The sequence below is a fragment of the Klebsiella sp. RCJ4 genome, assembly GCF_009025755.1.
GTDB lineage: Bacteria > Pseudomonadota > Gammaproteobacteria > Enterobacterales > Enterobacteriaceae > Klebsiella > Klebsiella michiganensis.
The window spans coordinates 1-57,444 of record NZ_WCIN01000013.1 but is presented as its reverse complement, the minus strand read 5'-3'; the positions used below and the strand labels follow the sequence as shown (position 1 = coordinate 57,444).

Annotated in this window: 50 protein-coding genes, 3 tRNA genes, 1 rRNA gene and 1 pseudogene; 37 read left to right on the top strand and 18 right to left on the bottom strand. The window is 57.0% G+C overall.

All coding sequences use genetic code 11. The features are described 5' to 3' along the window. Window positions 1-21: 21 nt before the first annotated feature. The 3 genes from F8562_RS04855 (at window position 22) to F8562_RS04845 (ending at window position 328) form a co-directional block, all read left to right on the top strand. Window positions 22-97, top strand: a tRNA-His gene (locus tag F8562_RS04855). Between the two features lie 22 nt (window positions 98-119). Beyond that, window positions 120-206: transfer RNA gene (locus tag F8562_RS04850), tRNA-Leu, on the top strand. A 45-nt stretch (window positions 207-251) separates the two neighbouring features. Then, window positions 252-328: transfer RNA gene (locus tag F8562_RS04845), tRNA-Pro, on the top strand. 585 nt (window positions 329-913) lie between these two features. Here the strand turns inward: F8562_RS04845 and hemY are convergent. The 4 genes from hemY to hemC are packed head-to-tail and all read right to left on the bottom strand — an operon-like array spanning window position 914 to window position 5,004. Beyond that, window positions 914-2,110 (bottom strand): protoheme IX biogenesis protein HemY, encoded by a 1,197-nt coding sequence (gene hemY / locus F8562_RS04840; protein ID WP_014837075.1) that lies wholly within the window; start codon window positions 2,108-2,110, stop codon window positions 914-916. A 3-nt stretch (window positions 2,111-2,113) separates the two neighbouring features. Next, a complete protein-coding gene (gene hemX, locus F8562_RS04835; RefSeq protein ID WP_004097536.1) occupies window positions 2,114-3,304 on the bottom strand; it encodes a uroporphyrinogen-III C-methyltransferase in 1,191 nt (396 codons plus the stop codon). Window positions 3,305-3,325: 21 nt separating this feature from the next. Further along, window positions 3,326-4,066, bottom strand: coding sequence for a uroporphyrinogen-III synthase (gene hemD, locus F8562_RS04830; protein WP_014837076.1), 741 nt, complete (start codon window positions 4,064-4,066; stop codon window positions 3,326-3,328). Beyond that, a complete protein-coding gene (gene hemC, locus F8562_RS04825; RefSeq protein ID WP_032693764.1) occupies window positions 4,063-5,004 on the bottom strand; it encodes a hydroxymethylbilane synthase in 942 nt (313 codons plus the stop codon). The genes hemD and hemC overlap by 4 nt, the downstream gene beginning before the upstream one ends. Window positions 5,005-5,350: 346 nt before the next feature. On the opposite strand from hemC, the gene cyaA reads away from it, so the two are divergent. Beyond that, window positions 5,351-7,900, top strand: coding sequence for a class I adenylate cyclase (gene cyaA / locus F8562_RS04820; RefSeq protein WP_009651720.1), 2,550 nt, complete (start codon window positions 5,351-5,353; stop codon window positions 7,898-7,900). Between the two features lie 136 nt (window positions 7,901-8,036). Here the strand turns inward: cyaA and cyaY are convergent, their stop codons facing one another. The 4 genes from cyaY to F8562_RS04800 all read right to left on the bottom strand — a co-directional run bounded on the left by cyaY (window position 8,037) and on the right by F8562_RS04800 (window position 13,599). Next, the gene (cyaY, locus tag F8562_RS04815) at window positions 8,037-8,357 is read right to left on the bottom strand and encodes an iron donor protein CyaY (protein WP_004097546.1); all 321 of its coding nucleotides are present in this window, start codon (window positions 8,355-8,357) and stop codon (window positions 8,037-8,039) included. 44 nt (window positions 8,358-8,401) lie between these two features. Continuing rightward, window positions 8,402-9,985 (bottom strand): MFS transporter, encoded by a 1,584-nt coding sequence (locus tag F8562_RS04810; RefSeq protein WP_014837078.1) that lies wholly within the window; start codon window positions 9,983-9,985, stop codon window positions 8,402-8,404. An 86-nt stretch (window positions 9,986-10,071) separates the two neighbouring features. Beyond that, window positions 10,072-11,748, bottom strand: coding sequence for an MFS transporter (locus F8562_RS04805; protein ID WP_049069449.1), 1,677 nt, complete (start codon window positions 11,746-11,748; stop codon window positions 10,072-10,074). 204 nt (window positions 11,749-11,952) lie between these two features. Further along, window positions 11,953-13,599 (bottom strand): amidohydrolase, encoded by a 1,647-nt coding sequence (locus F8562_RS04800; protein ID WP_014837080.1) that lies wholly within the window; start codon window positions 13,597-13,599, stop codon window positions 11,953-11,955. 132 nt (window positions 13,600-13,731) lie between these two features. Between F8562_RS04800 and F8562_RS04795 the strand changes: the two genes are divergently transcribed. The 9 genes from F8562_RS04795 (at window position 13,732) to corA (ending at window position 22,261) form a co-directional block, all read left to right on the top strand. After that, complete coding sequence (locus F8562_RS04795) at window positions 13,732-15,192, top strand: PLP-dependent aminotransferase family protein (RefSeq protein ID WP_151891889.1); 1,461 nt, start codon at window positions 13,732-13,734, stop codon at window positions 15,190-15,192. A 163-nt stretch (window positions 15,193-15,355) separates the two neighbouring features. After that, on the top strand, window positions 15,356-15,559 hold the full coding sequence (gene lptM, locus F8562_RS04790) for an LPS translocon maturation chaperone LptM (protein ID WP_009651708.1): 204 nt from the start codon (window positions 15,356-15,358) through the stop codon (window positions 15,557-15,559). Between the two features lie 25 nt (window positions 15,560-15,584). Further along, window positions 15,585-16,409, top strand: coding sequence for a diaminopimelate epimerase (gene dapF / locus F8562_RS04785; RefSeq protein WP_004127458.1), 825 nt, complete (start codon window positions 15,585-15,587; stop codon window positions 16,407-16,409). Further along, window positions 16,406-17,113 carry a DUF484 domain-containing protein gene (locus F8562_RS04780; RefSeq protein WP_004097556.1) on the top strand — a complete coding sequence of 236 codons (708 nt, stop codon included), beginning with the start codon at window positions 16,406-16,408 and terminating at the stop codon, window positions 17,111-17,113. The genes dapF and F8562_RS04780 overlap by 4 nt, the downstream gene beginning before the upstream one ends. Then, window positions 17,110-18,012: a tyrosine recombinase XerC gene (xerC, locus tag F8562_RS04775; RefSeq protein ID WP_009651718.1), complete on the top strand. Its 903-nt coding sequence runs from the start codon at window positions 17,110-17,112 to the stop codon at window positions 18,010-18,012. The genes F8562_RS04780 and xerC overlap by 4 nt, the downstream gene beginning before the upstream one ends. Next, entirely contained in the window at window positions 18,012-18,728 is a 717-nt protein-coding gene (gene yigB, locus F8562_RS04770) for a 5-amino-6-(5-phospho-D-ribitylamino)uracil phosphatase YigB (protein WP_014227468.1), read from the top strand. Before xerC ends, yigB begins: the two co-directional genes overlap by 1 nt. A 77-nt stretch (window positions 18,729-18,805) precedes the next feature. Beyond that, window positions 18,806-20,956 (top strand): DNA helicase II, encoded by a 2,151-nt coding sequence (gene uvrD / locus F8562_RS04765; RefSeq protein WP_094909531.1) that lies wholly within the window; start codon window positions 18,806-18,808, stop codon window positions 20,954-20,956. 148 nt (window positions 20,957-21,104) lie between these two features. After that, window positions 21,105-21,161 (top strand): YsgD/CorL family protein, encoded by a 57-nt coding sequence (ysgD, locus tag F8562_RS29745; protein WP_349817343.1) that lies wholly within the window; start codon window positions 21,105-21,107, stop codon window positions 21,159-21,161. Between the two features lie 149 nt (window positions 21,162-21,310). Then, complete coding sequence (gene corA / locus F8562_RS04760; RefSeq protein ID WP_004097564.1) at window positions 21,311-22,261, top strand: magnesium/cobalt transporter CorA; 951 nt, start codon at window positions 21,311-21,313, stop codon at window positions 22,259-22,261. Window positions 22,262-22,302: 41 nt separating this feature from the next. On the opposite strand, the gene rarD is transcribed toward corA, so the two are convergent. Continuing rightward, complete coding sequence (gene rarD, locus F8562_RS04755; protein WP_014227470.1) at window positions 22,303-23,196, bottom strand: EamA family transporter RarD; 894 nt, start codon at window positions 23,194-23,196, stop codon at window positions 22,303-22,305. 49 nt (window positions 23,197-23,245) lie between these two features. After that, the gene (gene yigI, locus F8562_RS04750; RefSeq protein ID WP_004097567.1) at window positions 23,246-23,710 is read right to left on the bottom strand and encodes an acyl-CoA thioesterase YigI; all 465 of its coding nucleotides are present in this window, start codon (window positions 23,708-23,710) and stop codon (window positions 23,246-23,248) included. A 155-nt stretch (window positions 23,711-23,865) separates the two neighbouring features. On the opposite strand from yigI, the gene pldA reads away from it, so the two are divergent. From pldA to rhtC, 3 genes are all read left to right on the top strand, one after another. Then, window positions 23,866-24,738 (top strand): phospholipase A, encoded by an 873-nt coding sequence (pldA, locus tag F8562_RS04745; protein WP_004097569.1) that lies wholly within the window; start codon window positions 23,866-23,868, stop codon window positions 24,736-24,738. Between the two features lie 67 nt (window positions 24,739-24,805). Continuing rightward, complete coding sequence (gene recQ / locus F8562_RS04740) at window positions 24,806-26,632, top strand: ATP-dependent DNA helicase RecQ (RefSeq protein ID WP_014837082.1); 1,827 nt, start codon at window positions 24,806-24,808, stop codon at window positions 26,630-26,632. 61 nt (window positions 26,633-26,693) lie between these two features. Next, window positions 26,694-27,317: a threonine export protein RhtC gene (gene rhtC, locus F8562_RS04735; protein ID WP_004097571.1), complete on the top strand. Its 624-nt coding sequence runs from the start codon at window positions 26,694-26,696 to the stop codon at window positions 27,315-27,317. 41 nt (window positions 27,318-27,358) lie between these two features. On the opposite strand, the pseudogene F8562_RS04730 reads toward rhtC, so the two are convergent. After that, window positions 27,359-27,655, bottom strand: a pseudogene (locus F8562_RS04730) (Rpn family recombination-promoting nuclease/putative transposase); the annotation flags it as partial. Between the two features lie 12 nt (window positions 27,656-27,667). Further along, window positions 27,668-28,288: a homoserine/homoserine lactone efflux protein gene (rhtB, locus tag F8562_RS04725; protein WP_014227472.1), complete on the bottom strand. Its 621-nt coding sequence runs from the start codon at window positions 28,286-28,288 to the stop codon at window positions 27,668-27,670. 109 nt (window positions 28,289-28,397) lie between these two features. On the opposite strand from rhtB, the gene pldB reads away from it, so the two are divergent. The 3 genes from pldB (at window position 28,398) to F8562_RS04710 (ending at window position 31,222) form a co-directional block, all read left to right on the top strand. Beyond that, a complete protein-coding gene (gene pldB / locus F8562_RS04720; protein WP_004097574.1) occupies window positions 28,398-29,390 on the top strand; it encodes a lysophospholipase L2 in 993 nt (330 codons plus the stop codon). A 43-nt stretch (window positions 29,391-29,433) separates the two neighbouring features. Next, the gene (yigL, locus tag F8562_RS04715; RefSeq protein ID WP_014227473.1) at window positions 29,434-30,234 is read left to right on the top strand and encodes a sugar/pyridoxal phosphate phosphatase YigL; all 801 of its coding nucleotides are present in this window, start codon (window positions 29,434-29,436) and stop codon (window positions 30,232-30,234) included. 88 nt (window positions 30,235-30,322) lie between these two features. Beyond that, window positions 30,323-31,222 (top strand): carboxylate/amino acid/amine transporter, encoded by a 900-nt coding sequence (locus F8562_RS04710; protein ID WP_014837084.1) that lies wholly within the window; start codon window positions 30,323-30,325, stop codon window positions 31,220-31,222. Here the strand turns inward: F8562_RS04710 and metR are convergent. Continuing rightward, window positions 31,110-32,063 (bottom strand): HTH-type transcriptional regulator MetR, encoded by a 954-nt coding sequence (gene metR, locus F8562_RS04705; RefSeq protein WP_004097578.1) that lies wholly within the window; start codon window positions 32,061-32,063, stop codon window positions 31,110-31,112. The two genes, F8562_RS04710 and metR, sit on opposite strands and share 113 nt — an antisense overlap. A 231-nt stretch (window positions 32,064-32,294) precedes the next feature. Here metR and metE point away from each other — a divergent pair, with 231 nt between their 5' ends. Both metE and F8562_RS04695 read left to right on the top strand, forming a co-directional pair. Then, window positions 32,295-34,556 carry a 5-methyltetrahydropteroyltriglutamate--homocysteine S-methyltransferase gene (gene metE / locus F8562_RS04700; RefSeq protein ID WP_014837086.1) on the top strand — a complete coding sequence of 754 codons (2,262 nt, stop codon included), beginning with the start codon at window positions 32,295-32,297 and terminating at the stop codon, window positions 34,554-34,556. Window positions 34,557-34,762: 206 nt separating this feature from the next. Beyond that, a complete protein-coding gene (locus F8562_RS04695) occupies window positions 34,763-35,452 on the top strand; it encodes a transporter substrate-binding domain-containing protein (protein ID WP_014837087.1) in 690 nt (229 codons plus the stop codon). A gap of 3 nt (window positions 35,453-35,455) precedes the next feature. Here F8562_RS04695 and F8562_RS04690 read toward each other — a convergent pair whose 3' ends face one another. Further along, a complete protein-coding gene (locus F8562_RS04690) occupies window positions 35,456-36,268 on the bottom strand; it encodes a dienelactone hydrolase family protein (protein WP_042933931.1) in 813 nt (270 codons plus the stop codon). A gap of 267 nt (window positions 36,269-36,535) precedes the next feature. On the opposite strand from F8562_RS04690, the gene udp reads away from it, so the two are divergent. From udp to tatD, 9 genes are all read left to right on the top strand, one after another. Beyond that, window positions 36,536-37,297, top strand: a complete 762-nt coding sequence (gene udp, locus F8562_RS04685; RefSeq protein ID WP_004097583.1) for a uridine phosphorylase — start codon at window positions 36,536-36,538, stop codon at window positions 37,295-37,297. 138 nt (window positions 37,298-37,435) lie between these two features. Continuing rightward, on the top strand, window positions 37,436-38,884 hold the full coding sequence (rmuC, locus tag F8562_RS04680; protein WP_014837089.1) for a DNA recombination protein RmuC: 1,449 nt from the start codon (window positions 37,436-37,438) through the stop codon (window positions 38,882-38,884). 70 nt (window positions 38,885-38,954) lie between these two features. Next, a complete protein-coding gene (gene ubiE / locus F8562_RS04675) occupies window positions 38,955-39,710 on the top strand; it encodes a bifunctional demethylmenaquinone methyltransferase/2-methoxy-6-polyprenyl-1,4-benzoquinol methylase UbiE (protein WP_004097585.1) in 756 nt (251 codons plus the stop codon). Between the two features lie 13 nt (window positions 39,711-39,723). Beyond that, the gene (gene ubiJ / locus F8562_RS04670; protein WP_014837090.1) at window positions 39,724-40,329 is read left to right on the top strand and encodes a ubiquinone biosynthesis protein UbiJ; all 606 of its coding nucleotides are present in this window, start codon (window positions 39,724-39,726) and stop codon (window positions 40,327-40,329) included. After that, window positions 40,326-41,966 carry a ubiquinone biosynthesis regulatory protein kinase UbiB gene (ubiB, locus tag F8562_RS04665; protein WP_009651715.1) on the top strand — a complete coding sequence of 547 codons (1,641 nt, stop codon included), beginning with the start codon at window positions 40,326-40,328 and terminating at the stop codon, window positions 41,964-41,966. The genes ubiJ and ubiB overlap by 4 nt, the downstream gene beginning before the upstream one ends. Before the next feature lie 77 nt (window positions 41,967-42,043). After that, window positions 42,044-42,295: a Sec-independent protein translocase subunit TatA gene (gene tatA, locus F8562_RS04660; protein ID WP_004097589.1), complete on the top strand. Its 252-nt coding sequence runs from the start codon at window positions 42,044-42,046 to the stop codon at window positions 42,293-42,295. Between the two features lie 3 nt (window positions 42,296-42,298). Further along, on the top strand, window positions 42,299-42,838 hold the full coding sequence (tatB, locus tag F8562_RS04655) for a Sec-independent protein translocase protein TatB (RefSeq protein WP_014227481.1): 540 nt from the start codon (window positions 42,299-42,301) through the stop codon (window positions 42,836-42,838). Window positions 42,839-42,840: 2 nt separating this feature from the next. After that, window positions 42,841-43,614, top strand: coding sequence for a Sec-independent protein translocase subunit TatC (gene tatC, locus F8562_RS04650; protein ID WP_004097593.1), 774 nt, complete (start codon window positions 42,841-42,843; stop codon window positions 43,612-43,614). 30 nt (window positions 43,615-43,644) lie between these two features. Beyond that, window positions 43,645-44,439, top strand: coding sequence for a 3'-5' ssDNA/RNA exonuclease TatD (tatD, locus tag F8562_RS04645; protein ID WP_014837091.1), 795 nt, complete (start codon window positions 43,645-43,647; stop codon window positions 44,437-44,439). A 6-nt stretch (window positions 44,440-44,445) separates the two neighbouring features. Here tatD and rfaH read toward each other — a convergent pair whose 3' ends face one another. Next, window positions 44,446-44,934 (bottom strand): transcription/translation regulatory transformer protein RfaH, encoded by a 489-nt coding sequence (gene rfaH, locus F8562_RS04640; RefSeq protein ID WP_004097595.1) that lies wholly within the window; start codon window positions 44,932-44,934, stop codon window positions 44,446-44,448. Window positions 44,935-45,111: 177 nt separating this feature from the next. Here rfaH and ubiD point away from each other — a divergent pair, with 177 nt between their 5' ends. Together ubiD and fre are read left to right on the top strand one after the other, a co-directional pair. After that, complete coding sequence (ubiD, locus tag F8562_RS04635; RefSeq protein WP_014227483.1) at window positions 45,112-46,581, top strand: 4-hydroxy-3-polyprenylbenzoate decarboxylase; 1,470 nt, start codon at window positions 45,112-45,114, stop codon at window positions 46,579-46,581. Between the two features lie 54 nt (window positions 46,582-46,635). Further along, on the top strand, window positions 46,636-47,337 hold the full coding sequence (fre, locus tag F8562_RS04630) for an NAD(P)H-flavin reductase (RefSeq protein ID WP_014227484.1): 702 nt from the start codon (window positions 46,636-46,638) through the stop codon (window positions 47,335-47,337). Window positions 47,338-47,381: 44 nt separating this feature from the next. Here the strand turns inward: fre and F8562_RS04625 are convergent, their stop codons facing one another. The 3 genes from F8562_RS04625 to fadB form a co-directional block, all read right to left on the bottom strand. Then, entirely contained in the window at window positions 47,382-47,693 is a 312-nt protein-coding gene (locus F8562_RS04625; RefSeq protein WP_014227485.1) for a hypothetical protein, read from the bottom strand. A gap of 240 nt (window positions 47,694-47,933) precedes the next feature. Beyond that, on the bottom strand, window positions 47,934-49,097 hold the full coding sequence (fadA, locus tag F8562_RS04620; protein ID WP_014837092.1) for an acetyl-CoA C-acyltransferase FadA: 1,164 nt from the start codon (window positions 49,095-49,097) through the stop codon (window positions 47,934-47,936). A gap of 9 nt (window positions 49,098-49,106) precedes the next feature. Continuing rightward, window positions 49,107-51,296 (bottom strand): fatty acid oxidation complex subunit alpha FadB, encoded by a 2,190-nt coding sequence (gene fadB / locus F8562_RS04615; protein WP_014837093.1) that lies wholly within the window; start codon window positions 51,294-51,296, stop codon window positions 49,107-49,109. Window positions 51,297-51,487: 191 nt separating this feature from the next. Between fadB and pepQ the strand changes: the two genes are divergently transcribed. The 5 genes from pepQ to F8562_RS04590 all read left to right on the top strand — a co-directional run bounded on the left by pepQ (window position 51,488) and on the right by F8562_RS04590 (window position 57,400). Continuing rightward, complete coding sequence (gene pepQ / locus F8562_RS04610; protein ID WP_009652560.1) at window positions 51,488-52,819, top strand: Xaa-Pro dipeptidase; 1,332 nt, start codon at window positions 51,488-51,490, stop codon at window positions 52,817-52,819. Beyond that, on the top strand, window positions 52,819-53,433 hold the full coding sequence (locus F8562_RS04605) for an IMPACT family protein (RefSeq protein ID WP_014227487.1): 615 nt from the start codon (window positions 52,819-52,821) through the stop codon (window positions 53,431-53,433). The genes pepQ and F8562_RS04605 overlap by 1 nt, the downstream gene beginning before the upstream one ends. Before the next feature lie 41 nt (window positions 53,434-53,474). Next, complete coding sequence (gene trkH / locus F8562_RS04600; protein ID WP_004097624.1) at window positions 53,475-54,926, top strand: Trk system potassium transporter TrkH; 1,452 nt, start codon at window positions 53,475-53,477, stop codon at window positions 54,924-54,926. Between the two features lie 11 nt (window positions 54,927-54,937). Next, window positions 54,938-55,471, top strand: a complete 534-nt coding sequence (hemG, locus tag F8562_RS04595; RefSeq protein WP_004870475.1) for a menaquinone-dependent protoporphyrinogen IX dehydrogenase — start codon at window positions 54,938-54,940, stop codon at window positions 55,469-55,471. 389 nt (window positions 55,472-55,860) lie between these two features. Then, window positions 55,861-57,400 (top strand): 16S ribosomal RNA (locus tag F8562_RS04590). Window positions 57,401-57,444 lie beyond the last annotated feature (44 nt).

Here is a 57,444-nt window from a genome sequence, read left to right as displayed (position 1 = left end):
CCGCGTAAAAGATTTGCAGTGGTGGCTATAGCTCAGTTGGTAGAGCCCTGGATTGTGATTCCAGTTGTCGTGGGTTCGAATCCCATTAGCCACCCCATTATTTAGAAAGTTGTGATATTGCGAAGGTGGCGGAATTGGTAGACGCGCTAGCTTCAGGTGTTAGTGTTCTTACGGACGTGGGGGTTCAAGTCCCCCCCCTCGCACCACGACTTTATAAAGAATTGAACTAAAAATTCAAAAAAGCAGTACATCGGCGAGTAGCGCAGCTTGGTAGCGCAACTGGTTTGGGACCAGTGGGTCGGAGGTTCGAATCCTCTCTCGCCGACCAATTTTGAACCCCGCTTCGGCGGGGTTTTTTGTTTTCCGCTTCTGCAAAAACGTTCCTATCTCCCTGATATCGCAAAAAATATCTCGCTAATCATCATGCGATTTATTGTCCAGAATAGTCCCAATTCCTTGTGCGGATAGATGCATTTTCTACCGATCCTGTGCGATAATAAACGGGTAGATGCTCATTCCATCTCTTATGTTCGCCTTAGTGCCTCATAAACTCAGGAATGATGCAGAGCCGTTTTACGGTGCTTATCGTCCACTGACAGATGTCGCATTTTATATGCTAAATCATTCATGATGTGTCGAGACGGCCAGCACGGGAATCTCCAGGAGCTTACAAAGGTAAGTGACTGGGGTGAGCGTGTGCAGCCAACGAAGAGACAGCGTGAAGGATGAAGCCATATAGCCTCATCAAACACCATGGACACTACGTTGAGTGAAGCACCCAATTTGTTGTCAAACAGACCTGTTTTAACGCCTGCCCTGGTTTCAGAGCAGGCGTTTTTTTCTTTTCAGGGATAGAGAAACGCTCAGGCGGGAAGAGAAGAGATTCTCGCCCCCGATGGAGGCGAGAAGGGCATTACTGCTGCGGGTTGTTTTGCAGGGTTAACAGCAGGCCGTCGCGACGCATCGTCGCCGCTTCTTCCGGCTGATGCAGGCGGTCAAGAGTATCGGCCAGCCACGCGTAGTCAAACGCATCCGGGCGCTGCTTGAGCGCTGCGCGGAACGCGATGCTAGCTTCCTGCCACTCGCCGTGACGCATGAGCGATTGTCCCAGCGTACTCCACAGCAGCGGACGGTCGCCGACCGTTTTGATCTGCTGGCGCAGCACCTTTTCCAGCTGTTCCGGATTATTCGTTTTCAGCCGCGGGATCGGCATCACCAGACGATCGTCGTAGTGCTTTTTCAGACCTTCGATAATAATCTGCTGCGCGGTATCATGGTCGTCGCTTTCGATAAGGCGATTAGCCATTGCCACCTGTAGCGCCACCTGGCTGCGGGTTTTTCGGTTCTGGCTTTTCCACCAGTCGCGCAGACCTTCGCTGCCGCCGTCGGCCAGCGTTTTATCCATCAGGCCAATCCACGCCAGCTGTTCCAGTTCGGCACAGTGCTCTTCATCGCTGACGTTGGCTTTCGCCATTGATGGAATGATATCCAGCAGCGAATTCCAGGCGCCGGTACGAATGTAGGCCTGCTCGGCGAGGCGCAGGACCTCCGGATGACGCGGCGTGATCTCCAGCAGCTTGTCGATGCCGTGGCGGGCGGCGTGGTTTTCATTACGCGCCAGCTGCAGGCGTACGCGGGTGATTTCGACAGGTATCAGGTCGTCGCCGGCGAGCTCTGTCGCGCGCTCCAGATGCTGGTTGGCGCGGGCTTCATCGCCACGCTGCTGGGCGGCTTCTGCCGCCAGCAGGTAGTTCACAACGGGCTGCTCAGCGTGATCGGCATTTTTCGCCATCAGCTTCTCAACCTGCTGATAATCGCCCTCCGCCAGCTTCAGCAGCGCCTGCTCGGTTTGCTTACGCGCGCGGCGACGCTTGCGGCCCACGAACCAGCCGCGGGTATGTGCGCCAGTGCGGAAAATGCGCCGCAGCAGCCACTCAATGGCAAACAGCACTACCATGGTGAGGATCATGATGATCGCTAACCCGGTGACGCTGGTTTCAATGTTGTAATTATCGGTCTGGATCAGGACGTAGCCCTGATGACCCGCGATCATCGGACCGACCACGATCCCGGCAAGCAGCAGCGCGAAGAGTAAGAGAATTTTCAACATGCGTTACTCTCCTTGTGGCGCAGGCGTTGGCGCGTGGGCAGCAGGTGCCGGCGCGGGAGCCGGGGCGCTGGCCTGGGTTTCAGCCGGCTGCGCCATCAGATTACGTACCCGCGTTTGCATCAGTTTCTCAAGCAGCGCCTGGCTCTGCAGGCTCTCCGGTACGTTCATGGTGATGCTTTGCTGGCTGAGCTTATCCACGTCCTCAAGGAAGGCTTTGGTGGTGGCATCTTCAGTGTCGTAGTAAGCACGAACCCACGTCGAGACGTTATCCAGCGCCTGTTTGTAGGTTTCTTCCTGATGACGCGGAACCGCCTGCGCCGCGACCAGCAGACGGGAGCGGATGTTTTCGCGCAGATAGACGTCCTGGTTTGGCGCCAGCAGCGGCACGGCGGTCTCATCGCGGCGGCGAACGGTAATAAAGCTGTCCATAAAGTTCTGCCAGCTTTTTTGCAGGTTTACCCGCCACTCGCTAATGGAGCTGGATAGCTCATCGCTATCGGAATCCATCGGGGTATCATCGTCGTTGTTGTCCGCCAGGCGTAAATTATCGATCTGGTTGGCGAGCTGGTTCACTTTCAGAATGATGCCGTCGTAGTCGACCTGACTCACGGCGGAAAGCGAAGCAATATCGTCGGTAATGGCGCGACGGGCGGAAATCAGGCTCGGATCGTTCATATCGGCGAGGCTGGCATCGGCGCTTTTCAGCAGCGCGGCGGCGGTCGTCACGTCCTGATCGCTCCACAGCTTACGTCCGGCCAGTTTTACGAGGAAATCAGCCTGCGCGAGCAGCCAGGTTTTTGCATCGCTGCCGGAAATGACCGCGACCTTCTCCTGCACTTCTTCCAGCTTCTTCGCCAGAGAATCCTGCTGACGCTGCGCTTCCGTCAGCTGGTCGGCCTGCTGCTTGATGATGCCTTCAAGCTCGCTTTTTTGGCTCTCCTGCGCTTTTTGCAGCGCGGCGATCTGGCTGGATAGCCCGGCGCTGGCTTCGCTCTGGCGGGTTGCCTGGGTCTTCGTCAGACCATAAAGGCCTACGCCAGCGGCGAGGGCGATAGCGATAGCTATAGCGCTCAGGGCGAGGCTGGTTTTACTGCCGCCGTTTTTCTTTTCGACATTCTTCTCTGGCTGTGGCGTCGTTTCCACGGCCTCCCTGGTCTCTTCAACCACGGCGGATTGATTCTGTTGTTCCGTCATTATGGCTTCCAATGTTGAGAGTTATTGTAATGCGCGTAGCAGCGCATCGTTGTCGGCGCTATCGGCAACCTGGATATCCTGCCAGCCCAATTCCCTGGCCTGCTCGGCCAGACGTTCACTGACAACGAAAATGCGACAGCTCAGGAGCCAACGTTCGCGATACCACTGTGGTATTAGCGTCCAGAGCTGCTGCAGCATCTCGCCGCTGGTGATGACCAGCGTCGAAACCCCGCGAGACTGCCAGCGCATTGCTTCTTCTGCGCCATCGTAGTGCCTTGCACTACGTTGATAACATTCACAAAAAGTGACATCAGCGCCGCGTTCGCGAAGCGTGTCACCGAGTAATTCCCGCCCGCCGTTGCCGCGCAGGATGAGCGCTTTTTTCCCCGCAATGTTTTGTAATTCAGGTAATTGTAGCAAGACTTCGCTGATTTCCCGATCTAACGGGTAGCGAACTTGTCGATTACTGACCTTATGCAGGGCCAGCGCGGTGGTGCGGCCAATGGCAAAATAGTCGGGCGCCGTGGGCCAGCGCAGCCCCTGCTGCTGGAGGCGAGCGTGGGCAAACTCGACGGCATGCTGAGATAGCGCGAAGAGTAAATCGCCTGCGGCGAGGCTTGCCAGCTGGCTGCCCAGCTCAGGGAGCTGACGGCCCGGGGTAAACTCAATGAGCGGAAAGCTCCAGGCCACGCGTCCCAGCGCGCGCAGGCGGCTGACTAACTCTTCGCCTTGCGGCAGCGGACGGGTAACCAGAATGCTCATTGAGGCGCTTCTCCTGCGTAGACGACGGCGAGAATGTCGCGAGCGCCGTTATCCAGAAGTTCTTCGGCAAGGGCGACACCCAGCCTTTCGGCATCTTCCGGGCGACCGCGCCGCTCGCCGCGTACCGTGTGTGAGCCATCCGGCGCGCCAACCAGCGCGCGCAGCCATAGCTCACCGTCGATCAGTTCGGCATAGCTGCCGATAGGCACCTGACAGCCGCCTTCAAGCCGGGTGTTCATCGCCCGTTCAGCGCGGACGCGGATGGCCGTTTCCGTATGATTCAGCGGGGCCAGCAGCGTTTTGGTCCATTCGTCGTCAAGGCGACACTCAATGCCGACCGCGCCCTGGCCGACGGCGGGCAGAGATTGCTCCGGGGACAGCGGTTGACGAATACGCGCCTCAAGGTTCAGGCGCTTAAGTCCTGCGGCGGCCAGAATAATGGCGTCGTACTCGCCGCTATCAAGCTTGCCCAGACGCGTGCCAACGTTGCCGCGCAGGGAGCGGATCGTGAGATCCGGCCGCGCGGCGGCCAGCTGACACTGACGGCGTAAACTTGAGGTGCCAACGATGCTGCCGTGGGGGAGTTCATCAATGGAAGCGTAGTGATTCGAGACAAAGGCGTCGCGCGGATCTTCGCGTTCACAGATGGTCACCAGCCCCAGCCCTTCGGGAAACTCCACCGGCACGTCCTTCATAGAATGGACGGCAATGTCGGCGCGACCTTCCAGCATGGCCAGCTCTAACTCTTTCACAAAGAGGCCCTTACCGCCCACTTTTGCAAGGGGCGTATCAAGGATCACGTCGCCGCGGGTGACCATAGGCACCAGCTCAACGGAAAGCCCCGGATGACAGGACTCCAGGCGCTCTTTCACATAATGTGCCTGCCATAGCGCAAGCGGGCTTTGCCGTGTGGCAATTCTCAAAACTTTGTCTAACATGCTTGTTACCGTCATAGTCGACCACTAACCATCCTAACATTGTTGTCTTAGGGATGTTAGTTTTGTGGGGTTAAGGGTCGCGGCCATTTTTTTAGCCTTTCATGCGTTTGCGGGTTGCCGCAAACGTAGTGAAGAATTTACACGTAGTAAAGGGTGCTACACTTGTATGTAGCTCATCTTTCTTTACGGTCAATCAGCAAGGTGTTAGATTGATCACGTTTTAAACCATTTGTCAGTCAGCAGTTCATCACAACCACACCGACGACGAATGGTGACGGTTTTTGTTGAAATACTGAAACTCTCCGTACTATTGTACGTCGGGTTTTTGAACATCAGGCGATATGTCTTGTACCTCTATATTGAGACACTGAAACAGAGACTGGATGCCATCAACCAATTGCGCGTGGATCGCGCCCTTGCTGCCATGGGACCCGCTTTCCAGCAGGTTTACAGTCTACTGCCGACATTACTACATTATCATCATCCGCTGATGCCGGGTTACCTTGACGGTAACGTTCCCCGTGGCATTTGCCTCTACACGCCTGATGAAACCCAACGTCACTATCTTGATGAACTCGAGCTCAACCGTGGAATGCTGGCCAAAGAGCCGCCGAAAGGCGAGCTGCCGATCACCGGCCTTTACTCTATGGGCAGTACTTCTTCCGTCGGCCAAAGCTGCTCTTCCGACCTGGATATCTGGGTTTGCCACCAATCATGGCTGGATAGCGAAGAGCGCCAGCTGCTGCAGCGCAAATGTAGCCTGCTCGAGAGCTGGGCCGCGTCGCTGGGCGTTGAGGTCAGCTTCTTCCTGATCGACGAAAACCGCTTCCGCCATAACGAAAGCGGCAGCCTGGGCGGTGAAGACTGCGGCTCAACTCAACACATCCTGCTGCTGGATGAGTTTTACCGTACCGCGGTGCGCCTTGCCGGGAAACGTATTCTGTGGAATATGGTGCCGTGCGATGAAGAAGAGCATTACGACGATTACGTGATGAGCCTCTACGCGCAGGGCGTGCTGACGCCGAACGAATGGCTGGATCTCGGCGGCCTGAGTTCCCTCTCGGCAGAAGAGTACTTCGGCGCCAGCCTGTGGCAGCTGTATAAAAGTATCGACTCGCCCTATAAGGCCGTGCTGAAGACGCTGCTGCTGGAAGCGTACTCCTGGGAGTACCCCAACAACCGTCTGCTGGCGAAAGATATCAAGCAGCGCCTGCATGATGGTGAAATTGTATCGTTTGGCCTTGACCCTTACTGCATGATGCTGGAGCGCGTCACGCTCTATCTGCAGGCCATCGAAGATGAAACGCGCCTCGATCTGGTGCGTCGATGTTTCTATTTAAAAGTGTGCGAGAAGCTGAGCCGCGAGCGCGCCTGCGTCGGCTGGCGCCGTGAAGTCGTCAGCCACCTGGTGAAAGAGTGGGGCTGGGATGAAAAGCGTCTGATGATGCTCGATAACCGGGCCAACTGGAAGATTGACGAAGTCCGTAAAGCGCACAACGAACTGCTTGATGCGATGATGCAGAGCTATCGCAACCTGATTCGCTTTGCGCGCCGTAATAACCTGAGCGTTTCCGCCAGCCCGCAGGATATTGGCGTGCTGACGCGTAAGCTGTACGCCGCCTTTGAAGCGCTGCCGGGGAAAGTGACCCTGGTAAACCCGCAAATTTCGCCGGATCTGTCTGAGCCGAATCTGACTTTCATCCACGTGCCGCCGGGCCGTGCCAACCGTACCGGCTGGTATGTCTATAACCGCGCGCCGGACATGGAATCGATCATCAGCCATCAGCCGCTGGAATATAACCGTTATCTTAATAAGCTGGTGGCCTGGGCCTGGTTTAACGGCCTGCTGACGTCACGCACTCGCCTGTTTATTAAGGGCAACGGGATTGTCGATCTGGCGAAACTGCAGGAGATGGTGGCCGATGTGGCGCATCACTTCCCGCTGCGCCTGCCGTCTCCGACGCCGAAAGCGCTGTATAGCCCCTGCGAAATTCGCCACCTGGCGATTATCGTCAACCTCGAATATGACCCGACGGCGGCCTTCCGCAATCAGGTGGTGCATTTCGACTTCCGCAAGCTGGATGTTTTCAGCTTCGGCGAAGAGCAAAAGTGCCTGATTGGCAGCATCGATCTGCTGTACCGCAACTCGTGGAACGAGGTGCGTACGCTGCACTTTAACGGCGAGCAGGCGATGATCGAAGCGCTGAAAACCATTCTTGGCAAGATGCACCAGGACGCCGCGCCGCCGGATAGCGTGGAAGTTTTCTGCTATAGCCAGCATCTGCGCGGCCTGATCCGCACTCGCGTGCAGCAGCTGGTGTCTGAATGCGTTGAGCTGCGTCTTTCCAGCACCCGTCAGGATACCGGCCGTTTTAAAGCGCTACGCGTTTCCGGGCAGACCTGGGGACTCTTCTTCGAGCGTCTTAACGTCTCGGTACAGAAGCTGGAAAACGCCATCGAATTCTACGGCGCGATTTCGCATAACAAACTGCACGGCCTGTCGGTGCAGGTGGAAACCAACCACGTCAGGCTGCCGCAGGTGGTGGATGGTTTTGCCAGCGAAGGGATTATTCAGTTCTTCTTTGAAGATGCGGATAACGATAACGGATTTAACATCTATATCCTTGATGAGAGCAACCGCGCCGAGGTGTATCACCACTGCGAAGGCAGCAAAGAAGAGCTGGTACGCGACGTCAGCCGCTTCTACTCTTCGTCGCATGACCGCTTTACCTACGGCTCCAGCTTTATCAACTTTAACCTGCCGCAGTTTTATCAAATCGTCGACGTCGACGGCCGCGAACAGGTGATCCCGTTCCGCAGCCAGGTGATTGCCGCGGCCACCCTTGCTGCAGGTGAGGATTCCGCGACATCATCGATGTTGCAGCACTACTCATGACCCGCCGCGTAGACCTGTCATTCGGCGCAGGTAAATTTCCCGGGGGCGCTTCGCTTGCCCGGGCTTCGTGGTGATATGGGTTTTGTCGCCCGGATACGGCGTTAGCCGCAATCCGGGGAACTCGAGTCACGCGCGTTTAGCGAAAACTCACCGCTTCACCGGCCTGCGCGGTCGCCGCCTGTTCCAGCAGATCCCAGAAGGTTTCGCCGCTGCGGTCGCATACCCACTCGTCGCCTTTCAGGTCGAAATGGTAGCCGCCTTGTTTTGTCGCCAGCCACACCTGGTGCAGCGGCTCCTGGCGGTTGATAATAATTTTGCTGCCGTTTTCAAAGCTGATAGTCAGCACGCCGCCGTTGATTTCGCAGTCGATATCGCTGTCTCCATCCCAGTCGTCGAGACGCTCTTCGATGGTCATCCACAGGGTATCGGCCAGGCGATGGAATTCACTGTCGTTCATGGTTCTTTCCCGCTTTTTTGATCGTGGCGGCAGTATAGCGCAATCTACGATGACTTCGGCAGATGGCGAAGGCGGATCAGCAGTAGAGACGTCACGATCGCCATCGCCAGCAGCCCGTAACGCGCGCTCAGCATCCGGCTCTGTTGATAATGCTGAAGAAGGCCAGAGAGATCGCCGGGCGCCAGGTTTTGTGTCTGGATAAGCTGATGGAAAGTCCGATCGCTCGTCCAGGGGATAAACGTGAGATGGCCGATGGCCTGTCGGGCGGCCAGGCCCATTGCCGGGTCGTGCTGTACCTGATATTTCATCAGGAAGGTTAACACCGTGAGCATGACGGTACTGATTAACGCCATTCCTAATGCCTGCCCGATATCGCGCGAGGCGGCCTGAACGCCGCCGGACTGTTCGGCGTGCCGATTCCCTGCGCCAGTGGTGACCAGTATCGGGGCATTGGCCGCGATGGTGCCCATCCCCGCGCCGATTAAACAAAGCCCTGACGCCATCAGTACAGGGGTAAACCCCGTTACGTGCAGCGCTGCGGCGGCGACCAGAGCGCCGGCGATTCCCGCCGTCAGCCCCATCTGGCACTGGCGGCGAGGGTTTCGCTGCTGAATAAACAGCGGCAGGCCCAGCGAACAGGCGGCGAGACATATCGCAAAAGGGAGTATCAGCAGCCCTGTTTCCATCGCCGATACGCTTTTAACAATCTGCGCAAAACTCACCACGGTAAAAATAGCCGAACTGTAGGCAAAAAATATCCAACCGGTGAGATAGAGCCCGTGGCGCACCAGGCGGGTTTTCTGGAAAACCGCGGGGAGCAGAGCGTGGCCGGTGGTGGCTTCAAAATGACGTTCCCAGCGCAGCATCATCATCAGCACCATCAGGCCGCAGAGAATAACGAAAGGGGCGGGGCTCAGGCCGAGAACGCTCACTGCCGGGTCGAAGGGCATAACCAGCCCCCAGACCGGGATGCGCAGAATACCGAAAATCGTCAGGAACAGCCCCAGGGTGCCTAACAGAAAGCCCGGGGTATCGAAGGCGATAGCGGCGCGTTTGTTTTCTGATGCCGGGATGATGACGGAGCAGAGCAGGATAAGCAGCGCCAGCAGGCCAAGCGAGGCAAACGCGATGCGCCAGCCGACGTGGTCCAGCAAATATCCGCATACAATTGGACCACAGGCGAATGAAATGCCGCTGGAGGCACCCAGCGCGCCAAAGGCGGCAACCCGTCGTCGCTGCTGATACAGGGCAGAGATCAGGCCAAAAACGGCGGGGATCATCAGGCTACCGCCTATCCCGGCGGTCAGACGCGCGCCCCAGGTAAAGAGCGCGATCGATGGCGAAAAAAAGGCGCAGGCTTCGGCGAGGATAAAAATCAGGCAGCCGATGCGAAACAGCATCCGCCAACCCCAGATACACCCCAGCATTCCGCCTGCCACCATAAACGTGCCCGCAACCAACGGATACATGGTATTCGCTGTACTGACCTGCCCAAGCGTGGCGTGCAGATCGTTCATTAGCGCCTGCGTGGCGATACTTAACGTCACGTTATCGGCGGAAGCCAGAAACTGTGCGCAGCATAAGACAACCAAAGGTAACCAGTTTGTCGGTGTAGGGTTGGTGGTCACAGCGTGTTCCTTTTTGATAGAAACGACAAAACGCGCCCTTCCTCGCGGGAGGGGCGCGTTATTGTTAGTTATCTTTCGATCTTAACTCAGATTTTCGACTTCTTCGCACGCGGCTCTTCTCCTGCTGCGTCATCAGAACCCCTGGCGCGGACGGGAAGATTGCGCGTCCCGAATAAAAACAGCAGCGTCATGACCGCGGTGGCGACCATCCCCGCTCGCGTGGCTTTCAGGCGGGCGGTTTTATAGACCTGGTTGAGTTCCGTTACATCCTTCTGATTCACGCCCTGGTCCAGCATCAGCGTTGAGAAACCCGTATCGCTGAGATAAGGAATAACGGAAAGATTTGCCACCTTCTGCTGTGTATCCTGGCTTAGCGAAGCGTCGTGGCTGGCCATATCCTGTACCGTCATGGTGACCGCCGTCAGCATCACCATACCGCAAACCGCCACGCCGATTGCCTGGCCGACGTTACGCGAAGTCGCCTGCACGCCGCCGGACTGCTGCGCATCGCGCGCCGGCAGGGCGCTGGTAACAATATAGCTGGAATAGGCGGAAACGATGCCCATACTGATGCCAATCAGACACATCCCTACCGGCACGATCATGCTGAAATCGGACGGGCCGAAGCCGAAGATGCACAACACGGAGCCCAGCGTGCCGATGAGCAGCGCGCTCTGGCACATCCGTTTCGGATTCGCGTTTTTCCAGACGATCGGCAGCCCCAGCGAAAAGACCACGACGCCCAGCGCAAACGGCAGAATGAGCAAGCCGGTTTCAATACCGTTCAGCCCGGCAACCACCTGTACAAAGCTCACGGTCACAAAAATACCGGAACCGTAGGCGAGGAAGATAAACGCCGTCAGATAGAGACCGTTACGCACCTGCGGCGTTGCGAGGAACGACAGCGGGATCAGCGCGCTGCCGGTGGTGGCTTCGCGATGGCGCTCCCACTTCAGCATAATCGCCAGCACGATCAGGCCAAACAGGACGAGGAACGGCGCCGGGCTAAGACCCATGACGGTGAACGGCGCGTTAAACGGCGTAAACAGACCCCAGCTCGAGACTTTCAGGAAGCCGAGGATCACGCTGAACAGGCCGATAACGGTCAGGACGACGCCCGGCAGATCGAACACCACTTTGCGTTCAGGTTTTGCCGGCGTAGGGACGAGGAAAGAGCCGCTGAAGATCACGATGCACAGGCCGGCGATAGCGGCAAACGCGGCGCGCCAGCCGAGGTGGTCAACCAGCAGGCCGCAAATCAACGGACCGGCGGCGAAGGAGACGCCGCTTGCCGCGCCGATCGCGCCAAAGGCGATCGCCTGCTGGCGGCCTTTATAGTTACTGGCGATAAGCCCCAGCACCGAAGGGATCATAAAGCTTCCGCCAATACCGGAAAGCAGACGGGCGCCGTAGGTGAAGACCAGCATGTTCGGTGAGAAATAAGCGGTCAGCTCGGCAAGAAACAGCAGCGCGCAGCCGATGCGGAAGGTTTTCTTCCAGCCGACGATAAGCCCGGCCATCCCGGCGGCGACCATCAGAGAGCCCGCGGCCAGCGAATACATCGCGTTGGCGATGCTGATGAGATCCATTGACGCGTGCAGGTCTTTGACCAGCGCGCCGGTAGCGATGCTCAGCGTGGCATTATCGCCGGATGTCGAAAGCTGAGCGAGGCACAGTACCAGCAGCGGCAACCATTTCATCGCCGTATCGGCGGCCGCGTTGCGCGACATGCCGGGAGAGTTAATTACTGAATTTGTCGTCATGATCGTGTTCTGTGGTTAATTTCAGGCAATCTACACATCATCCTTCAAGCTGCCTCTGTGCTGGCTGCCTGCGTTCACCCCGGTCGCTTACTGTAGTAAGTGACCGGGGATTCTCTCAGGTGCCGCCTTGATGCAACGTGAATGATTTTGTGCAATAGCTATCCGCCCGACGCCGCCGCCGGGTGGATAATGTTCGCAACAGGATTACTGGATTTGCTGTTTCTTACCGCCCAGCACGGTGCCCCAGACCTTCACATCTTTAAGCTGAACCGGCTCGATGGCCTGCGGATCGTCTTCCAGCACGGTGAAGTCGGCATATTTACCGCATTCGATGCTGCCGATCAGATGGTCCATTTTCATGGTCCATGCCGCGCCGAGGGTCATCGCGTGCAGTGCGTGATCGACGGAGATTTTTTCCGCTTCGCCCAGTACGCGCCCGGATGCCGTCAGGCGGTTCACCGCGCACCAGCCGGTGAACAGCGGGTTGATGGGGGTGATGCCGCAATCGCTGTGGAAGGCGAAAGGAATACCGTGGCGCACCGCGCTGCCGCAGGCGTCCATACGCATTGCGCGCTCCGGGCCCATGGTTTTGCTGTAGTGCTGATCGCCCCAGTAATAGACGTGGTTGCTGAAAAAGTTCACGCCCATACCCATCTCTTTGATGCGTTTGAACTGATCTTCACGCAGCATCTGCGCGTGCTGCATCACCGCGCGGTGGTTCACTGCCGGAATACGATTCAGGGTTTTCTCGACGGCTTTAATGAACGCTTCCGAGGCCTCGTCGCCGTTACAGTGGCAGTGAACCTGGTAGCCGCGGGACATGATGTCGTAGACCTGCTGCTCCACTTCTTCCGGCGTGGCGTTCCACGCGCCGTTGTGGCCATCCAGATAATAGAAGGGCTCCAGCATCCGTCCTGACCCACCCTGGATAGAGCCGTCGAGGAAGATTTTCATCGGGCCGAAGTGCATTTTTTCGTGCCCGTGACGCATAACGTCCGGGGCGAAATCCAGCGCTTCCTGGAAGGGTTTTTTGACGAAAGGAGGACCGTAGGCCACCAGCAGACGAATCGGGAAGTCCTCTTCACGGGTCATGCGGATGTAGTTGGTCATCAGCTCGGGATTGCTGAAATCGGTCAGACCCATATCGGCTGCGCTGGTGCAGCCTGCGCGAAATGCTTCCTGGCCGAAATTGGCGATGGCGATTTCGGTGGTGAGTTCGTCCCAGAAACCATATTTATTCAGGATTGGCCCCATGGCGGCGAACTCCACCAGCTCGCCGTGCAGCGTACCGTCCTGATTTTTCACCACGCCTTCAATCTGGCAGTCGTCAAATATTCCGCAGTCGTGCAGCGCGGCGGTATTGGCGCCCATCAGGTGGATGCTCATATGGATAACCGCGACCGGACGGGTGGTTGAGACGCGGTCCAGATGTTCGCGACCCAGCTTTTCGCTGCCGAAATAAATGGGATCAACGCCCCATGCGATCAGCGGCGCGTGCGGATCGGTCATCTCACGTTCCACCGCCTGCAGCGCGCTGACGACGTCGTCAAAAGAGCGGCAGCCTTTCCAGACTTTACCGGTATGGTCCGGGCGATCGTAGTAACCCACATAGGGGAATTGCCACATACCGCCGCCGGTGACGTGCGAGTGGGCTTCAATCAGGCCGGGCATTAACACTTTATCGGCAAAGGTCTCGTCCAGCTGGTATTCGCCAAAGCCGGTGAGTTCTTCAAGCGTGCCGGTGCCTAAAATACGGTCGCCGCGCACCGCGACATGGGTGGTCTCCGGGCGGTTCGGGCACATCGTAATGATTTTTTTAGCGGCAAAAATCGTGATTTCTGATGCTGACATAGTAGGCTCAATCATTGAGGGTTCAGAGAGCGATGAAAGGCGTCGCTTTCATCATGAGTATTAATGCGCCTATGCTAATTGTCATATTGGATGTATAACAGGACCAAAAACCCACGATATTAAGGTGCCAATTTGTCGGTTGCTCTGCCTTTTGATTTAACGGGAATAAAGCTGGATGCTGGCAGAAAGCGTAGCGAGCAGCTTTATCGCGCCCTGAGAGAGAAGATGGTGAATACGCCCGGTCTTCACGGGGCTAAACTACCCGCGACGCGTGAGCTGGCGCGGCTGCTGGGGGTTTCTCGCAATACGGTGGTCTCGGTCTACGAGCGTTTATATGCCGACGATTTGATTGAAACCCGACAGGGCGACGGCACCTATATACGTTATCGCGGGCAGGAGGTTGACGAAGGCCCCGACGTCCCTGAAATTCCTGCCTTACGCGTCGACTCGCGCCTGCCGCTGACGGCGCGGTTTAATCGCCATTTTGTGCACGATGGCCCGCCGAAGGCTTTTCGCATCGGCATGCCCGCGATTGACCATTTCCCGTTTGATACCTGGTCGCGCCTGCAAAACCGCTTCTGGCGGCGGCGACCCATTGCGCAAATGGGTTACGGCGTTCCGGCGGGCGATTTACAGCTGCGCGAGCTTATCGCCAGCTATCTGCATACCTCGCGCGGCCTGAAGTGCGATCCGGCTCAGGTGATTATTACCCTTGGCGCACAACAGGCGATAATGCTCTGTTCCGCGCTGCTGCTGCGCGTCGGGCAGGACGTCATTATGGAAAACCCCTGCCACTGGGCGGCGGCGGGCGTATTCTCCTGCCTTGGTTTGAATATTAAAGCGATTAACGTTGATGATGAGGGGCTTCAGACGGCGCAGTTGACGGATTATCCCGACGCCCGGATGGTCTACGTGAGCCCGTCATGCCAGTACCCGACGGGCGCGACGCTCTCGCTATCGCGGCGGATGACGCTGCTGGAGTGGGCCAGAAAGCATCAGGCGTGGATTATGGAGGATGATTACGACGGCGAGTATCGCTATAACGGCACGCCGCTGATGCCGCTCGCCGCGCTGGATAACCGCCATCGGGTGATTTATATCGGTTCGTTTTCCAAAGTGATGTATCCCGCGCTACGCCTGGGCTACATGGTGGTTCCGCAACAGCTGGTGGAACCGCTGAACCTGCTGCGTATGCTATCCACCCGCCAGCCGCCAATGAACGACCAGCAGGTGATGGCGAGCTTTATTTCGGAGGGTCATTTCCAGCCCCATATCCGGCGAATGCGCAGAATCAGTAAAAGCCGTCGCGATCTGCTGCTGGCCGAGTGGAATCAGCATCTGAGCCCTATTGGCGTGATGCCGGAAGTGGCCTCGGGGTTACATGCGGCGATTACGCTGGATGATGCTGAAACAGAAACCCGTCTCGTTAGCCAGGCCCAGGCGGCAGGCGTGGAAATTACGCCGCTGAGCGCATTGTGGATCCCCGGTACGCCTGAAAGCCGCCATCATTACGGCGTGGTGCTGGGATTTGCCGGCGTGATGGAAGCGGATATTGTGCAGTCGATACAGGCGCTAAAAAAATGCTGGCAGTGACCCTGCTAAAATAAATACTCAGCGTATATCTACCAACGCGTTTGCGCTGTAACCCTGGTGGAAAGCCGCTTTTCAGATGTCATAAAGCTGCCCTAAACGCTTGCTTTTACGTCTTCTCCTGCGATGATAGAAAACAGAAAGAATGAATTACGGGCTACTATCCATGAAAAACGTTTTCCCAGCGCTTGCCGTTTTATTTGCGGTCCTCAGCCTCACAGGCTGTGGTCTGAAAGGGCCGCTCTATTTCCCGCCAGCGGATAAAACGGCGCCTCCGCCGACTAAACCGGTTGATAGCGGTATCCAGAGCTCTACGCCGGATCGTAACGATCGCGGTGATAGCGGTGGTCCGACCCAGGTGAATTACTGACAGTTCCGCGCTGCTGGAGTAGATGATGCAGTTCTCTAAAATGCATGGCCTTGGCAATGACTTTATGGTTGTTGACGCGGTAACTCAGAATGTTTTTTTCTCACCGGAACTGATTCGTCGTCTGGCGGATCGGCATCTTGGCGTGGGCTTCGATCAGCTGCTGGTGGTTGAGCCGCCCTACGATCCGGAGCTCGACTTCCACTATCGCATCTTCAATGCCGACGGTAGCGAGGTGGCGCAATGCGGCAACGGCGCGCGCTGTTTCGCCCGCTTTGTGCGCCTGAAAGGCCTGACCAATAAACGTGACATCCGCGTCAGTACCTCGAACGGCCGTATGGTATTAAGCGTAACGGAAGACGATCTGGTGCGCGTGAATATGGGTGAGCCAAACTTCGAACCGTCGCAGGTGCCGTTCCGCGCCAACAAAGCGGAAAAGACCTATATCATGCGCGCCGCTGAACAGACAGTATTGTGCGGCGTGGTGTCCATGGGCAACCCGCACTGCGTTATCCAGGTCGATGATGTGGAAACCGCGACGGTGGAAACGCTCGGCCCGGTGATGGAAAACCACGAGCGCTTCCCGGAGCGGGCGAACATCGGCTTTATGCAGGTGGTCAGCCGCTCCCATATTCGCCTGCGCGTGTATGAACGCGGCGCGGGTGAAACGCAGGCCTGCGGTAGCGGCGCCTGCGCGGCGGCGGCAGTCGGTATCCAGCAGGGGTTACTGGGCGAGGAGGTCCGCGTGGAATTACCCGGCGGGCGTCTTGATATCGCCTGGAAAGGTCCGGGCCAACCGCTGTATATGACTGGCCCGGCGGCACATGTCTATGACGGATTTATTCATTTATGAAACAAGTCGGGGAAGAACAGCAGGAACTCGCCAGCGAGCTGAACGATCGCGCAGTGGTGGACTATCTGTTGCAACATCCTGAATTCTTTATTCGTAATGCGGCGCTGGTGGAGCATATGTCGGTGCCGCATCCGGTACGTGGTTCGGTCTCGCTGGTGGAATGGCACATGGCGCGGGCGCGGAACCATATCAACGTGCTGGAAGAGAATATGACGCTGCTGATGGCCCAGGCGACGGCTAACGAAAGCCTGTTTCAGCGCCTGTTTGATCTCCAGACGCGGCTGGCGGCGGCCGATAGCCTTGATGAAATGCTGAACCGCTTTCATCGCTGGGCGCGCGAGCTGGGCCTGGCGGGCGCCACGGTGCGCCTGTTTCCCGACAGCTGGCGGCTCGGCGCGCCATCCAAATTCACTCATCTGGCGATAAGCCGTCAGGCGTTTGAGCCGATTCGCATTCAGCGTCTTGGGCAACAGCGCCATTATCTTGGCCCATTAAACGGCCCGGAACTGCTGGTGGTGCTGCCGGAAGCAAAAGCCGTGGGTTCGGTGGCGATGTCGCTGCTGGGGGGAGATGAAGCGCCCGGCGTGATGCTGTTCAGCAGTCGCGACCCTCAGCACTATCAGCAAGGTCAGGGAACGCAGCTTTTGCATGAAATTGCGTCGATGCTCCCGGGGTTGCTGGAGCGCTGGATCGAGCGCGCATGACCGACTCGCCGCTGTTTACGCCCGTAGAACGCTTTTTACGCTATCTCGGCGTGGAGCGTCAGCTGAGCCCGATAACGCTGCTGAACTACCGCCGCCAGCTTGAGACGCTTATCGCGCTGGCGGATAGCGCCGGGCTGAAAAGCTGGCAGCAGTGCGATGCTGCCCAGGTCCGTAGCCTGGCGGTGCGCAGCCGTCGCCAGGGGCTGGGGCCAGCCAGCCTGGCTTTACGTCTCTCCGCCTTACGCAGCTTCTTTGACTGGCTGGTGAGCCAGGGCGAACTGGCCGCTAATCCGGCGAAGGGGATTTCGGCGCCGAAAACACCGCGCCATTTACCAAAAAATATCGACGTCGACGACGTTAACCGACTGCTGGATATCGATCTTAACGATCCGCTGGCGGTACGCGACCGGGCGATGCTGGAAGTGATGTACGGCGCGGGACTGCGTCTCTCGGAGCTGGTGAATCTCGACATTAAGCACCTCGATCTGGAATCCGGCGAGGTGTGGGTGATGGGCAAAGGCAGCAAAGAGCGCCGCCTGCCGATTGGCCGCAACGCGGTGGTGTGGATTGAGCACTGGCTCGACCTGCGCGGCCTGTTCGGCGCTGATGAAGACGCCCTGTTCTTATCAAAGCTGGGTAAGCGAATTTCCGCGCGTAACGTGCAAAAGCGCTTTGCCGAATGGGGCATTAAGCAGGGCCTCAACAGCCACGTGCATCCGCATAAGCTGCGCCACTCTTTCGCGACCCATATGCTGGAGTCGAGCGGCGATCTGCGCGGGGTGCAGGAGCTGCTGGGTCATGCGAATCTGTCCACCACTCAAATTTATACCCATCTTGATTTTCAACACCTTGCGTCGGTGTACGATGCGGCGCATCCGCGCGCCAAACGGGGGAAATAATGCGTTTTTACCGACCTCTGGGCCAGATTTCAGCACTGACATTTGACCTGGACGATACCCTTTATGACAACCGTCCGGTGATTGACCGAACGCTGCATGAGTCGCTGAGCTTTGTGCGCAGCTACCACCCGTCGCTGAGTCAATTTGACGCCAGCGAACTCAACCGGCTGCGCCAGACGCTGCTGGCGTCAGAGCCGGAAATTTACCACGATGTCACCGAGTGGCGCCGCCGCGCGCTGGAGCTGGGGATGATCAACGCCGGGCTTTCTGCGGCGCTGGCGAAAACGGGGGCCGAGGAAGCGATGGCGAACTTCGCCCACTGGCGCAGCCTGATCGATGTCCCGCAGGAGACGCACGATACGCTGGCGCAGCTGGCGGAAAAGTGGCCGCTGGTGGCCATTACCAATGGTAATGCCCAGCCGGAGCTTTTTGGCCTGAGCGACTACTTCCGCTTCGTGCTGCGCGCCGGTCCGGACGGGCGCTCTAAGCCTTTTGCCGATATGTATCATCTCGCAGCCGAGCGGCTGGCGCTGCCGCTGGGGCAGATTCTGCACGTCGGGGACGATCTGACGACCGACGTGGCGGGCTCCATTCGCTGCGGCATGCAGGCCTGTTGGATCAAACCGCAGGGCGCAGACCTGATGCGCACCGCCGACAGCCGCCTGTTACCGCACATCGAAATTTCACGGTTGGCATCTCTGACCTCGCTGATATAATCGTCAGTAGTTCTGTATAAATTAACAGTAGCCTGGTGTACTGAACGTTGCCGGGCGTCTCATTTCCGGCGGTGCCAATGGACGTTTCTTATCTGCTCGACAGCCTTAATGACAAACAGCGTGAAGCCGTTGCGGCATCACGTACTAACATGCTGGTTCTGGCAGGCGCGGGCAGCGGTAAGACGCGCGTACTGGTACACCGCATCGCCTGGCTGCTGAGCGTTGAGCACTGTTCCCCTTACTCCATTATGGCGGTGACCTTTACCAACAAAGCGGCGGCGGAAATGCGCCATCGTATTGGCCAACTGATGGGTACCACCCAGGGCGGTATGTGGGTCGGCACTTTCCACGGGCTGGCGCACCGGCTGCTGCGCGCTCATCACCTTGACGCCAACCTGCCGCAGGACTTCCAGATCCTCGACAGCGAAGACCAGCTGCGCCTGCTCAAGCGTCTGATTAAGGCGATGAATCTCGATGAGAAGCAGTGGCCGCCGCGTCAGGCGATGTGGTACATCAACGGCCAGAAAGATGAAGGGCTGCGCCCGCACCATATACAGAGCTACGGTAACCCGGTTGAGCAGACCTGGCAGAAAGTTTATCAGGCCTACCAGGAGGCCTGCGATCGGGCGGGGCTGGTGGATTTCGCCGAACTGCTGCTGCGCGCCCACGAACTGTGGCTCAACAAGCCGCACATTCTTCAGCACTACCGCGAGCGCTTTACCAATATCCTGGTGGACGAATTTCAGGATACCAACAACATTCAGTACGCGTGGATCCGCCTGCTGGCGGGCGATACCGGCAAGGTGATGATCGTCGGCGATGACGATCAGTCCATTTACGGCTGGCGCGGCGCGCAGGTGGAGAACATCCAGCGCTTCCTCAACGATTTCCCCGGCGCGGAAACTATCCGCCTCGAGCAAAACTATCGCTCGACCAGCAATATCCTCAGCGCGGCCAACGCCCTGATTGAAAACAACAGCGGGCGCCTGGGGAAAAAGCTGTGGACCGACGGCGCCGACGGCGAGCCGATTTCGCTCTACTGCGCGTTTAACGATCTTGATGAGGCGCGCTTTGTCGTCAACCGCATCAAAACCTGGCAGGAAAACGGCGGGGCGCTGGAGCAGTGCGCGATTCTGTATCGCAGCAACGCCCAGTCGCGCGTGCTGGAAGAGGCGCTGCTGCAGGCCAGCATGCCGTATCGTATTTATGGCGGCATGCGCTTCTTCGAACGCCAGGAGATCAAAGATGCGCTCTCCTATCTGCGCCTGATCGCCAATCGTAATGACGACGCGGCCTTTGAGCGCGTGGTGAATACCCCGACGCGCGGTATCGGCGATCGCACGCTGGACGTGGTGCGCCAGACCTCGCGCGACCGTCAGCTGACGCTGTGGCAGGCCTGTCGCGAGCTGTTAAAAGATAAAGTGCTTGCCGGACGCGCCGCCAGCGCCCTGCAGCGTTTTATGGAGCTCATTGACGCCCTGGCGCAGGAAACCGCCGATATGCCGCTGCACGTGCAGACCGATCGGGTGATTAAAGACTCCGGCCTGCGCATGATGTACGAGCAGGAGAAAGGCGAGAAAGGCCAGACGCGCATTGAAAACTTAGAGGAGCTGGTGACGGCAACGCGCCAGTTCAGCTACAACGAAGAAGATGAAGATTTGATGCCGCTGCAGGCGTTCCTCTCGCATGCGGCGCTGGAAGCGGGAGAAGGGCAGGCGGATACCTGGCAGGATGCGGTACAGCTGATGACCCTGCACTCGGCGAAAGGGCTGGAGTTCCCGCAGGTCTTTATCGTCGGCGTGGAAGAGGGGATGTTCCCGAGCCAGATGGCGCTTGATGAGGGCGGCCGCCTGGAAGAAGAACGCCGTCTGGCCTACGTCGGCGTCACCCGCGCGATGCAGAAGCTCACGCTGACCTATGCGGAAACCCGCCGCCTGTATGGCAAAGAGGTTTATCACCGTCCGTCGCGCTTTATCGGCGAACTGCCGGAGTCGTGCGTGGAAGAGGTGCGGCTGCGCGCCACGGTCAGCCATCAGCGGATGGGGACGCCGATGGCGGAAAACGACACCGGCTATAAGCTGGGCCAGCGCGTGCGCCATGCCAAGTTTGGCGAAGGCACGATCGTGAACCTCGAAGGCAGCGGCGAACACAGCCGCCTGCAGGTTGCGTTTCAGGGGCAGGGGATTAAATGGCTGGTCGCGGCGTATGCCCGGCTTGAAACAGTGTAACAGTAAGAAAAGTATCATTATTTTGTAATATTCTGCTACCTTTATACGTTAAGGAGCTTGATTTGCTCTTTAGCGTTCCGTTGCGTGTTGACGCCGTTTTTGCGCTGGCGTAACATGCGCGCACGATTACGCTAAGAGGACATTCGCCTTGGACACACCCAGTAGATGCTGGCTCAATTTCCTGCCCATCAGGAACAACTCCTAAGGCTATCCTCTTATGCTGATAGCCTTAGCGGTTGTCGGCGACCCGTTCTATTCCCGTCGCTCTGAGTCAGGCTTAATGGTCTGAAACCCAAATTGTTTCTGTGTGCCCACCGAACTGTCCGATAATTTTTTGCATTGGGAGTCCCGGTCATGCTGAGCGCATTTCAACTGGAAAACAATCGTTTAACGCGTCTGGAAGCCGACGAGATCAAGCACCTCGCCAGTTCGGTGTGGGTCGATCTGGTCGAGCCTGACGACGATGAACGAAGCCGCGTGCAAACGGAATTGGGCCAGAACCTGGCGACGCGCCCGGAGCTGGAAGACATCGAAGCGTCAGCGCGTTTCTTTGAGGATGAAGACGGCCTGCATATCCACTCATTTTTCTTTTTTGAAGATGCAGAGGATCACGCCGGTAACTCTACCGTCGCGTTTACTATCCGCGAAGGGCGTCTGTTCACCCTGCGCGAACGGGAGCTGCCCGCTTTCCGCCTGTATCGCATGCGCGCCCGCAGCCAGTCGATGGTGGACGGCAACGCTTACGAGCTGCTGCTGGACCTGTTCGAAACCAAAATCGAGCAGCTGGCGGATGAAATTGAAAACATCTATAGCGACCTGGAAAAGCTCAGCCGGGTGATCATGGAAGGTCGTCAGGGCGATGATTACGACGAGGCGCTCTCGACGCTGGCGGAGCAGGAAGATATCGGCTGGAAAGTCCGCCTGTGTCTGATGGATACCCAGCGCGCGCTGAACTTCCTCGTGCGCAAAGCCCGCCTTCCGGCCGGTCAGCTGGAGCAGGCGCGTGAGATCCTGCGCGACATCGAATCCCTGCTGCCGCACAACGAATCGCTGTTCCAGAAGGTTAACTTCCTGATGCAGGCGGCGATGGGTTTTATCAACATCGAGCAGAACCGCATCATCAAGATCTTCTCGGTGGTCTCCGTGGTGTTCCTGCCGCCGACGCTGGTGGCTTCCAGCTATGGCATGAACTTTGAGTTTATGCCTGAACTGCACTGGAGCTTTGGCTATCCCGGCGCGATTGTCTTTATGATGCTCGCTGGCCTGGCGCCGTATCTGTACTTTAAGCGTAAAAACTGGCTGTAAAAAAAGGAGCTTCGGCTCCTTTTTTGCGTACCAGCTTGGCTTTATGCCCTACGCGTACGGCGTATTGTGTAAACCGCATCCATCACGAAAATCGCCAGCGCCACCCAGATAAAGGCGAAGGTTACCATTTTATCCGCGCCCGGCACTTCGCCGTAGAAGGTTACCGCCAGCAGGAACATCAGCGTCGGGCCGATATACTGGAAAAATCCCAGCGTGGAGAGGCGCAGACGCGTCGCCGCGCCGGTAAAGCACAGCAGCGGGATGGTGGTGACCACGCCCGCCGCCATCAGCAGCAGGTTCAGCGACCACGGATTCTGCCCCATGTGGCTGGTCGGGCTATCGGCAATACCAAACAGATAAATCGCAGCGACCGGCAGCAGCCAGAGCGTCTCAAACAGCATCCCGGTTTGCGCATCCACGGCGATCTTTTTACGCAGCAGGCCGTAAAAAGCGAAGCTGAACGCCAGGCCCAGCGCGATAATCGGCAGCGAGCCGAAGGTCCAGAGCTGTACCAGCACGCCGCAGGCGGCCAGCAGCACCGCCAGCCACTGCATCCGGCGAAAGCGCTCCCCGAGGAAGATCATCCCCAGCAGAATATTCACCAGCGGATTGATAAAATAGCCCAGGCTGGCTTCCAGCATATGATGGTTATTCACCGCCCAGATAAACAGCAGCCAGTTGCCGCCCACCAGCACCGCAGAGAGCGCCAGCAGGAACACCTTTTTCGGCGTTTTCAGCAGCCTTTTGACCTGCGGCCACTGACGGCTGATGCTGATCAGCGCGACCATGAAAAAGAAGGACCAGATCACGCGGTGAGTCAGAATTTCATCGGCGGGAACATAGTAGATAAGCTTGAAGTACGCCGGCGCGATACCCCAGATAAAATAGGCGGCCAGGGCCAGAAGAATCCCCACCCGCGTTTGTTTAGCGTCCATCGGTACAAATCCATTGCCAAAGAGAGAGATGTTACTCGATTTAGGCCGATCAACCCACCATATACGTCGCCGTGGCGCTGGCGATATACACCTGCTCTTCGTTATGCAGCTCGACGCGGGCCACCGCCACTTTATTACCGGCGCGCAGCAGGCTGCTGGTAGCGGTAAAGCGTTCCCCGCGGCCCGGACGCAGGTAGTCGACGCGCAGATCGATAGTGCCCATCCGCGACAGGCGCTGGCGCAGCTCTTCTTCATTGATGGTGTCGTGGCGAGTCAGCGTGCTGCCGACGCATACCAGCCCTGCAGCGACGTCCAGTGCTGAGGCGATCACGCCGCCATGTAAAATGCTCTGCGCCCAGTTGCCCACCATCATCGGCTGATTGTTGAAACTCAGCTGGGCAAACTCCTTTTCATAGCGCTCCAGCTCCAGCCCTAAGGCACGATTAAACGGCATATGGTAGACGAAGATCTCTCCCACCAGCTTCAGGGCGGCGGCGGCGGTCAGTTCAGACATAACAACACTTCCATAAGTTAATGAAATGTTGATTTTATGCTTCTAAAATATTGATTTCTACTTTAAGAACGGATAACAGGTCAGATGCCGCATAAATAGGTAGAATGCTGCCTGGGTTAAACAGAAATAATAAATATCCATCCAGGAGAACAGCAATGCGTATCTCTTTGGCCTGCCTGCTGGCGCTTGTTGCGCTTCCGGCCGGCGTTCTGGCGCAGGACGCGCCGGTGAATAAACAGGTCCACGACGCTCCGGTCGTTCGCGGGAGCATTATCGCCAACCTGTTACAGGACCATGATAATCCGTTCCTGCTCTATCCCTACGAGAGCAACTATCTGCTCTATACGTGGACCAGCGATCTCAATAAAGAAGCGATTCGTAGCTACGACTGGGCCGAAAATGCGCGTAAAGATGAAGTGAAGTTCCAGCTCAGCCTGGCGTTTCCGCTGTGGCGAGGGATCCTCGGCGAGAATTCGCTGCTGGGCGCTTCTTATACGCAAAAATCCTGGTGGCAGCTCTCCAACAGCAAAGAGTCCGCGCCGTTTCGCGAAACCAACTATGAGCCGCAGCTGTTCCTCGGGTTTGCGACCGATTACTCGTTCGCCGGCTGGACGCTGCGCGACGTTGAGATGGGTTATAACCACGACTCTAACGGCCGTTCCGATCCCACCTCCCGCAGCTGGAACCGCCTCTATACCCGGCTGATGGCGCAAAACGGCAACTGGCTGGTTGAGGTGAAGCCCTGGTACGTGATTGGCAGCACCGACGATAATCCGGATATCACCAAATATATGGGGTATTACCGGCTGAAAGTGGGCTATCAGCTGGGCGACGCCATCCTCAGCGCCCAGGGGCAATATAACTGGAATACCGGCTACGGCGGCGCCGAGCTTGGGGTGAGCTATCCGATCACCAAACACGTGCGCGTCTATACTCAGGTCTATAGCGGTTATGGCGAGTCGCTCATCGATTATAACTTCAATCAGACCCGCGTCGGCGTCGGGCTGATGCTCAACGATCTGTTTTAATCGTTGCACTCTGGCTCTCAGGCGCTGAAAATAGCGCCTGTTTTCTTTTCAGGCATATGGGGTCAACGTGGCGCAGGCGGAAGTATTGAATCAGGAATCGCTGGCTAAGCAGGTTTTACAAGAGACCTTCGGCTACCAGCAGTTTCGCCCGGGCCAGGAAACTATCATTGATACGGCGTTGGCCGGGCGCGATTGCCTGGTGGTGATGCCAACCGGCGGCGGCAAGTCGCTGTGTTATCAGGTTCCGGCGCTGGTGCTGGGCGGTCTCACCGTCGTGGTGTCGCCGCTTATTTCCTTGATGAAGGACCAGGTCGATCAGCTGCTGGCTAACGGCGTGGCGGCGGCGTGCCTGAACTCAACCCAGAGCCGGGAGCAGCAGCAGGATGTGATGGCCGGCTGCCGCAGCGGGCAGATTCGCCTGCTGTATATCGCCCCGGAGCGCCTGATGCTGGATAACTTCCTTGAGCATCTTACGCACTGGAATCTGTCGATGGTGGCGGTGGACGAGGCGCACTGTATTTCCCAGTGGGGGCACGATTTCCGTCCGGAATACGCCGCGTTAGGGCAGCTGCGCCAGCGGATACCGCAAATCCCGTTTATGGCGCTGACCGCCACCGCCGATGACACGACGCGTCGCGACATTGTTCGCCTGCTGGATCTAAACGACCCGCTCATTCAGGTCAGCAGCTTCGACCGACCCAACATCCGCTATATGCTGATGGAGAAGTTTAAGCCGCTGGATCAGCTGATGCGCTACGTGCAGGACCAGCGCGGTAAGTCGGGCATTATCTACTGCAATAGCCGCTCAAAAGTGGAAGACACCGCCGCTCGCCTGCAAAGCCGCGGTATCAGCGCCGCGGCCTATCACGCCGGGCTGGAAAACCATATCCGCGCCGACGTGCAGGAGAAATTCCAGCGCGACGACCTGCAAATCGTGGTGGCGACGGTAGCCTTCGGTATGGGTATCAACAAACCGAACGTCCGTTTTGTAGTGCATTTCGATATCCCCCGCAATATTGAATCCTATTACCAGGAGACCGGCCGCGCCGGGCGCGATGGGCTGCCTGCCGAGGCGATGCTGTTTTACGATCCGGCGGATATGGCGTGGCTCCGACGCTGCCTTGAGGAGAAACCCGCCGGGCCGCTGCAGGACATTGAACGCCATAAGCTCAACGCGATGGGGGCCTTTGCCGAAGCGCAAACCTGCCGCCGTCTGGTGCTGCTCAACTACTTTGGCGAGGGGCGGCAGGAGCCCTGCGGCAACTGCGATATCTGCCTCGATCCGCCGAAACAGTACGACGGTTTAATGGACGCGCGTAAGGCGCTGTCGACGATTTACCGCGTCAATCAGCGCTTTGGTATGGGCTACGTGGTGGAAGTGCTGCGCGGCGCCAATAACCAGCGTATTCGCGATATGGGGCACGACAAGCTGCCGGTCTACGGCATTGGGCGCGAACAGAGCCACGAGCATTGGGTCAGCGTTATCCGTCAGCTTATTCATTTAGGCCTGGTTACGCAGAATATAGCCCAGCACTCTGCGCTACAGCTTACCGAGGCCGCGCGTCCGGTCCTGCGCGGCGACGTGACGCTACAGCTTGCCGTGCCGCGTATTGTGGCGCTGAAGCCGAAAGCGATGCAGAAATCCTTTGGCGGTAATTACGATCGCAAGCTGTTCGCCAAGCTGCGCAAACTGCGTAAGGCGATTGCCGACGAAGAGAATATCCCGCCCTACGTGGTGTTTAACGATGCGACGCTAATTGAAATGGCCGAGCAAACGCCGCTGACGGCCGGGGAGATGCTCAGCGTCAACGGCGTTGGCACGCGTAAGCTCGAGCGTTTTGGTAAAGAGTTTATGGCCCTGATCCGCGCGCACGTGGATGGCGATGATGAGTAGTCAGCCAGACGAAAAAGTGTAAATATAGTTTTCGTCCTGACTATTTCCCTGCGAGTTAATTATGTTGACGCTTTTTTTCACCGTGGCGCTGGTGCATATCATTGCGCTGATGAGTCCTGGCCCGGACTTCTTCTTTGTTTCACAAACCGCCGTTAGCCGCTCCCGCAAAGAGGCGATGATGGGCGTGCTGGGGATCACCTGCGGAGTAATGGTATGGGCGGGCGTAGCGCTGCTCGGCCTGAACCTGATTATCGAGAAGATGGCCTGGCTGCATACCATTATTATGGTCGGCGGCGGCCTGTATCTGTGCTGGATGGGCTTCCAGATGCTGCGCGGCGCGCTGAAAAAAAGCGAAGCGGCAGCGGCGGTAGAGCCTCAGGTCGAACTGGCGCGCAGCGGCCGGAGCTTCCTGAAAGGGCTGCTGACCAATCTGGCTAACCCAAAAGCGATTATCTATTTTGGCTCCGTGTTCTCGCTGTTTGTCGGCGACAGCGTCAGTTCCGGCGCGCGCTGGGGGATTTTCCTGCTGATTGTTCTGGAGACGCTGGCCTGGTTTACGGTGGTCGCCAGCCTGTTCGCCCTACCGGGCATGCGCCGCGGCTATCAGCGGATGGCGAAGTGGATCGACGGCATTGCCGGTACTCTGTTTGCCGGGTTTGGTATTCACCTGATTATTTCGCGCTAAGCGTTCTGCGGCCCGCCCAAGGGTTATGGGCGGGCCGGATATTAATGACGCAGCTGCTGCAAATCGTCGGACGTCAGACCGGTCATTTCCATAACCGCAGTAGTATCAATGCCCCGCTCGAGCATGGCCTTTGCGACGTTAAGAAGCGCAGCGCGTTTACCCTCTTTTATGCCTTCCTTAATGCCCTTCTGCATACCTTCCTCAAGCCACTTTTCTGCCAGAGTCATCAGTACACCTCCATGTTGCGGCACCCGCTGTGCCAGCTCATATAATAGCGGCCGAACATCCTGCTCTTCTCCCGCCTGGGCCATATATTTTATCAGTACGGTAATTTGCTGTTTATCTATACATCAGGCGTGGCGCGCAGAGGCCAGCAGGGCGCCGACCAGCATAAACAGCGATCCAAAAACCTTGTTTAGCGCTTTCATCTGTTTCGGCCCCTTGATCCACGCGGCGATGCGCTGCGCCAGCGTGGCGTAGCCAATCATCACGATAATATCGACCACGATGGTGGTGACGCCGAGCACGAGGTACTGCATCACCTGGGGCTGGTGCGGCACGATAAACTGCGGGAAGAGCGCGGCGAGGAACACGATGCTTTTTGGGTTGGTCAGGTTGACGAACACCGCGCGCTTAAAGAGTTTGCCGCGGCTCTGCGCTTGCGCAAGGGTATTCAGATCGAGAGAACCCGCGGCTCGCCACTGCTGAATGCCGAGCCAGATAAGATAAGCGGCGCCCGCCCATTTCAGGATTTCAAAGGCCAACAGCGAACGGGAAAAAAGCGTACCCAGGCCAACGCCCACCAGCACGATATGAATGCCGAGCCCGGTCTGTAGCCCGGCAATAGAAGCCGCCGCGCCGCGATAACCGTGGTTGATTGAGGTGGTCATGGTATTTATCGCCCCGGATCCCGGCGACAGGCTGAGAATAAGAGATGTCAGCAGATAGGCAAACCACCACTCGAACGTCATGAGAAACTCCCTGATTGTCTGTTTTTATGCCACAATACGCTATTGTGTAAGCATTGTGTGATGCACGATAAAAAAACGATTTTCAGCGGTTATCAGGGGTGTAAGCCCGATGTTTTTGCAGCAAAAGGACTGGGAAACACGAGAAAACGCGTTTGCGGCCTTTACCATGGGGCCACTGACCGATTTCTGGCGTCAGCGGGAAGAGGCTGAATTTACGGGCGTGGATAACGTTCCGGTGCGCTTTGTTCGCTTCTGCGCCAAAAGTCATGACCGGGTCGTGGTTATTTGTCCGGGTCGCATTGAAAGCTACGTTAAGTACGCCGAACTGGCTTACGATCTTTTCCGCAGCGGTTTTGACGTGATGATTATCGATCATCGCGGCCAGGGGCGCTCCGGACGCATGCTTTCAGATACCCACCGCGGGCACGTCGTTAATTTCAGCGATTACGTCGACGATCTCGCCGCGTTCTGGCAGCAGCAGGTGGCGCCCGGACGCTGGCGGAAACGGTTTATACTGGCCCACTCCATGGGCGGCGCCATTGCGACGCTATTTTTGCAGCGCTACCACCAGCATTGCGACGCGATGGCGCTCTGTGCGCCGATGTTCGGCATCGTTATGCGCCTGCCTGACTGGATGGTGCGCCATATTCTCGATTGGGCTGAGGGCCATCAGCGCATTCGTGAAGAGTATGCCCTCGGTACCGGCCGCTGGCGGGCGCTGCCCTTTGCGGTTAACGTACTGACGCACAGCCGTCAACGCTATCGCCGCAACCTGCGCTTTTACGCCGATGAGCCGCAGCTGCGGGTCGGCGGGCCGACGTTCCACTGGGTGCGCGAGGGGATCCTCGCCGGCGAAGAGGTGCTGGCCGGTGCGGAGAAAGACGTCACGCCAACATTATTGCTCCAGGCGGAAGAAGAGCGGGTGGTCGATAACCGTATGCACGATCGCTACTGTGAACTTCGCGCCGCTGGCGGTCATCCCTGTGAAGGGGATAAGCCGTTTGTCATAGAAGGGGCATACCATGAGATCCTTTTTGAAAAGGACGCAATGCGCTCGGTCGCGCTAAACGCTATCGTCGATTTTTTTGGTCGACACACTTAATCCGGCGAAACGCTCGTCGCCCTGCTTAGAGGTTAAAATTTTTATGTACCAGGTTGTTGCGTCTGATTTAGATGGCACGCTGCTTTCTCCCGATCACTGCTTAACTCCCTACGCCAAAGAGACGCTGAAGCTGCTTACCGCACGCGGTATCAACTTCGTGTTCGCGACCGGCCGCCACTACATCGATGTTGGGCAAATTCGCGATAATCTCGGCATTAAATCCTATATGATCACCTCGAACGGCGCTCGCGTGCACGATAGCGAAGGGAAGCAGATCTTCGCCCACAACCTTGACCGCGATATCGCCGCCGACCTGTTCGAAATGATGCGTAACGATCCGGCGATTGTGACCAACGTCTATCGCGAAGATGAGTGGTATATGAATCGCCATCGTCCGGAAGAGATGCGCTTCTTCAAAGAGGCGGTGTTTAACTACAAGCTGTACGAGCCGGGCGAGCTGGATCCTGAAGGGATCAGCAAAGTCTTTTTCACCTGCGATAATCATGAACATCTGCTGCCGCTGGAGCAGGCGATCAACGCCCGCTGGGGCGATCGGGTGAACGTGAGCTTCTCTACCGTTACCTGCCTCGAAGTGATGGCGGGCGGCGTGTCGAAAGGGCATGCGCTGGAGGCCGTGGCGAAAATGCTCGGCTATAGCCTGAAAGAGTGTATCGCCTTCGGCGACGGTATGAACGATGCGGAAATGCTGTCAATGGCGGGCAAGGGCTGCATTATGGCCAACGCGCACCAGCGGCTGAAAGACCTGCATCCTGAGCTGGAAGTGATCGGCAGCAACGTCGATGACGCCGTTCCCCACTACCTGCGTAAACTCTATCTTGACTAAAAAAGATTGACGATTGTTTAATTAATGAACAGTCGTCAACCTGTCACTCCGCTACAATGCGTGTTCTTTACTCTATGAGACATTCATTGTGGCGCTACTGATTATCACCACCATTCTGTGGGCCTTTTCCTTTAGCCTGTATGGCGAATACCTGGCAGGCCACGTCGACAGCTATTTTGCGGTGCTGGCGCGCGTTGGCCTGGCGGCGCTGGTGTTTTTGCCCTTCCTGCGCACCCGCGGGCAGAGCCTGTCAACCATCGGCCTGTATATGCTGGTGGGGGCGATGCAGCTCGGCATTATGTATATGCTGAGTTTCCAGGCCTATCTGTACCTGACGGTATCGGAGCTTCTGCTGTTTACCGTCCTGACGCCGCTCTATATCACGCTGATTTACGATGTGATGAGCCGCCGTCGCCTGCGCCGGGGCTACGCCTGTAGCGCGCTGCTGGCGGTAATCGGCGCGGGCATCATCCGTTATGACCAGGTGACCAACCATTTCTGGACCGGTTTGATCCTGGTTCAACTCTCCAACATCAGCTTCGCGATTGGCATGGTGGGATATAAGCGCCTGATGGAAACGCGTCCGATGCCGCAGCATAACGCCTTCGCCTGGTTCTACATCGGGGCGTTTCTGGTGGCGGCGGTTGCCTGGTCGATGCTGGGTAACGCGCAGAAAATGCCGGAAACTTCGCTACAGTGGGGCATCCTGGCCTTTCTTGGCGTGGCGGCATCCGGGATTGGTTACTTTATGTGGAACTACGGCGCCACCCAGGTGGATGCCGGTACGCTCGGCATCATGAACAATATGCACGTGCCTGCCGGGCTGCTGGTGAACCTGGCCATCTGGCAGACGCAGCCCCGCTGGCCGAGCTTTATTATTGGCGCTCTGGTGATCCTGGCCTCGCTATGGGTCCATCGACGCTGGGTCGCTCCGCACTCCGCACAAACGGTAAATGATCGCAAGCGTGGTTCCGCGCTGAGCGAATAAACGCCTCGGTAACCGGCTGGCGCTGCTCGCCGTCGCGCACCGCGGCGTACAGTCGGCTCCACAGTCCCTCGCCCAGGGTTTTGGTCACCACCAGGCCCTGGCGCTCAAAGCTTTCCACGACCCAGTGCGGCAGGGCGGCGATGCCCATTCGCGCCGCCACCATCTGAATTAACAGCAGCGTATTGTCGACGCTCTTCAGCTGCGGGCTAATCCCGGCAGGCTGCAGGAAGTGACGCCAGATATCCAGACGTGCGCGCTGGACCGGATAAATCAGCAGCATTTCGGTCGCTAAATCCTCGGGCGCGATGCGCGCCTTTGTCGCCAGCGGATGATCCGGCGCCATCACCAGGCGTACTTCGAAATCAAACATTGGCGAATAGTGCAGTCCGCTGCGCGGCAGGATATCGGAGGTCATCACCAGATCCAGCTCGCCCTGCTGCAGGCCCGGCTGTGGGTCGAAGATCACCCCGGACTGAAAGTCCACCTCCACATGCGGCCAGCGGGCGCGGAAACTCTCCAGCGCCGGCGTGAGCCACTGAATACAGCTATGGCATTCGATGGCGATACGCAGCCGGGTTTGCTGCGGCTCATTGCAATCCTGCAGGGCGCGGCTGATTTGCGGCAGGACCTGATTGGCCAGCTGCAGCAGGATCTCTCCCTGCGGCGTAAAGCGCAGCGGCTGACTTTTACGTACAAACAGACGGAAGCCGAGGCGCTGTTCCAGATCGCTGAACTGGTGGGACAAGGCGGATTGGGTCTGGTGCAGGGCCGCCGCCGCGCCTGCCAGAGAGCCGCTATTCCGCAACGCCTGGAGCGTTTTCAGGTGTTTAATTTCGATCATGAAAGTCCTTCACTTCGGCATGAATAATTTGCGCTTGAGGAATATACAGTAACTGCCAATTATGGATGTGTAAACATCTGGACGTCTAAATCCTTTATCTTTCGAATTTATGGTGCGTTGGCTGCACTTCCTCACCCCAGTCACTTACTTCAGTAAGCTCCTGGGGATGAGCAAGTTTGCCGCCTTCCCTAAATCCGAAATCTTTCGGATTGCAATTATGAGGCTCAAAAAATGACAATTATTAACCACACCCTCGGTTTCCCTCGCGTTGGCCTGCGCCGCGAGCTGAAGAAAGCGCAAGAAAGCTACTGGGCGGGCAATACCAGCCGCGAAGAATTGCTGGCCGTTGGCCGCGAACTGCGCGCTCGCCACTGGGAACAGCAGAAGCAGGCGGGCATTGACCTGCTACCGGTGGGCGATTTCGCCTGGTACGACCATGTTCTGACCACTAGCCTGTGGCTTGGCAACGTGCCGGCTCGTCATCAGAACAAAGACGGCTCCGTTGATATCGATACCCTTTTTCGCATAGGCCGCGGCCGCGCGCCGACCGGCGAACCGGCCGCGGCGGCGGAAATGACCAAATGGTTTAACACTAACTACCACTACATGGTGCCGGAATTTGTGAAGGGCCAGCGGTTCAAACTGAGCTGGACCCAGCTGCTGGATGAGGTGGACGAAGCGCTGGCGCTGGGCCACAAGGTGAAGCCTGTTCTGCTGGGGCCGGTCACCTACCTGTGGCTCGGTAAGGTGAAAGGCGAGCCGTTCGACCGCCTGAGCCTGCTGAACGATATTCTGCCTGTTTACCAGCAGGTGCTGACTGAACTGGCAAAACGCGGCGTTGAGTGGGTGCAGATTGATGAACCGGCGCTGGTGCTCGAACTGCCGCAGGCGTGGCTGGACGCCTTCAAACCGGCTTACGCGGCCCTTAGCGGTCAGCTTAAGCTGCTGCTGACTACCTACTTTGAAGGCATTACCGATAACCTCGACACCATCACCGCACTGCCGGTACAGGGCCTGCATGTGGATCTGGTCCACGGCCAGGATGATGTCGCCGAACTGCATAAGCGCCTGCCTGCCGACTGGCTGCTCTCCGCGGGGCTGATCAACGGCCGCAACGTCTGGCGCGCCGATCTGAGCGAGAAATACGCGCAGGTTAAAGATATCGTCGGCAAACGTGAACTGTGGGTAGCCTCTTCCTGCTCCCTGCTGCACAGCCCGATCGATCTGAACGTGGAAACGCGGCTCGATGCCGAAGTGAAGAGCTGGTTTGCCTTCGCCCTGCAAAAATGCCGGGAGCTGGCGCTGCTGCGCGATGCGCTGAACAGCGGCGACACCGCGGCGATTGCTGACTGGAGCGCGCCGATCCAGGCACGTCGCCAGTCAACCCGCGTGCACAACGCTGCGGTAGAGAAGCGTCTGGCGGCCATTACCGCTCAGGACAGCCAGCGTCAAAGCGTCTACGAAGTTCGCGCCGAAGCGCAGCGCGCCCGCTTTAAGCTGCCGGCCTGGCCAACCACCACCATCGGCTCCTTCCCCCAGACCACCGAGATCCGCGGCCTGCGTCTGGACTTCAAAAAGGGCAATCTCGACGCTAACCGCTACCGCACCGGCATCGCCGAACACATTAAGCAGGCGATCGTTGAGCAGGAGCGACTGGGGCTGGACGTGCTGGTACACGGTGAAGCCGAGCGTAACGATATGGTGGAATACTTCGGCGAACACCTGGACGGTTTTATTTTCACGCAGAACGGCTGGGTACAGAGCTACGGCTCCCGCTGCGTCAAACCGCCGGTGGTCATCGGCGATATCAGCCGCCCGGAGGCGATCACCGTCGAGTGGGCAAAATACGCTCAGTCCCTGACCGACAAACCGGTAAAAGGCATGCTGACCGGCCCGGTGACCATTCTTTGCTGGTCCTTCCCGCGTGAGGACGTCAGCCGTGAAACGATTGCGAAACAGATAGCCCTCGCGCTGCGCGATGAAGTGGCGGATCTGGAAGCCGCCGGTATCGGTATCATCCAGATCGACGAACCGGCCCTGCGGGAAGGCCTGCCGCTGAAGCGTAGCGACTGGGATGCGTATCTGGCATGGGGGGTGGAAGCTTTCCGTATCAATGCCGCGGTGGCGAAAGACGACACGCAGATCCACACCCATATGTGCTATTGCGAGTTCAACGACATCATGGATTCCATCGCCGCGCTGGATGCGGACGTGATTACCATCGAAACCTCGCGCTCTGATATGGAGCTGCTGGAGTCGTTCGAAGCGTTCGACTACCCGAATGAAATCGGGCCGGGCGTGTACGACATTCACTCCCCGAACGTGCCGAGCGTGGAGTGGATTGAAGCGCTGCTGGAAAAAGCCGCGCAGCGTATCCCGGCAGAGCGCCTGTGGGTGAACCCGGACTGCGGCCTGAAAACCCGCGGCTGGACGGAAACGCGCGCCGCGCTGGCCAACATGGTCAAGGCCGCGCAAAACCTGCGCCAGGCGTAATATAAATCACACTTGTGGGAGGCCCTGGCCTCCTTTTTTGGTTTCTTCTCTTCGCTGGCAAAACCGAATGTGAAGAACTGTTCGGCGTGAGGCGGCAGCGTCTGGACAACGTCCACCCGCTCCCGGCTGTTGCTCAGGACGGATCTCTTTGACTACAGTTAAGCGTTCCCTGAACCGAAGCTGTGATAACTCTCCTGAGGTGAAAGATGATTGAACACCACGATCAAAAAGGGTATTTGCGTTTTGCCATTAATCTGGGTAATCCGGTGCTTACGACACTGCTGCCGGATGGGTCTCCGGGGGGGATTACCGTCGAGCTGGCAAAGAAACTGGCTGCAGAGAGCCAGCGCGAAGCGCGGTTTGTGACCTGGCCGACGGCCGGGCAGGTAGTGGACGCGGCGCTGCAGGATCGATGGGATATCGCCTTTCTGGCTATCGACCCGGCGCGGGAAGATAAGCTTCGCTTTACGCCGTCCTACGTCACTATCGAAAGCTCGCTGATGGTGAAAAAAGAGAGCCAGATTCAATCGGTTCAGGAGATGGACCGCGCAGGCGTGGTGATTAACGTGGGCAAAGGCGCGGCCTACGAGCTGTATCTGATTCGCACGCTGCAGCATGCGACGATGCGCCAGTACGCCACCTCACAGGAGGCTATTCAGGCATTTATCAACGGCGAAGGCGACTGGGTGGCCGGTATTCGCCAGCCTCTGGAGAAAGCCGCGCAGGAGAATCCGCAGTTTCGCGTTCTGCCCGACAGCTTTAGCCAGATACACCAGGCGATATGCGTACCGCGCAATGCGACGCAGCACTATGAATTTATTTGCCGCCGCCTCTCTTCCTGGATAGCGGACGGTACTATTGCCGGGATGGTGAGCCGCCATATCGGCAATAGCTGATCGTTAACCGCGCTTACCGCCATACTGCGCAAACCAGGCCAGCATCCGCTGCCAGCCGTCTTTTGCCGACTCTTCATGATAGCTGGCGCGATAGTCGGCATTAAAAGCGTGGTTGGCGTGCGGGTAAACCACGATTTCCGCCGTGGCGTTGGCCGCCCGCAGCGCCTGACGCATCGTTTCCACCGTGTCCTGCGGGATGCTGTCATCTTTCGCGCCATAAAGCCCTAACACCGGCGCGTTAAGATCGACGGCAATATCGACCGGATGCTTCGGCGAATTCAGCGTTTTCTCGCCGACCAGCTTGCCGTACCAGGCGACGGCGGCTTTTAACTGCGGATTATGCGCAGCGTACAGCCAGGTAATACGCCCGCCCCAGCAGAAGCCGGTAATCAGCAAGCGATGAGCATCGCCGCCGTGGCGGTAGGCCCAGCTGGCCACGTGATCGAGGTCGGCCAGCACCTGAGAATCCGGCACCTTTTTGACCAGTCCCTGGAACAGAGAAGGGATGTCGCTGTAATCATTAGGATCGCCCTGGCGGAAATAGAGCTCCGGTGCGATAGCCAGATACCCCTCCTTTGCCAGACGGCGGCAGATATCGCGGATATGTTCATGCACGCCGAAAATTTCCTGGACCACGATAACGACCGGCAGCGGACCGTCGACGCCGCGCGGGCGAGCATGGAACGCCGGCATGTTATCTCCCTGTGAAGGGATGGATGTCTCCCCGGAGACGATGTTCTCATCTGATGTGTGAACGGCAGTTGAGGCGTGCGGCGTGGCTGCAGGTGCAAAGCCGGTTTGCTTAATTGTCGTCATGGTATTCTCCGTACCCTCAATTTATTAGCGCATCAATAACTATAGCTGCTCTGGACAGGACGTTAATCAAACACAGTGCCCGAAACAGGCTATCTTTTGTTCAGGCTTCTGCGATTTAGCTTGTTAATGTGATGTATATCACTCTTTTATGGAAAGTTATTGCAATGAATTTCATTCATGGTGATTGTGGTCACAAAATTGAGCCGACAGCTTCTGTAAAGTACCGTTTTGCTTCTGCTGATAATTCGACCCACAGAGGAGTTTTTTATGTCCAAGTCTGATGTTTTTCATCTCGGCCTCACCAAAAACGATTTACAAGGGGCTACGCTGGCTATCGTCCCTGGCGATCCGGAGCGTGTGGAAAAGATCGCCGCGCTGATGGATAAGCCGGTTAAGCTGGCATCTCACCGTGAATTCACCACCTGGCGCGCTGAGCTGGATGGTAAAGCAGTGATTGTCTGCTCTACCGGTATCGGCGGCCCATCGACCTCTATCGCCGTGGAAGAGCTGGCCCAACTGGGCATCCGTACCTTCCTGCGCATCGGTACCACCGGCGCCATTCAGCCGCATATTAATGTCGGCGACGTTCTGGTGACGACCGCGTCCGTCCGTCTGGACGGCGCAAGCCTGCACTTTGCGCCAATGGAGTTCCCGGCGGTGGCTGACTTTGAATGTACTACCGCGCTGGTTGAAGCGGCGAAGTCTATCGGCGCGACCACCCATATCGGTGTCACCGCCTCTTCCGACACCTTCTATCCGGGCCAGGAACGTTACGATACCTTCTCCGGCCGCGTTGTTAGCCGTTTTAAAGGCTCGATGGAAGAGTGGCAGGCGATGGGCGTGATGAACTATGAAATGGAATCCGCCACGCTGCTGACGATGTGCGCCAGCCAGGGCCTGCGCGCCGGGATGGTTGCCGGAGTTATCGTCAACCGTACCCAGCAGGAAATTCCGAACGCGGAAACCATGAAGCAAACCGAAAGCCACGCGGTGAAAATTGTCGTGGAAGCGGCGCGCCGCCTGCTGTAGTTACCCTTTCTTCTGCCAGGGGTCGGACTCTCCGGCCCTTCTTTTTTGCGTAGCGCCTCGCAGGAAAACCCTTTCAAACTGGACGTTTGTACAGCACAATTCTATTTTGTGCCGTAAGTCGTTGCCGCAGGGGGCTTTGTGGATATCTCAATTATTATTAGCGCCGTTGTGGCGCTGGCCGTCGGGCTGATTGTCGGCTGGCTGGCGACCAAAGCGCACGCCGATCAAATTCGCGCCGATCTTATCGATGAGCGGCGCGAGCTGGATATTGAGCTGAGCGCGGCCCGCCAACGTCTGGTGCAGGAGTCACACTGGCGAGAAGAGTGTGAACTGCTCAATAACGAACTGCGCAGCCTGCGCGATATCAACGCCTCGCTGGAAGCCGATCTTCGCGAAGTGACCACCCGACTTGAATCCACTCAGCTGCATGCGGAAGACAAAATTCGCCAGATGGTTAACAGCGAGCAGCGTCTTAGCGAACAGTTTGAGAATCTGGCAAATCGCATTTTTGAGCACAGCAACCGGCGGGTGGATGAGCAGAATCGCCAGAGCCTGCACGGCTTGCTGACGCCGCTTCGCGAACAGCTGGATGGCTTTCGTCGGCAGGTGCAGGATAGCTTTGGTCAGGAAGCGCGGGAGCGCCATACTCTGGCCCATGAAATCCGCAATCTTCAGCAGCTGAATGCGCAAATGGCCCAGGAGGCGCTAAACCTGACGCGCGCGCTCAAAGGCGATAACAAAACCCAGGGCAACTGGGGCGAGGTGGTGTTGACCCGCGTGCTGGAAGCGTCCGGACTGCGGGAAGGATATGAATATCAGACCCAGGTCAGCATCGAAACGGAAAACCGCGCGCGGATGCAGCCCGATGTGATTGTCCGTTTACCGCAGGGGAAAGACGTGGTGATCGATGCCAAGATGACCCTGGTGGCCTATGAGCGCTATTTCAACGCCGAAGATGATTACACCCGTGAAGCGGCGCTGCAGGAGCATATCGCTTCGGTACGCAACCATATGCGCCTGCTGGGGCGTAAAGACTACCAGCAGCTGCCGGGGCTGCGTTCGCTCGACTACGTTCTGATGTTTATCCCGGTAGAACCCGCCTTCCTGCTGGCTATCGATCGTCAGCCGGAACTCATTAGCGAAGCGCTGAAGAACAACATCATGCTGGTGAGCCCAACCACGCTGCTGGTGGCGCTGCGGACTATCGCCAATCTCTGGCGCTATGAGCATCAGAGCCGTAACGCGCAGAAAATTGCCGAAAGAGCGGGGCGGCTGTATGACAAGATGCGCCTGTTTGTCGATGATATGTCCGCCATCGGACAGGGCCTGGATAAAGCTCAGGATAACTACCGCCAGGCGATGAAAAAGCTCGCCTCCGGACGAGGTAACCTGCTGGTACAGGCGGAATCATTCCGTGAGCTGGGCGTGGAGGTTAAGCGTGAGATTAATCCTGAGTTAGTTGAACAGGCGACGGCCCAGGATGAAGAATACCGCCTTGCGCAGGGGGGTAACCCGCCGGAAGATAACGATATTTTATCCGATCCTACGGCTACTGCCATGTTTGGGGGCGGCTCCCGGCCACGTTGAAGCGTATGGGAAGTGCGCTAAACCTGTTACACTCAACGAACATTTTCTTGATAAGCAAGCAGGCATTGAGATGGTTGAGGATTCACAAGAAACGACGCATTTTGGCTTTCAGACTGTCGCCAAAGAGCAGAAAGCTGACATGGTGGCGCATGTATTTCATTCTGTGGCCGCAAAATATGACGTAATGAACGACCTGATGTCGTTCGGTATTCATCGTTTGTGGAAGCGTTTCACCATCGACTGCAGCGGCGTCCGCCGCGGGCAAACCGTATTGGATCTGGCTGGTGGTACCGGCGATCTGACGGCGAAATTCTCTCGCCTGGTGGGTGAAACCGGCCGCGTGATGCTGGCGGACATCAACGACTCTATGCTGAAAATGGGCCGCGAAAAGCTGCGTAACATTGGTATTGTCGGCAACGTGGAATACGTCCAGGCAAACGCTGAAGCGCTGCCTTTTGCAGACAACACCTTTGATTGCATTACGATTTCTTTCGGTCTGCGTAACGTGACCGACAAAGAAAAAGCGCTCCGCTCAATGTATCGCGTATTAAAGCCGGGCGGCCGCCTGCTGGTGCTGGAATTCTCAAAACCGATTATTGAGCCGCTCAGTAAAGCCTACGACGCCTATTCCTTCCATATCCTGCCGCGCGTGGGAGAGCTGGTTGCTAAAGATGCCGAAAGCTATCGTTATCTTGCTGAATCTATTCGAATGCATCCCGATCAGGACACGCTGAAAGGCATGATGCAGGACGCAGGGTTTGAAAGCGTCGACTACTACAACCTGACGGCAGGTATCGTTGCGCTACACCGCGGATATAAGTTCTGACAGGAGGGACGCTATGCCTTTCAAACCACTGGTTACCGCCGGTCTTGAGACGGTCCTTAACACCTTCCTCTGGCGCGATCGGGCGCTGAAACCCGCGCGCCATCGCCTGCTGGGGAAAGTGCTGCGCATCGAGCTGCAAGAGCTTTCCGATCCTGTGGTGCTGGTTTTTAGCGAACGTCAGCTGGACGTGCTGGGCGCGTGGGAAGGTGAGGCTGACTGCACCGTACGTACCCGCCTTAGCGTGCTTCCGCAATTGCGCAATCGCCAGCAGCTTACCGCGCTGATTCGCAGCGGCGATCTTGAAGTGCAGGGCGACCTGCAGGTGGTGCAAAATACCGTCACGCTGTGCGATCTGGCAGAGTTCGATCCGGCTGAACTGCTCGCCCCGTATACCGGTGATGTGGTTGCGGAAGGCTTTAGTAAAGTATTCCGCGGCGGCGCTCGCTTTCTTCTGCATGGCGCTCAACGCCAGCAGCGCTATGTCGCGGAAGCGATTACCGAAGAGTGGCGCCTGGCGCCGGGGCCGCTGGAGCTGGCCTGGTTTGCAGAGGAAACCGCTGCGGTAGAACGAACCCTGGCCGCGCTGGAAAAACGGCTGGACACGCTGGAGGGCAAATGACGCCAGGAGAATTACGGCGCCTGTATTTTATCGTCCACACCTTTTTGAGCTACGGGCTTGATGAGCTCATTCCCAAAATGCGTATCACGCTGCCGCTGCGAATCTGGCGGCGGATGCTGTTCTGGATGCCCAACCGCCATAAAGATCGTCCTCTTGGCGAGCGACTCCGCCTCGCATTACAGGAGCTGGGGCCGGTGTGGATCAAGTTTGGCCAGATGCTCTCGACCCGTCGCGACCTGTTTCCGCCGCACATTGCCGATCAGCTGGCCATGCTGCAGGATCGCGTCGCGCCCTTTGACGGTCTGCAGGCCAAAAAGCAGATTGAGCAAGCCATGGGCGGCCTGCCGGTAGAAGCCTGGTTTGATGACTTCTCTGTTGAACCGCTCGCTTCCGCTTCTATTGCCCAGGTGCATACCGCGCGTCTGAAAGAGAACGGCAAAGAGGTGGTCATTAAGGTGATCCGCCCGGATATCGTGCCGGTTATCAAAGCGGATATGAAGCTTATCTACCGTCTTGCCCGCTGGGTGCCGCGTCTGTTACCGGACGGCCGTCGCCTTCGCCCGCAGGAAGTGGTTCGCGAATATGAAAAAACGCTGCTGGATGAGCTCAACCTGCTGCGTGAATCGGCTAACGCTATCCAGCTTCGCCGCAACTTCGACGAGAGCCCAATGCTTTATGTCCCGGAAGTTTATTCGGACTACTGTAGCGAAGGCATGATGGTGATGGAGCGGATTTACGGGATCCCGGTGTCCGACGTCGCCGCGCTGGAAGCGCAGGGAACTAACATGAAGCTGCTGGCCGAGCGTGGCGTGCAGGTCTTCTTTACGCAGGTTTTCCGCGACAGCTTCTTCCATGCCGACATGCATCCGGGCAATATTTTTGTCAGCCGTAATCATCCGGAAGATCCTCAGTACATTGGTATTGACTGCGGTATCGTCGGTTCGCTGAACAAAGAAGATAAGCGCTATCTGGCGGAGAACTTCATTGCCTTCTTCAACCGCGATTATCGCAAAGTTGCGGAGCTGCACGTTGATTCCGGCTGGGTTCCCGCGGATACCAACGTCGAAGAGTTCGAGTTTGCTATTCGTACCGTCTGCGAGCCTATCTTTGAAAAACCGCTGGCGGAAATCTCGTTTGGCCACGTGTTGTTGAACCTGTTTAATACGGCGCGACGTTTCAATATGGAAGTGCAGCCGCAGCTGGTTCTGCTGCAGAAGACATTACTTTACGTAGAAGGTGTAGGTCGCCAGCTCTATCCTCAGTTAGACTTGTGGAAAACGGCGAAACCGTTCCTTGAGTCGTGGATCAAAGATCAGGTGGGCATTCCGGCTCTGGTGCGGGCGTTTAAAGAAAAAGCGCCGTTCTGGATCGAAAGAATGCCGGAAATACCTGAGCTGGTGTACCAGAGCCTGCAGCAAAGCAAGCAGCTGCAGAATAGCGTCGATACCATCGTGCGCGACATCCAGGTGCGGCACGTGCGCCAGGGTCAGTCCCGCTATCTGTTCGGTATAGGCGCGGTTTTATTACTGAGTGGTACGCTGCTATTCATTCATCGTCCCGAGTGGGGCATGATGCCAGGCTGGCTGATGGCCGCTGGGGTCGTAACCTGGCTTATCGGCTGGCGAAAGACGAACTGACGGCGGCCGCCTTTATCACAGCGCATAATGTGTATAATGCGTCCTAATAATTCATCATCTGTCATAGGGGAATGTGTATGGGTGGTATCAGTATTTGGCAGTTACTCATTGTTGTCGTCATCGTGGTTCTGCTTTTTGGGACAAAAAAGCTGAGCTCGCTCGGTTCAGATTTAGGGGCGTCGATCAAAGGCTTTAAAAAGGCCATGAGCGACGAAGAGAAACCGGAAAAATCCGCGCCGGATGCAGATTTCGCGGCGAAGACCCTTGCTGATAAGCCGGATGATGCAAAGAAAGACGAGACTAAACGCCACGACAAAGAGCAGGTGTAATTCGTGTTCGATATCGGTTTTAGTGAGCTGCTGCTGGTATTCGTGATTGGCCTCATCGTTCTGGGGCCACAGCGACTACCGGTAGCGGTAAAGACGGTGGTGAGCTGGATCCGCACGCTGCGGTCGCTTGCGGCTACCGTACAAAATGAAATTACCCAGGAATTAAAACTGCAGGAGTTTCAGGAAAGCCTTAAAAAGGTGGAAAAGGCCAGCCTGGACAACCTGACGCCCGAGCTAAAAGCTTCAATGGATGAACTGCGTGAAGCGGCTGAATCTATGAAGCGATCCTACTCCGCCCACGATCCTGAAAAAGCCAGCGACGAAGCCAATACCATTCACAACCCGGTCGTAAAAGGGAGTGAAGAGCAGCGCAAGGACGTGACGCCAGCGACGGCTGAACATCAGGCCAGTGCGCCAGAGCATGCGCCTGACTCCGTGTCTGAAGAACTCCCCGCTTCGCAGAGTGAAATCCCGGCAGCGAAAGTGAAAGCTGCCGTGTCGGCTTCCGATTCCTCCTCCCCTGTACCGAGTGATAAACAGTAAAAATGGGCGTAGACGATACTCAACCGCTAATTACGCATCTGATTGAGCTGCGCAAGCGCTTGATCAACAGCATTCTTGCGATTCTGGTGATTTTCCTGGCGTTAGTCTATTTCGCCAACGATATCTATCAGCTGGTTTCCGCGCCGCTGATTCGGCAGATGCCGGTCGGTGCGACCATGATCGCCACGGATGTGGCCTCGCCTTTCTTCACGCCGATCAAGCTGACCTTTATGGTATCGATAATTTTGTCGGTCCCGGTCATTTTGTATCAGGTCTGGGCCTTTGTGGCGCCAGCGCTGTATAAGCATGAACGTCGGCTGGTTATGCCGCTGCTGGTCTCCAGTACGCTGCTGTTCTATATCGGCATGGCCTTTGCCTACTTCGTCGTTTTCCCGCTGGCGTTTGGTTTTCTGACCCACGCGGCGCCGGAAGGCGTACAGGTCTCTACCGATATTCGCAGCTACCTCGACTTTGTGATGGCGCTGTTTATCGCCTTTGGCGTCTCATTCGAGGTTCCGGTGGCCATCGTCCTGCTGTGCTGGATGGGCGTCACCACGCCGGACGACCTGCGTAAGAAACGCCCCTACGTACTGGTTGGCGCATTCGTTGTCGGGATGCTGCTGACCCCGCCGGACGTGTTCTCGCAAACCCTGCTGGCGATTCCGATGTACTGTTTGTTTGAGGTCGGGGTCTTCTTCGCGCGGTTCTACACCGGTAAACGCCTGACGCGTGATGAGGATGCCGCTGCCGAAGAGGCGCAGGGCAAAGAAGAATAACGCTCAACCGCCCGCCAGGGCGGTTGCCGTATGGGAGCGATGATGTTTGATATCGGCGTAAATCTGACCAGTTCGCAGTTTTCCCGCGATCGCGACGAGGTGGTTTCCCGGGCCCGGGGGGCGGGCGTCAGCGGGATGCTATTGACGGGAACCAACCTGCATGAAAGCGCGCAGGCTCAGCAACTGGCGCGCCGTTATTCCGGGTGCTGGTCAACGGCCGGCGTTCATCCCCACGACAGTCGCAGCTGGACGGACTCGGCGGCGGCAGCGGTCTATGCGCTGGCTCGCGAGCCGGAAGTCGTTGCGGTGGGTGAGTGCGGGCTGGATTTCAACCGCAATTTTTCGACGCCTCAGGAGCAAGAAGCGGCGTTTAGCGCTCAGCTGGCGCTGGCCGCGGAGCTGTCGATGCCGGTATTTCTGCACTGCCGCGATGCGCACGAGCGCTTCCTGGCCCTGCTGGTGCCCTGGCTTGATAAGCTCCCGGGGGCCGTTGTGCATTGTTTTACCGGTAGCCGCGAAGAGATGCGCGAATGCGTGGAGCACGGTTTATTTATTGGTATCACCGGCTGGGTATGCGATGAGCGTCGGGGGCTGGAGCTGCGAGAGCTGCTGGTCGATATTCCGGCAGAGCGCCTGCTGATTGAGACCGATGCGCCGTACCTGTTGCCGCGAGATATGCTGCCAAAACCCGCTTCTCGCCGCAATGAGCCCGCCTACCTGCCGCATATTCTGACCCGCATCGCGCAATGGCGTGGGGAGGAGGCGCAATGGCTGGAAGACGTGACTGATGCTAACGTCAGAAGACTTTTTGGCGTGGCTTTTTAAGCGCCGTCAGATTTTATAAAAGTCAGTATTTTTAACGCTCTGGAGCACCTGCTTGTTAAGCAGATTCAGCAGCAGCATCGAGCGGGCTTCGCCGTCCGGTTCGGTAAAAATAGCCTGCAGACCCTCAAAAGCGCCATCGGTAATCAGCACGCTGTCGCCTTCGTGCGGCGTTTCAGGATCGGTGATGCCTTCCGGTTTGTAGATGGAAAGCTGATGAATGACGGCAGATGGCACGATAGCGGGCAGCGCGCCGAAACGCACAAAACTGTTCACGCCGCGCGTGGCGCTGATGGTAGTGGTATGAATCACTTCCGGGTCGAACTCGATAAACAGATAATTTGGGAACAGGGGCTCGCTGACCGTCGTGCGTTTACCGCGGACGATTTTTTCCAGCTCGATCGTTGGCATCAGGCAATTGACGGCCTGCCGTTCAAGGTGTTCCTGGGCTCGTTCAAGCTGCCCACGTTTGCAATAAAGTAAGTACCAGGCTTGCATAATGACTCTTTCCAATGCTACTAGCTGCAAGCATAACAAAAGCCCGGTACGATCGCGAAATCATTGCGGGTGAAAACTAAATTTCAGCGTTCTTTCACGCTAATTTAACAAAAATACAGCATAGCTCCGGCGAACGCCGTATAATCACCCGCCTGTATAGAGGTCAATAACAACTCCATGAAATACCACGATCTACGCGAATTTCTGACATTACTGGAGCAGCAGGGGGAATTGAAACGGATCTCCCTGCCGGTCGATCCTCACCTGGAAATCACCGAAATTGCCGACCGCACTTTGCGAGCTGGCGGTCCGGCGCTGCTATTCGAAAATCCCAAGGGCTACGCCATGCCGGTGCTGTGTAATCTTTTCGGCACGCCGCGGCGAGTCGCGCTGGGGATGGGGCAGGAGGATGTCAGTTCTCTGCGGGAAGTGGGTAAGCTTCTGGCATTCCTGAAAGAGCCGGAACCCCCAAAAGGTTTCCGCGATCTGTTTGATAAGCTGCCGCAGTTCAAACAGGTGCTGAATATGCCGACTAAGCGTCTGCGCGGAGCGCCGTGCCAGCAAAAAATCATTCAGGGTGATGAAGTTGATTTGACTCGTATCCCGATCATGACCTGCTGGCCGGAAGATGCCGCGCCGCTGATCACCTGGGGTCTGACGGTGACCCGCGGCCCGCATAAAGAGCGGCAGAATCTGGGCATTTATCGCCAGCAGCTGATTGGCAAGAACAAGCTGATTATGCGCTGGCTATCGCATCGCGGCGGCGCGCTGGACTTCCAGGAGTGGTGCGCGGCGCGTCCTGGCGAGCGTTTCCCGGTCTCCGTCGCGCTGGGCGCCGATCCGGCAACCATTCTCGGGGCGGTGACTCCGGTTCCGGATACCCTTTCCGAATACGCTTTTGCCGGGCTACTGCGCGGCACCAAAACCGAAGTCGTGAAGTGCATCTCTAACGATCTTGAGGTGCCCGCCAGCGCGGAGATCGTGCTGGAAGGGTATATTGAAGCCGGAGAAATGGCGCCGGAAGGCCCCTATGGCGACCATACTGGCTACTACAATGAAGTGGATAACTTCCCGGTCTTTACCGTTACCCACATTACTCAGCGTGAAGATGCCATCTATCACTCGACCTATACCGGGCGTCCGCCGGATGAGCCGGCGGTACTGGGCGTTGCGCTGAACGAAGTGTTCGTCCCCATTCTGCAAAAGCAGTTTCCTGAAATCGTGGATTTCTATTTGCCGCCTGAAGGCTGTTCCTATCGCCTGGCGGTCGTCACGATGAAGAAGCAGTACGCCGGTCACGCGAAACGCGTCATGATGGGCGTCTGGTCGTTCCTCCGCCAGTTCATGTACACCAAGTTCGTTATTGTCTGCGATGACGATGTCAACGCGCGCGACTGGAATGATGTGATTTGGGCGATTACTACCCGTATGGACCCGGCGCGTGATACGGTACTGGTAGAAAATACGCCAATTGATTATCTGGATTTTGCCTCACCGGTTTCCGGTTTGGGTTCAAAAATGGGGCTGGATGCCACAAATAAATGGCCTGGAGAGACCCAGCGCGAGTGGGGTCGTCCGATCAAGAAAGATCCTGAGGTGACGGCGCGCGTCGACGCCATCTGGGATGAACTGGCTATCTTCAAATAACAGTAAGCGGGGCTACGCCGCTGTTTTGCACAATAGACCCGACAGAGGGGACGCATGACAACCTTAAGCTGTAAAGTGACCTCAGTGGAGGCGATTACCGATACTGTGTATCGCGTTCGATTAGTGCCGGAAGCGGCGTTTTCCTTCCGTGCCGGTCAGTATCTGATGGTCGTGATGGACGAACGCGATAAGCGCCCATTCTCGATGGCCTCCACGCCGTCGGAACAGGAGTTTATCGAGCTGCATATCGGTGCATCTGAACTGAACCTGTATGCGATGGCGGTGATGGATCGAATCCTGAAAGAGCGTCAAATCGAGGTCGATATGCCGCATGGCGAAGCCTGGCTGCGCGATGATGAAGAACGTCCTCTGATTTTAATCGCCGGGGGAACGGGCTTCTCTTACGTGCGTTCGATTCTGCTCACCGCGCTGGCGCGCAATCCGAATCGCGATATCGCCATCTACTGGGGCGGGCGCGAAGCGAAACATCTCTATGACCTGGCCGAGCTCGAAGCGTTAAGCCTGCAGCATCCGGGCCTGCGCGTCGAACCCGTTGTTGAGCAGCCTGACGCCGAGTGGCGTGGCCGTACCGGAACCGTACTCACGGCGGTTCTGCAGGATTACGGTACGCTGGGAGAGCATGATATCTATATCGCTGGCCGCTTCGAGATGGCGAAAATTGCCCGCGACCTGTTCTGCAACGAGCGCGGCGCGCGCGAAGATCGCCTGTTTGGCGATGCCTTTGCGTTTATCTGATAGCCGCTCTGCCAGCATCCGGGCTTTTGGCCCGGATGCTGTTGTTACCGGGCATCGCTGAAGTAAACGTACAGCGGTCGTTCGTTTTCCAGCAAACAGAGCATTTTCCCTACCGGGTTCCCTTCTTTTTCCAGCGTGGCGGTTAGCTGCGTCGCGATATGCTGGCTGCCTATCTTCTCATCATAGCGTTCGGTAGTGATATCGGTGACGGTCAGATCCTTGAACCGCTCGCTTTGCGGATCCTGCGCCATTTTACCGATCCCCCATGAGAGGCAGGCCTGAGCGTTATCCTGTTCGCTGGCGAGCGCTGCGGCAGGGAACGTCGTTAGCAAAAAAATGATGGGGATTATTTTCATGACTCTTCATTATCCTTATGAGCGTGACGTATCCGGTGATAATAACCGAATAGCGGAAATAAAAAACCCGCCCCTGACAGGCGGGAAGAACGGCAACTAAACCTTCTCCCGTTATCATTCACGCTGCCTCTTTGTTGGCTGCCCTCGCTCACCCCGGTCACCGAGTTCTCTATGCTCCCGGGGATTTGCTCGGTTGCCGCCGCGATGCCGCGCGAATGATTCAGGGGATTAACGCTTTGCTTAAACCCGCTCGAATACCGTCGCGATACCCTGACCTAAACCAATACACATCGTCGCCAGGCCGAACTGCGCGTCTTTGCGTTCCATATGGTTGATCAATGTGGTGCTAATGCGCGCGCCGGAACAGCCGAGCGGATGACCCAGGGCGATCGCGCCGCCGTTGAGGTTGATCTTCTCGTCGATCTGTTCCATCAGCCCCAGATCTTTAATGCACGGCAGGATCTGCGCGGCAAAAGCTTCGTTCATTTCGAACACATCGATATCGCTGGTGGAGAGCCCGGCTTTTTTCAGCGCCAGTTTTGACGCGGGAACCGGACCATAGCCCATTATTGACGGGTCGCAGCCAACGACAGCCATCGAACGCACGCGAGCGCGGGGCTTCAGGCCCAGCTCGCGGGCGCGGCTTTCGCTCATTAACAGCATGGCTGCGGCGCCATCGGAGAGGGCGGATGAGGTTCCCGCCGTCACGGTTCCGGTTACCGGATCGAAAGCGGGTCTAAGCGCGGCCAGCGCTTCAACCGTTGTCTCCGGGCGAATCACTTCGTCATAGCTGTAAGACTTCAGCACGCCGTCGGCGTCGTGACCGCCTGTCGGGACAATTTCCGCTTTGAATGCGCCGGATTGCGTCGCGGCCCAGGCGCGGGCGTGGGAGCGAGCCGCAAACTGGTCCTGCATCTCGCGGCTGATGCCGTGCAGGCGCGCCAGCATTTCTGCCGTCAGCCCCATCATTCCGGCGGCTTTGGCGACGTTACGGCTCAGGCCCGGATGGAAATCTACGCCGTGGCTCATCGGAACGTGGCCCATATGCTCTACGCCGCCAATCAGGCATACGCTGGCGTCGCCGGTCATGATCATGCGTGCCGCGTCGTGAAGCGCCTGCATGGAAGAACCGCACAGCCGATTGACCGTGGTGGCGGGTACCGAATGCGGGATTTCCGCCAGCAGCGCCGCGTTGCGGGCAATATTGAAGCCCTGTTCCAGCGTCTGCTGAACGCAGCCCCAGTAAATATCGTCAATCGTGCTGGCTTCAAGGGATGGGTTGCGTGAAAGCAGGCTACGCATCAGGTGCGCGGAGAGATCTTCCGCGCGCACGTGGCGAAAGGCGCCACCCTTCGAACGGCCCATCGGGGTACGAACTGCATCGACAATGACAACCTGTTCCATTGTGACTCCTTAAGCCTTTTTCAGGTCGCCTGGCGCACGGGCAGGCTCAACCGGTGGATAGTACGGTTCGTTATGACGCGCTTTGCTGCGCAATCCTTCCGGCACGTCGTATAGCGGGCCGAGATGCTGATACTGCTGGGCCATATCGAGATATTTTGCGCTACCGAGCGTATCCAGCCAGCGGAACGCGCCGCCGTGGAACGGAGGGAAGCCCAGGCCATAAACCAGCGCCATATCGGCTTCTGCCGGGGTGGCGATAATGCCCTCTTCGAGACAGCGCACCACTTCGTTGACCATGGGGATCATCATCCGGGCGATAATCTCTTCATCGCTGAAATCACGCTTCGGCTGGCTAACTTCCGCCAGCAGGCTATCGACTGCGGCATCCTCTTCCTTCTTCGGCTTACCTTTACTGTCTTCTTTGTAGCGCCAGAAGCCGAGGCCATTTTTCTGGCCGAAACGGTTAGCGTCGAACAGCGCATCGATCGCATCGCGATAATCTTTCTGCATCCGCTGCGGGAAGCCCGCCGCCATGACCGCCTGCGCGTGATGCGCGGTATCAATGCCAACGACGTCCAGCAGATAGGCCGGGCCCATCGGCCAGCCAAACTGCTTCTCCATCACTTTATCGACTTTGCGGAAGTCCGCGCCGTCGCGCAGCAGCTGGCTGAAACCGGCGAAGTAGGGGAACAGCACGCGGTTAACAAAGAAACCGGGGCAGTCGTTGACCACAATCGGCGTTTTGCCCATTTTGCTGGCCCAGGCGACCACTTTCGCAATGGTTTCGTCCGAGCTTTTCTCGCCGCGAACGATCTCGACCAGCGGCATCCGGTGCACCGGGTTAAAGAAGTGCATACCGCAGAAGTTTTCCGGGCGCTTCAGTACGCTGGCCAACTCGCTGATGGGAATGGTGGAGGTATTCGAAGCCAGCACGGTATCCGGGCGGACTTTGTCTTCCGTTTCCGCCAGCACCGCTTTTTTCACTTTCGGATTCTCAACAACGGCTTCGACCACGACGTCCACGCGTTCAAAGCCGGCGTAATCCAGGGTTGGCTGAATAGTAGAAATGACGCCAGCCATCTTGAGACCGTCGATTTTGCCGCGCTCAAGCTGTTTATTCAGCAGCTTGGCCGCTTCGGTCATGCCCAGCGTCAGCGATTTGTCGTTGATATCTTTCATGACGACCGGCACGCCTTTCCAGGCTGACTGGTATGCAATGCCGCCGCCCATAATTCCCGCGCCCAGCACGGCCGCGTGTTTTGGCGTGTCGATATCTTTCGTCAGCTTCTTCGCTTTTGCTTTGACGTACTGATCGTTAAGGAAGATACCAACCAGCGCACGCGCCTCGTTGGTATGCGCCAGCGGGACGAAACTTTTATTTTCCAGATCCAGCGCTTCTTCGCGACCAAAGCGGGCGGCGGCTTCGATGGTTTTAACGGCGGTAATCGGGGCCGGGTAGTGCTTCCCGGCGGTTTGCGCCACCATGCCTTTGGCGATGGTAAAACTCATCGCGGCTTCAATTTTACTCAGATGCAGCGGCTCCAGCTTCGGCTGGCGCTTCGCCTTCCAGTCCAGGTCGCCTTTAATAGCCTGACGCAGAATCGCGACCGCGCCATCGATCAGTTTTTCATGCTTAACCACGCCATCGACGAGGCCGATTTTTAAGGCCTGTTCGGCGCCAACGTCTTTGCCGGCGGCAATGATTTCCAGCGCGCTGTCCGCGCCAAGCATCCGCGGCATCCGCACCGAGCCGCCAAAGCCCGGCATGATGCCCAGCTTCGTTTCCGGCAGACCAATGCGCAGATCCGGCGTCGCCAGGCGATAATCGGTCGCCAGCACGCATTCGCAGCCGCCGCCCAACGCATAGCCGTTGACGGCGGAAATGGTCGGAACCGGCAAATCTTCCAGGCGATTAAAGACGCTATTAGCGAAATGCAGCCACTGGCTGAGCTGTTCTTCGGGAACCAGGAACAGAGAAAGAAATTCGGTGATATCCGCGCCGACAATAAAAGCGGCTTTCTCGGAGCGTAGCAGCAGCCCTTGCAGATCTTTTTGTTTTTCGAGTACGTCCAGCGCTTCACCGAGGCTGGCTACGGTTGCGGTATCGAGCTTGTTGACCGAGCCGGGGGCATCAAATACCAGTTCGGCAATGCCGTCTTCCCGCCAGTCGAGGTACAGGGTGTCGCCTTTGTAGAGCATGTCAGTCTCCTGAATCCAGCAATATGATCTGGTCATACCAGATGAGACGGAGTGTGGATTTTATGTTAAGAAATTGCAAATAAGACTTTAAATAAATGCTGGTCGGATCACACCCGGTAGAGATCACCCCGTTTGAGGTCATTGTGCTAAGATGCGAAGCATCACGATCTCATAAAATCAAAGGATAAATGATGGAATCCCTTGCCGGTCTCTATAAAAATCATATCGTTACCTTACAAGAACGCACCCGCGATGTTCTGGCCCGCTTTAAGCTGGATGCCCTGCTGATCCACTCCGGTGAACTGGTCAACGTCTTCCTTGACGATCATCCGTATCCGTTCAAGGTCAATCCCCAGTTCAAAGCCTGGGTGCCGGTTACGCAGGTCCCTAACTGCTGGCTGCTGGTGGACGGCGTCAACAAACCCAAACTGTGGTTCTATCTGCCGGTCGACTACTGGCATAACGTGGAACCGCTGCCGACCTCATTCTGGACCGAAGAGGTGGATGTGATTGCCCTGCCGAAAGCGGATGGTATCGGCAGCCAGCTGCCCGCCGCGCGCGGCAATATTGCCTATATCGGGCCGGTGCCGGAACGTGCGTTGGGGTTAGATATCGCGGCGGATAAAATCAACCCGAAAGGGGCGATCGATTATCTGCACTACTATCGCTCTTATAAAACTGACTATGAGCTGGCCTGCATGCGCGAAGCGCAGAAGTCGGCGGTTAACGGTCATCAGGCCGCTCATGAAGCGTTCCTTTCTGGGATGAGCGAGTTTGATATCAACCAGGCCTATCTGACCGCGACCGGCCATCGCGACACCGATGTACCGTACAGCAACATTGTGGCTCTGAACGAACATGCCTCCGTGCTGCATTACACGAAGCTGGATCATCGCGCGCCGGCGGAATTGCGCAGCTTCCTGCTGGATGCGGGCGCGGAATATAACGGCTATGCGGCGGATCTGACGCGTACCTGGGCGGCGCATGGCGATAGTGACTATGCTCAACTGATTAAAGACGTTAATGAGGAACAGCTGGCGCTGATTAGCACCATGAAGGCGGGCGTGAGCTACGTGGATTATCATGTCCAGTTCCATCAGCGTATTGCCAAACTGCTGCGCAAACATCAGATAGTCAAAGATATGAGCGAAGAAGCGATGGTGGAAAACGATCTGACCGGACCGTTTATGCCGCACGGCATTGGTCATCCTTTAGGTCTGCAGGTTCATGATGTCGCGGGTTTTATGCAGGATGATTCGGGTACCCATCTGGCCGCGCCGGCAAAATATCCTTACCTGCGCTGCACGCGCGTACTGCAGCCGCGGATGGTATTGACGATTGAACCGGGCATCTATTTTATTGAATCGCTGCTGGCGCCGTGGCGCGAAGGGCAGTTCAGCAAACACTTCAACTGGCAGAAAATTGAAGCGCTGAAACCGTTTGGCGGTATTCGTATTGAAGACAACGTCGTGATCCACGAAAACAGTATTGAAAACATGACGCGCGATCTGAAACTGGCGTAATGGAAAGCTGGTTGATACCGGCCGCGCCGGCCACCTTTGTGGAAGAGATCAAAAAGAGCCGCTTTATCACGCTGTTGGCGCACACCGACGGCGTAGCGGCGGCAAAGGCGTTTGTCGAGTCAGTCAGGGCGGATCACCCGGATGCCCGTCACCACTGCGTGGCGTGGGTCGCCGGGCCTCCGAATGACTCGCAGCAGCTGGGGTTTTCCGACGATGGCGAACCGGCGGGGACGGCGGGTAAACCGATGCTGGCGCAGCTGATGGGTAGCGGCGTCGGCGAGATAACCGCTGTCGTCGTGCGCTACTACGGTGGTATTCTGCTGGGCACCGGCGGCCTGGTCAAAGCGTACGGCGGCGGTGTGCACCAGGCGCTTGCGCTGCTGACAACACAGCGCAAGACGCCGCTGACCGCGTATACTTTGCAGTGTGAATACGGGCAGTTGGCCGGGATTGAAACGCTGTTGGCTCAGTTCTCAGGGAAAATTGTCGAAAGCGAATATCAAGCGTCTGTTCAGCTGCGCGTGGCGCTTCCTCAGGCTGAAGTGGCGCTATTTTCAGCAAAACTGGCTGATTTTAGTCGCGGTTCGTTGCAATTACTGAAGATTGACGAATAATCCCCACCTGATTTTTTTGCATATCAAAGGAAGCGCCAGAGATGCATTTTCGCGCGATAACCCGAATCGTTGGACTGTTGGTCATTTTGTTTTCGGGGACAATGATCCTCCCGGGATTAATAGCCCTGATATATCGCGATGGTGCGGGGCGGGCGTTTACCCAGACCTTTTTCGTTGCCCTGGCGATCGGTTCGCTGCTGTGGTGGCCCAACCGTCGTGAGAAGGGTGAACTGAAATCCCGCGAAGGGTTTCTCATCGTCGTGCTGTTCTGGACGGTGCTCGGAAGCGTCGGTTCGCTGCCCTTTATCTTCTCTGAACAGCCCAACCTGAGCATTACGGATGCCTTCTTTGAATCCTTCTCGGGTCTGACAACGACCGGGGCAACCACGCTGGTTGGGTTAGATTCGTTACCCCACGCCATTCTTTTCTATCGTCAGATGCTGCAATGGTTTGGCGGGATGGGGATCATCGTGCTGGCGGTAGCGATACTGCCGATACTGGGCGTCGGGGGGATGCAGCTGTATCGGGCGGAAATGCCCGGGCCGCTGAAAGATAACAAGATGCGGCCGCGCATTGCTGAGACGGCGAAAACGCTGTGGCTTATCTATGTCTTACTGACGGTGGCCTGTGCGCTGGCGCTGTGGTTTGCCGGCATGCCGGCGTTCGACGCCATCGGGCACAGCTTCTCGACGATTGCGATTGGCGGATTCTCCACCCATGACGCCAGCGTGGGCTACTTTAATAGCCCAACGATTAACTCCATTATTGCGATTTTCTTGCTGATATCGGGCTGTAACTACGGCCTGCACTTTTCATTACTCAGCGGGCGCAGCCTGAAAGTGTACTGGCGCGATCCCGAATTCCGCATGTTCATCGGCGTGCAGCTCACGCTGGTGGTGGTATGTACCCTGGTGCTGTGGCTGCATGACGTCTACAGTTCGGCGCTCATGACGGTGAATCAGGCGTTCTTTCAGGTTGTATCGATGGCGACAACGGCGGGCTTCACGACCGACAGCATTGCGCGCTGGCCGCTATTTTTGCCGGTCCTCCTCCTCTGTTCGGCTTTTATCGGCGGCTGTGCCGGGTCGACGGGCGGTGGTTTGAAGGTTATCCGTATTCTTCTGCTTTTCAAGCAGGGTAACCGTGAGCTTAAACGGCTGGTACATCCTAACGCGGTATACAGTATTAAACTGGGGAACCGCGCGCTGCCGGAACGTATCCTGGAAGCCGTCTGGGGATTCTTCTCCGCCTATGCGCTAGTGTTTATCATTAGTATGCTGGCGATTATCGCCACCGGCGTGGATGATTTCTCGGCCTTTGCTTCGGTCGTTGCGACGCTGAATAACCTTGGCCCTGGGCTGGGTGTTGTGGCGGATAACTTTGCGACGATGAACCCTGTCGCAAAATGGATCTTGATTGCTAATATGCTGTTTGGTCGTCTGGAAGTGTTCACCTTGCTGGTGCTATTTACTCCGACTTTCTGGCGCGAATAACAGGAGTGCCTGTGAAAACTTTGATTCTCTTTTCTACCCGCGACGGACAGACGCGTGAAATCGCCTCCTATCTGGCATCTGAATTAAAAGAGCAGGGGATTGATGCGGACACGATCGATCTCAACCGCACCAATGAAGTGGAGTGGCCCTTATACGATCGTGTCGTCATCGGCGCATCAATCCGCTATGGTCATTTTCATCCCGCCTTAGAACGGTTTGTAAAAACGCATCTTCAGTCGCTGCAGGCGCTACCGGGCGCCTTTTTCTCGGTCAACCTCGTCGCGCGTAAGCCAGAAAAACGAACGCCGCAGACCAACAGCTACACCCGCAAGTTTCTGCTTAACTCGCCGTGGCAGCCGCAGCACTGCGCGGTGTTTGCCGGCGCGCTCCGCTATCCACGCTATCGTTGGTACGATCGGTTTATGATTCGCCTTATTATGAAGATGACCGGCGGCGAAACGGATGTCAGTAAAGAAGTGGTGTATACCGACTGGCAGCAGGTGGGCAGATTTGCGCGGGAAATTGCGCAAATGACCAGCAAATAGCGCGTTAAATCACCCTGGTGATGGAAAGTTGAGCGAACGAAAAGTTTTTTGAAATTTCCCCTTGTCACTTCGGAATTACTCCCTATAATGCGCTCCCACTGACACGGAACAACGGCTTACAGCCCGCCGGGTCAGCGGGATTCAGCGATGAATACCGGCAGAGAAAAGCGAAAATAATCGCTTGACTCTGAATGAGGAAAACGTATTATACGGGACCTCGCGACAGAGCGCTGAAGCGCGTCGCAACTGCTCTTTAACAATTTATCAGACAATCTGTGTGGGCACTCAAAGTGACATGGATTCTTAACGTCCTCGGACGAAAATGAACACCAAGTCTCTGAGTGAACACGTAATTCATTACGAAGTTTAATTCTACGAGCATCAAACTTAAATTGAAGAGTTTGATCATGGCTCAGATTGAACGCTGGCGGCAGGCCTAACACATGCAAGTCGAACGGTAGCACAGAGAGCTTGCTCTCGGGTGACGAGTGGCGGACGGGTGAGTAATGTCTGGGAAACTGCCTGATGGAGGGGGATAACTACTGGAAACGGTAGCTAATACCGCATAACGTCGCAAGACCAAAGAGGGGGACCTTCGGGCCTCTTGCCATCAGATGTGCCCAGATGGGATTAGCTAGTAGGTGGGGTAACGGCTCACCTAGGCGACGATCCCTAGCTGGTCTGAGAGGATGACCAGCCACACTGGAACTGAGACACGGTCCAGACTCCTACGGGAGGCAGCAGTGGGGAATATTGCACAATGGGCGCAAGCCTGATGCAGCCATGCCGCGTGTATGAAGAAGGCCTTCGGGTTGTAAAGTACTTTCAGCGGGGAGGAAGGCGATAAGGTTAATAACCTTGTCGATTGACGTTACCCGCAGAAGAAGCACCGGCTAACTCCGTGCCAGCAGCCGCGGTAATACGGAGGGTGCAAGCGTTAATCGGAATTACTGGGCGTAAAGCGCACGCAGGCGGTCTGTCAAGTCGGATGTGAAATCCCCGGGCTCAACCTGGGAACTGCATTCGAAACTGGCAGGCTGGAGTCTTGTAGAGGGGGGTAGAATTCCAGGTGTAGCGGTGAAATGCGTAGAGATCTGGAGGAATACCGGTGGCGAAGGCGGCCCCCTGGACAAAGACTGACGCTCAGGTGCGAAAGCGTGGGGAGCAAACAGGATTAGATACCCTGGTAGTCCACGCTGTAAACGATGTCGACTTGGAGGTTGTTCCCTTGAGGAGTGGCTTCCGGAGCTAACGCGTTAAGTCGACCGCCTGGGGAGTACGGCCGCAAGGTTAAAACTCAAATGAATTGACGGGGGCCCGCACAAGCGGTGGAGCATGTGGTTTAATTCGATGCAACGCGAAGAACCTTACCTACTCTTGACATCCAGAGAACTTAGCAGAGATGCTTTGGTGCCTTCGGGAACTCTGAGACAGGTGCTGCATGGCTGTCGTCAGCTCGTGTTGTGAAATGTTGGGTTAAGTCCCGCAACGAGCGCAACCCTTATCCTTTGTTGCCAGCGATTCGGTCGGGAACTCAAAGGAGACTGCCAGTGATAAACTGGAGGAAGGTGGGGATGACGTCAAGTCATCATGGCCCTTACGAGTAGGGCTACACACGTGCTACAATGGCATATACAAAGAGAAGCGACCTCGCGAGAGCAAGCGGACCTCATAAAGTATGTCGTAGTCCGGATTGGAGTCTGCAACTCGACTCCATGAAGTCGGAATCGCTAGTAATCGTGGATCAGAATGCCACGGTGAATACGTTCCCGGGCCTTGTACACACCGCCCGTCACACCATGGGAGTGGGTTGCAAAAGAAGTAGGTAGCTTAACCTTCGGGAGGGCGCTTACCACTTTGTGATTCATGACTGGGGTGAAGTCGTAACAAGGTAACCGTAGGGGAACCTGCGGTTGGATCACCTCCTTACCTTAAAGAACCTGCCTTTGTAGTGCTCACACAGATTGTCTGAT

Excerpts from the sequence above, each read along its gene's own strand:
- hemY (WP_014837075.1), bottom strand. The coding sequence starts at position 2,110 with ATGTTGAAAATTCTCTTACTCTTCGCGCTGCTGCTTGCCGGGATCGTG.
- hemX (WP_004097536.1), bottom strand. The coding sequence starts at position 3,304 with ATGACGGAACAACAGAATCAATCCGCCGTGGTTGAAGAGACCAGGGAG.
- hemD (WP_014837076.1), bottom strand. The coding sequence starts at position 4,066 with ATGAGCATTCTGGTTACCCGTCCGCTGCCGCAAGGCGAAGAGTTAGTC.
- hemC (WP_032693764.1), bottom strand. The coding sequence starts at position 5,004 with ATGTTAGACAAAGTTTTGAGAATTGCCACACGGCAAAGCCCGCTTGCG.
- cyaY (WP_004097546.1), bottom strand. The coding sequence starts at position 8,357 with ATGAACGACAGTGAATTCCATCGCCTGGCCGATACCCTGTGGATGACC.
- F8562_RS04805 (WP_049069449.1), bottom strand. The coding sequence starts at position 11,748 with ATGACGACAAATTCAGTAATTAACTCTCCCGGCATGTCGCGCAACGCG.
- F8562_RS04800 (WP_014837080.1), bottom strand. The coding sequence starts at position 13,599 with ATGTCAGCATCAGAAATCACGATTTTTGCCGCTAAAAAAATCATTACG.
- lptM (WP_009651708.1), top strand. The coding sequence starts at position 15,356 with ATGAAAAACGTTTTCCCAGCGCTTGCCGTTTTATTTGCGGTCCTCAGC.
- dapF (WP_004127458.1), top strand. The coding sequence starts at position 15,585 with ATGCAGTTCTCTAAAATGCATGGCCTTGGCAATGACTTTATGGTTGTT.
- F8562_RS04780 (WP_004097556.1), top strand. The coding sequence starts at position 16,406 with ATGAAACAAGTCGGGGAAGAACAGCAGGAACTCGCCAGCGAGCTGAAC.
- xerC (WP_009651718.1), top strand. The coding sequence starts at position 17,110 with ATGACCGACTCGCCGCTGTTTACGCCCGTAGAACGCTTTTTACGCTAT.
- yigB (WP_014227468.1), top strand. The coding sequence starts at position 18,012 with ATGCGTTTTTACCGACCTCTGGGCCAGATTTCAGCACTGACATTTGAC.
- uvrD (WP_094909531.1), top strand. The coding sequence starts at position 18,806 with ATGGACGTTTCTTATCTGCTCGACAGCCTTAATGACAAACAGCGTGAA.
- corA (WP_004097564.1), top strand. The coding sequence starts at position 21,311 with ATGCTGAGCGCATTTCAACTGGAAAACAATCGTTTAACGCGTCTGGAA.
- rarD (WP_014227470.1), bottom strand. The coding sequence starts at position 23,196 with ATGGACGCTAAACAAACGCGGGTGGGGATTCTTCTGGCCCTGGCCGCC.
- yigI (WP_004097567.1), bottom strand. The coding sequence starts at position 23,710 with ATGTCTGAACTGACCGCCGCCGCCGCCCTGAAGCTGGTGGGAGAGATC.
- pldA (WP_004097569.1), top strand. The coding sequence starts at position 23,866 with ATGCGTATCTCTTTGGCCTGCCTGCTGGCGCTTGTTGCGCTTCCGGCC.
- rhtC (WP_004097571.1), top strand. The coding sequence starts at position 26,694 with ATGTTGACGCTTTTTTTCACCGTGGCGCTGGTGCATATCATTGCGCTG.
- rhtB (WP_014227472.1), bottom strand. The coding sequence starts at position 28,288 with ATGACGTTCGAGTGGTGGTTTGCCTATCTGCTGACATCTCTTATTCTC.
- pldB (WP_004097574.1), top strand. The coding sequence starts at position 28,398 with ATGTTTTTGCAGCAAAAGGACTGGGAAACACGAGAAAACGCGTTTGCG.
- yigL (WP_014227473.1), top strand. The coding sequence starts at position 29,434 with ATGTACCAGGTTGTTGCGTCTGATTTAGATGGCACGCTGCTTTCTCCC.
- metR (WP_004097578.1), bottom strand. The coding sequence starts at position 32,063 with ATGATCGAAATTAAACACCTGAAAACGCTCCAGGCGTTGCGGAATAGC.
- metE (WP_014837086.1), top strand. The coding sequence starts at position 32,295 with ATGACAATTATTAACCACACCCTCGGTTTCCCTCGCGTTGGCCTGCGC.
- F8562_RS04695 (WP_014837087.1), top strand. The coding sequence starts at position 34,763 with ATGATTGAACACCACGATCAAAAAGGGTATTTGCGTTTTGCCATTAAT.
- F8562_RS04690 (WP_042933931.1), bottom strand. The coding sequence starts at position 36,268 with ATGACGACAATTAAGCAAACCGGCTTTGCACCTGCAGCCACGCCGCAC.
- udp (WP_004097583.1), top strand. The coding sequence starts at position 36,536 with ATGTCCAAGTCTGATGTTTTTCATCTCGGCCTCACCAAAAACGATTTA.
- ubiE (WP_004097585.1), top strand. The coding sequence starts at position 38,955 with ATGGTTGAGGATTCACAAGAAACGACGCATTTTGGCTTTCAGACTGTC.
- ubiJ (WP_014837090.1), top strand. The coding sequence starts at position 39,724 with ATGCCTTTCAAACCACTGGTTACCGCCGGTCTTGAGACGGTCCTTAAC.
- ubiB (WP_009651715.1), top strand. The coding sequence starts at position 40,326 with ATGACGCCAGGAGAATTACGGCGCCTGTATTTTATCGTCCACACCTTT.
- tatA (WP_004097589.1), top strand. The coding sequence starts at position 42,044 with ATGGGTGGTATCAGTATTTGGCAGTTACTCATTGTTGTCGTCATCGTG.
- tatC (WP_004097593.1), top strand. The coding sequence starts at position 42,841 with ATGGGCGTAGACGATACTCAACCGCTAATTACGCATCTGATTGAGCTG.
- tatD (WP_014837091.1), top strand. The coding sequence starts at position 43,645 with ATGGGAGCGATGATGTTTGATATCGGCGTAAATCTGACCAGTTCGCAG.
- rfaH (WP_004097595.1), bottom strand. The coding sequence starts at position 44,934 with ATGCAAGCCTGGTACTTACTTTATTGCAAACGTGGGCAGCTTGAACGA.
- ubiD (WP_014227483.1), top strand. The coding sequence starts at position 45,112 with ATGAAATACCACGATCTACGCGAATTTCTGACATTACTGGAGCAGCAG.
- fre (WP_014227484.1), top strand. The coding sequence starts at position 46,636 with ATGACAACCTTAAGCTGTAAAGTGACCTCAGTGGAGGCGATTACCGAT.
- F8562_RS04625 (WP_014227485.1), bottom strand. The coding sequence starts at position 47,693 with ATGAAAATAATCCCCATCATTTTTTTGCTAACGACGTTCCCTGCCGCA.
- fadA (WP_014837092.1), bottom strand. The coding sequence starts at position 49,097 with ATGGAACAGGTTGTCATTGTCGATGCAGTTCGTACCCCGATGGGCCGT.
- fadB (WP_014837093.1), bottom strand. The coding sequence starts at position 51,296 with ATGCTCTACAAAGGCGACACCCTGTACCTCGACTGGCGGGAAGACGGC.
- pepQ (WP_009652560.1), top strand. The coding sequence starts at position 51,488 with ATGGAATCCCTTGCCGGTCTCTATAAAAATCATATCGTTACCTTACAA.
- F8562_RS04605 (WP_014227487.1), top strand. The coding sequence starts at position 52,819 with ATGGAAAGCTGGTTGATACCGGCCGCGCCGGCCACCTTTGTGGAAGAG.
- trkH (WP_004097624.1), top strand. The coding sequence starts at position 53,475 with ATGCATTTTCGCGCGATAACCCGAATCGTTGGACTGTTGGTCATTTTG.